Source organism: Chromohalobacter sp. 11-W (assembly GCF_029889905.1).
Classification (GTDB): domain Bacteria; phylum Pseudomonadota; class Gammaproteobacteria; order Pseudomonadales; family Halomonadaceae; genus Chromohalobacter.
This window is the reverse complement of record NZ_JARANZ010000016.1, coordinates 1-55,765: the sequence shown is the minus strand read 5'-3', so window position 1 is coordinate 55,765 and position 55,765 is coordinate 1. Positions and strand designations below refer to the sequence as shown.

General features: G+C 61.7%; 53 protein-coding genes and 1 pseudogene. 27 read left to right on the top strand and 27 right to left on the bottom strand.

The annotated features are described in order from the left end of the window. Nucleotides 1–277 precede the first annotated feature (277 nt). The 8 genes from OP494_RS16865 to OP494_RS16830 all read left to right on the top strand — a co-directional run bounded on the left by OP494_RS16865 (nucleotide 278) and on the right by OP494_RS16830 (nucleotide 9,707). Nucleotides 278–898 carry a flavin reductase family protein gene (locus tag OP494_RS16865; RefSeq protein WP_280542700.1) on the top strand — a complete coding sequence of 207 codons (621 nt, stop codon included), beginning with the start codon at nucleotides 278–280 and terminating at the stop codon, nucleotides 896–898. 278 nt (nucleotides 899–1,176) lie between these two features. After that, nucleotides 1,177–2,112 (top strand): 4-hydroxyproline epimerase, encoded by a 936-nt coding sequence (locus tag OP494_RS16860; RefSeq protein ID WP_280542698.1) that lies wholly within the window; start codon nucleotides 1,177–1,179, stop codon nucleotides 2,110–2,112. Between the two features lie 94 nt (nucleotides 2,113–2,206). Next, nucleotides 2,207–3,154 (top strand): dihydrodipicolinate synthase family protein, encoded by a 948-nt coding sequence (locus OP494_RS16855; RefSeq protein WP_280542695.1) that lies wholly within the window; start codon nucleotides 2,207–2,209, stop codon nucleotides 3,152–3,154. 212 nt (nucleotides 3,155–3,366) lie between these two features. Beyond that, the gene (locus OP494_RS16850) at nucleotides 3,367–4,038 is read left to right on the top strand and encodes a GntR family transcriptional regulator (RefSeq protein WP_280542693.1); all 672 of its coding nucleotides are present in this window, start codon (nucleotides 3,367–3,369) and stop codon (nucleotides 4,036–4,038) included. Between the two features lie 327 nt (nucleotides 4,039–4,365). After that, complete coding sequence (locus OP494_RS16845) at nucleotides 4,366–5,688, top strand: FAD-dependent oxidoreductase (protein WP_280542692.1); 1,323 nt, start codon at nucleotides 4,366–4,368, stop codon at nucleotides 5,686–5,688. A gap of 43 nt (nucleotides 5,689–5,731) precedes the next feature. Next, entirely contained in the window at nucleotides 5,732–7,171 is a 1,440-nt protein-coding gene (gene nhaC / locus OP494_RS16840; protein WP_280542690.1) for a Na+/H+ antiporter NhaC, read from the top strand. 159 nt (nucleotides 7,172–7,330) lie between these two features. Next, nucleotides 7,331–8,902, top strand: coding sequence for a carbon-nitrogen hydrolase family protein (locus OP494_RS16835; protein ID WP_280542688.1), 1,572 nt, complete (start codon nucleotides 7,331–7,333; stop codon nucleotides 8,900–8,902). Nucleotides 8,903–8,933: 31 nt separating this feature from the next. Then, nucleotides 8,934–9,707, top strand: a complete 774-nt coding sequence (locus OP494_RS16830; protein ID WP_280542686.1) for a zinc-dependent peptidase — start codon at nucleotides 8,934–8,936, stop codon at nucleotides 9,705–9,707. A gap of 3 nt (nucleotides 9,708–9,710) precedes the next feature. Here the strand turns inward: OP494_RS16830 and OP494_RS16825 are convergent, their stop codons facing one another. After that, nucleotides 9,711–11,531 (bottom strand): DUF748 domain-containing protein, encoded by a 1,821-nt coding sequence (locus OP494_RS16825; protein WP_280542684.1) that lies wholly within the window; start codon nucleotides 11,529–11,531, stop codon nucleotides 9,711–9,713. Nucleotides 11,532–11,842: 311 nt separating this feature from the next. On the opposite strand from OP494_RS16825, the gene OP494_RS16820 reads away from it, so the two are divergent. Then, the gene (locus OP494_RS16820) at nucleotides 11,843–12,940 is read left to right on the top strand and encodes an aminoglycoside phosphotransferase family protein (protein ID WP_280542682.1); all 1,098 of its coding nucleotides are present in this window, start codon (nucleotides 11,843–11,845) and stop codon (nucleotides 12,938–12,940) included. A 40-nt stretch (nucleotides 12,941–12,980) separates the two neighbouring features. On the opposite strand, the gene OP494_RS16815 is transcribed toward OP494_RS16820, so the two are convergent. The 6 genes from OP494_RS16815 to OP494_RS16790 all read right to left on the bottom strand — a co-directional run bounded on the left by OP494_RS16815 (nucleotide 12,981) and on the right by OP494_RS16790 (nucleotide 17,568). Next, the gene (locus OP494_RS16815; protein WP_280542680.1) at nucleotides 12,981–13,496 is read right to left on the bottom strand and encodes a DUF302 domain-containing protein; all 516 of its coding nucleotides are present in this window, start codon (nucleotides 13,494–13,496) and stop codon (nucleotides 12,981–12,983) included. Further along, the gene (locus OP494_RS16810; RefSeq protein WP_280542678.1) at nucleotides 13,493–14,047 is read right to left on the bottom strand and encodes a DinB family protein; all 555 of its coding nucleotides are present in this window, start codon (nucleotides 14,045–14,047) and stop codon (nucleotides 13,493–13,495) included. Before OP494_RS16810 ends, OP494_RS16815 begins: the two co-directional genes overlap by 4 nt. A 71-nt stretch (nucleotides 14,048–14,118) precedes the next feature. Further along, nucleotides 14,119–14,364: a hypothetical protein gene (locus tag OP494_RS16805; RefSeq protein ID WP_280542676.1), complete on the bottom strand. Its 246-nt coding sequence runs from the start codon at nucleotides 14,362–14,364 to the stop codon at nucleotides 14,119–14,121. 70 nt (nucleotides 14,365–14,434) lie between these two features. Beyond that, on the bottom strand, nucleotides 14,435–14,710 hold the full coding sequence (locus tag OP494_RS16800; protein WP_280542674.1) for a hypothetical protein: 276 nt from the start codon (nucleotides 14,708–14,710) through the stop codon (nucleotides 14,435–14,437). Nucleotides 14,711–14,754: 44 nt separating this feature from the next. Next, nucleotides 14,755–15,183, bottom strand: coding sequence for a DoxX family protein (locus tag OP494_RS16795; RefSeq protein WP_280542673.1), 429 nt, complete (start codon nucleotides 15,181–15,183; stop codon nucleotides 14,755–14,757). Between the two features lie 60 nt (nucleotides 15,184–15,243). Then, nucleotides 15,244–17,568: a hypothetical protein gene (locus OP494_RS16790; protein WP_280542672.1), complete on the bottom strand. Its 2,325-nt coding sequence runs from the start codon at nucleotides 17,566–17,568 to the stop codon at nucleotides 15,244–15,246. A gap of 200 nt (nucleotides 17,569–17,768) precedes the next feature. On the opposite strand from OP494_RS16790, the gene OP494_RS16785 reads away from it, so the two are divergent. From OP494_RS16785 to OP494_RS16740, 10 genes are all read left to right on the top strand, one after another. Next, entirely contained in the window at nucleotides 17,769–18,974 is a 1,206-nt protein-coding gene (locus OP494_RS16785) for an ABC transporter substrate-binding protein (protein WP_280542703.1), read from the top strand. Beyond that, nucleotides 18,971–20,683 (top strand): ABC transporter permease subunit, encoded by a 1,713-nt coding sequence (locus OP494_RS16780; RefSeq protein ID WP_280542671.1) that lies wholly within the window; start codon nucleotides 18,971–18,973, stop codon nucleotides 20,681–20,683. The genes OP494_RS16785 and OP494_RS16780 overlap by 4 nt, the downstream gene beginning before the upstream one ends. Before the next feature lie 16 nt (nucleotides 20,684–20,699). Continuing rightward, nucleotides 20,700–21,374 carry an ATP-binding cassette domain-containing protein gene (locus OP494_RS16775; protein WP_280542670.1) on the top strand — a complete coding sequence of 225 codons (675 nt, stop codon included), beginning with the start codon at nucleotides 20,700–20,702 and terminating at the stop codon, nucleotides 21,372–21,374. Continuing rightward, entirely contained in the window at nucleotides 21,371–22,039 is a 669-nt protein-coding gene (locus OP494_RS16770; protein ID WP_280542668.1) for a DUF3047 domain-containing protein, read from the top strand. Before OP494_RS16775 ends, OP494_RS16770 begins: the two co-directional genes overlap by 4 nt. An 18-nt stretch (nucleotides 22,040–22,057) precedes the next feature. Next, nucleotides 22,058–22,405 carry a glutathione S-transferase N-terminal domain-containing protein gene (locus OP494_RS16765; RefSeq protein WP_280542665.1) on the top strand — a complete coding sequence of 116 codons (348 nt, stop codon included), beginning with the start codon at nucleotides 22,058–22,060 and terminating at the stop codon, nucleotides 22,403–22,405. Nucleotides 22,406–22,413: 8 nt separating this feature from the next. Further along, the gene (locus tag OP494_RS16760; protein WP_280542664.1) at nucleotides 22,414–23,118 is read left to right on the top strand and encodes a TIGR04283 family arsenosugar biosynthesis glycosyltransferase; all 705 of its coding nucleotides are present in this window, start codon (nucleotides 22,414–22,416) and stop codon (nucleotides 23,116–23,118) included. Continuing rightward, nucleotides 23,108–23,740: a TIGR04282 family arsenosugar biosynthesis glycosyltransferase gene (locus OP494_RS16755; protein WP_280542663.1), complete on the top strand. Its 633-nt coding sequence runs from the start codon at nucleotides 23,108–23,110 to the stop codon at nucleotides 23,738–23,740. Before OP494_RS16760 ends, OP494_RS16755 begins: the two co-directional genes overlap by 11 nt. A 77-nt stretch (nucleotides 23,741–23,817) precedes the next feature. Next, on the top strand, nucleotides 23,818–24,426 hold the full coding sequence (locus tag OP494_RS16750) for a sigma-70 family RNA polymerase sigma factor (protein ID WP_280542662.1): 609 nt from the start codon (nucleotides 23,818–23,820) through the stop codon (nucleotides 24,424–24,426). Further along, nucleotides 24,423–24,641 carry a zf-HC2 domain-containing protein gene (locus OP494_RS16745; RefSeq protein ID WP_348521708.1) on the top strand — a complete coding sequence of 73 codons (219 nt, stop codon included), beginning with the start codon at nucleotides 24,423–24,425 and terminating at the stop codon, nucleotides 24,639–24,641. Before OP494_RS16750 ends, OP494_RS16745 begins: the two co-directional genes overlap by 4 nt. Next, the gene (locus OP494_RS16740; RefSeq protein WP_280542660.1) at nucleotides 24,638–25,549 is read left to right on the top strand and encodes an AraC family transcriptional regulator; all 912 of its coding nucleotides are present in this window, start codon (nucleotides 24,638–24,640) and stop codon (nucleotides 25,547–25,549) included. Before OP494_RS16745 ends, OP494_RS16740 begins: the two co-directional genes overlap by 4 nt. On the opposite strand, the gene OP494_RS16735 is transcribed toward OP494_RS16740, so the two are convergent. Both OP494_RS16735 and OP494_RS16730 read right to left on the bottom strand, forming a co-directional pair. Next, complete coding sequence (locus OP494_RS16735) at nucleotides 25,539–25,841, bottom strand: EthD family reductase (protein WP_280542657.1); 303 nt, start codon at nucleotides 25,839–25,841, stop codon at nucleotides 25,539–25,541. The genes OP494_RS16740 and OP494_RS16735 overlap by 11 nt on opposite strands. Nucleotides 25,842–25,935: 94 nt before the next feature. Further along, nucleotides 25,936–26,604 carry a haloacid dehalogenase type II gene (locus OP494_RS16730; protein WP_280542654.1) on the bottom strand — a complete coding sequence of 223 codons (669 nt, stop codon included), beginning with the start codon at nucleotides 26,602–26,604 and terminating at the stop codon, nucleotides 25,936–25,938. A gap of 180 nt (nucleotides 26,605–26,784) precedes the next feature. On the opposite strand from OP494_RS16730, the gene OP494_RS16725 reads away from it, so the two are divergent. Further along, nucleotides 26,785–27,342 (top strand): carboxymuconolactone decarboxylase family protein, encoded by a 558-nt coding sequence (locus tag OP494_RS16725; protein ID WP_280542652.1) that lies wholly within the window; start codon nucleotides 26,785–26,787, stop codon nucleotides 27,340–27,342. A gap of 243 nt (nucleotides 27,343–27,585) precedes the next feature. After that, on the top strand, nucleotides 27,586–29,727 hold the full coding sequence (locus OP494_RS16720; RefSeq protein ID WP_280542650.1) for an FAD-dependent oxidoreductase: 2,142 nt from the start codon (nucleotides 27,586–27,588) through the stop codon (nucleotides 29,725–29,727). A 16-nt stretch (nucleotides 29,728–29,743) separates the two neighbouring features. On the opposite strand, the gene OP494_RS16715 is transcribed toward OP494_RS16720, so the two are convergent. Beyond that, complete coding sequence (locus OP494_RS16715) at nucleotides 29,744–30,424, bottom strand: haloacid dehalogenase type II (protein ID WP_280542647.1); 681 nt, start codon at nucleotides 30,422–30,424, stop codon at nucleotides 29,744–29,746. A gap of 199 nt (nucleotides 30,425–30,623) precedes the next feature. Here OP494_RS16715 and argC point away from each other — a divergent pair, with 199 nt between their 5' ends. After that, the gene (argC, locus tag OP494_RS16710; protein WP_280542644.1) at nucleotides 30,624–31,571 is read left to right on the top strand and encodes an N-acetyl-gamma-glutamyl-phosphate reductase; all 948 of its coding nucleotides are present in this window, start codon (nucleotides 30,624–30,626) and stop codon (nucleotides 31,569–31,571) included. A gap of 54 nt (nucleotides 31,572–31,625) precedes the next feature. On the opposite strand, the gene OP494_RS16705 is transcribed toward argC, so the two are convergent. Together OP494_RS16705 and OP494_RS16700 are read right to left on the bottom strand one after the other, a co-directional pair. Then, on the bottom strand, nucleotides 31,626–32,333 hold the full coding sequence (locus tag OP494_RS16705) for a DUF4396 domain-containing protein (protein ID WP_280542641.1): 708 nt from the start codon (nucleotides 32,331–32,333) through the stop codon (nucleotides 31,626–31,628). Nucleotides 32,334–32,400: 67 nt separating this feature from the next. After that, nucleotides 32,401–33,402 carry a DMT family transporter gene (locus OP494_RS16700; protein WP_280542638.1) on the bottom strand — a complete coding sequence of 334 codons (1,002 nt, stop codon included), beginning with the start codon at nucleotides 33,400–33,402 and terminating at the stop codon, nucleotides 32,401–32,403. Between the two features lie 104 nt (nucleotides 33,403–33,506). Here OP494_RS16700 and OP494_RS16695 point away from each other — a divergent pair, with 104 nt between their 5' ends. Further along, nucleotides 33,507–34,436, top strand: coding sequence for a LysR substrate-binding domain-containing protein (locus tag OP494_RS16695; protein ID WP_280542635.1), 930 nt, complete (start codon nucleotides 33,507–33,509; stop codon nucleotides 34,434–34,436). 9 nt (nucleotides 34,437–34,445) lie between these two features. Here OP494_RS16695 and OP494_RS16690 read toward each other — a convergent pair whose 3' ends face one another. Next, nucleotides 34,446–35,045 carry an exopolysaccharide biosynthesis protein gene (locus tag OP494_RS16690; protein ID WP_280542632.1) on the bottom strand — a complete coding sequence of 200 codons (600 nt, stop codon included), beginning with the start codon at nucleotides 35,043–35,045 and terminating at the stop codon, nucleotides 34,446–34,448. A gap of 207 nt (nucleotides 35,046–35,252) precedes the next feature. Here OP494_RS16690 and OP494_RS16685 point away from each other — a divergent pair, with 207 nt between their 5' ends. After that, nucleotides 35,253–36,083 carry an AraC family transcriptional regulator gene (locus tag OP494_RS16685; RefSeq protein ID WP_280542630.1) on the top strand — a complete coding sequence of 277 codons (831 nt, stop codon included), beginning with the start codon at nucleotides 35,253–35,255 and terminating at the stop codon, nucleotides 36,081–36,083. A 17-nt stretch (nucleotides 36,084–36,100) separates the two neighbouring features. Further along, nucleotides 36,101–36,709 (top strand): LysE family transporter, encoded by a 609-nt coding sequence (locus OP494_RS16680; RefSeq protein ID WP_280542627.1) that lies wholly within the window; start codon nucleotides 36,101–36,103, stop codon nucleotides 36,707–36,709. 62 nt (nucleotides 36,710–36,771) lie between these two features. On the opposite strand, the gene OP494_RS16675 is transcribed toward OP494_RS16680, so the two are convergent. From OP494_RS16675 to doeA, 11 genes are all read right to left on the bottom strand, one after another. Further along, nucleotides 36,772–38,322, bottom strand: coding sequence for an alkaline phosphatase D family protein (locus OP494_RS16675; RefSeq protein ID WP_280542624.1), 1,551 nt, complete (start codon nucleotides 38,320–38,322; stop codon nucleotides 36,772–36,774). A 119-nt stretch (nucleotides 38,323–38,441) separates the two neighbouring features. Beyond that, nucleotides 38,442–39,401: a cyclodeaminase gene (locus OP494_RS16670; protein ID WP_280542622.1), complete on the bottom strand. Its 960-nt coding sequence runs from the start codon at nucleotides 39,399–39,401 to the stop codon at nucleotides 38,442–38,444. A gap of 46 nt (nucleotides 39,402–39,447) precedes the next feature. Continuing rightward, the gene (gene eutB, locus OP494_RS16665) at nucleotides 39,448–40,443 is read right to left on the bottom strand and encodes a hydroxyectoine utilization dehydratase EutB (protein WP_280542619.1); all 996 of its coding nucleotides are present in this window, start codon (nucleotides 40,441–40,443) and stop codon (nucleotides 39,448–39,450) included. 102 nt (nucleotides 40,444–40,545) lie between these two features. Continuing rightward, nucleotides 40,546–41,952 (bottom strand): aspartate aminotransferase family protein, encoded by a 1,407-nt coding sequence (locus OP494_RS16660; protein ID WP_280542616.1) that lies wholly within the window; start codon nucleotides 41,950–41,952, stop codon nucleotides 40,546–40,548. A gap of 165 nt (nucleotides 41,953–42,117) precedes the next feature. Beyond that, entirely contained in the window at nucleotides 42,118–43,587 is a 1,470-nt protein-coding gene (locus OP494_RS16655; protein WP_280542613.1) for an NAD-dependent succinate-semialdehyde dehydrogenase, read from the bottom strand. 231 nt (nucleotides 43,588–43,818) lie between these two features. Beyond that, nucleotides 43,819–44,475 (bottom strand): hypothetical protein, encoded by a 657-nt coding sequence (locus OP494_RS16650; protein ID WP_280542610.1) that lies wholly within the window; start codon nucleotides 44,473–44,475, stop codon nucleotides 43,819–43,821. Nucleotides 44,476–44,669: 194 nt separating this feature from the next. Then, the gene (locus OP494_RS16645; protein WP_280542602.1) at nucleotides 44,670–47,096 is read right to left on the bottom strand and encodes an FdhF/YdeP family oxidoreductase; all 2,427 of its coding nucleotides are present in this window, start codon (nucleotides 47,094–47,096) and stop codon (nucleotides 44,670–44,672) included. A 77-nt stretch (nucleotides 47,097–47,173) separates the two neighbouring features. Beyond that, a complete protein-coding gene (locus OP494_RS16640; protein WP_280542600.1) occupies nucleotides 47,174–47,953 on the bottom strand; it encodes a formate dehydrogenase accessory sulfurtransferase FdhD in 780 nt (259 codons plus the stop codon). 96 nt (nucleotides 47,954–48,049) lie between these two features. Beyond that, the gene (locus tag OP494_RS16635) at nucleotides 48,050–48,523 is read right to left on the bottom strand and encodes an Lrp/AsnC family transcriptional regulator (protein ID WP_280542597.1); all 474 of its coding nucleotides are present in this window, start codon (nucleotides 48,521–48,523) and stop codon (nucleotides 48,050–48,052) included. A gap of 19 nt (nucleotides 48,524–48,542) precedes the next feature. Next, the gene (gene doeB, locus OP494_RS16630; protein WP_280542595.1) at nucleotides 48,543–49,559 is read right to left on the bottom strand and encodes a N(2)-acetyl-L-2,4-diaminobutanoate deacetylase DoeB; all 1,017 of its coding nucleotides are present in this window, start codon (nucleotides 49,557–49,559) and stop codon (nucleotides 48,543–48,545) included. Between the two features lie 31 nt (nucleotides 49,560–49,590). Continuing rightward, entirely contained in the window at nucleotides 49,591–50,790 is a 1,200-nt protein-coding gene (gene doeA / locus OP494_RS16625; protein WP_280542592.1) for an ectoine hydrolase DoeA, read from the bottom strand. 182 nt (nucleotides 50,791–50,972) lie between these two features. Here doeA and OP494_RS16620 point away from each other — a divergent pair, with 182 nt between their 5' ends. Next, nucleotides 50,973–52,376: a PLP-dependent aminotransferase family protein gene (locus tag OP494_RS16620; RefSeq protein WP_280542589.1), complete on the top strand. Its 1,404-nt coding sequence runs from the start codon at nucleotides 50,973–50,975 to the stop codon at nucleotides 52,374–52,376. Between the two features lie 63 nt (nucleotides 52,377–52,439). Further along, the gene (locus tag OP494_RS16615; RefSeq protein WP_280542586.1) at nucleotides 52,440–53,372 is read left to right on the top strand and encodes a glyoxylate/hydroxypyruvate reductase A; all 933 of its coding nucleotides are present in this window, start codon (nucleotides 52,440–52,442) and stop codon (nucleotides 53,370–53,372) included. Here OP494_RS16615 and ugpC read toward each other — a convergent pair. The 3 genes and pseudogenes from ugpC to OP494_RS16600 form a co-directional block, all read right to left on the bottom strand. Further along, nucleotides 53,366–54,475, bottom strand: a complete 1,110-nt coding sequence (gene ugpC, locus OP494_RS16610; RefSeq protein ID WP_280542584.1) for a sn-glycerol-3-phosphate ABC transporter ATP-binding protein UgpC — start codon at nucleotides 54,473–54,475, stop codon at nucleotides 53,366–53,368. The two genes, OP494_RS16615 and ugpC, sit on opposite strands and share 7 nt — an antisense overlap. Before the next feature lie 55 nt (nucleotides 54,476–54,530). Next, nucleotides 54,531–55,376: a sn-glycerol-3-phosphate ABC transporter permease UgpE gene (gene ugpE, locus OP494_RS16605; RefSeq protein WP_280542581.1), complete on the bottom strand. Its 846-nt coding sequence runs from the start codon at nucleotides 55,374–55,376 to the stop codon at nucleotides 54,531–54,533. After that, nucleotides 55,376–55,657 (bottom strand): annotated as a pseudogene (locus OP494_RS16600) (glycerol-3-phosphate transporter permease); the annotation flags it as partial. The gene ugpE and the pseudogene OP494_RS16600, both read right to left, overlap by 1 nt. Nucleotides 55,658–55,765 lie beyond the last annotated feature (108 nt).

Below are 55,765 nucleotides of genomic sequence, written 5' to 3'. Positions count from 1 at the left end.
ATGGCACGAACGCGCGCTCGAACGGCTGTCGCCTCCCACGCTAGCGCCACGCTTATGTGGTGGGAGCCTAATTTAACATGGATAAAAGTGAAACGTGCCCCCGCGGCACCGCCGTTCTGTGAGGATTTGTTTCTAGCAAGGAGATTTATCCGTCCGTACGGATAAATACGCCCCTCCCCCTATCGCCTACATCTCCCTCTGGCTACCATCGCGCAACATACCTCGCCCGGGCGGCACGCCCGATGCAGCGCTTTTCGCGATCAGCAAGGAGCATGTCATGCGTGATGGATTTCACTTCTACGAGCCACACCAGGGCCACGGCTTGCCCCACGACCCTTTCAACGCCATCGTCGGGCCGCGTCCGATCGGCTGGGTCTCCTCTCAGGATCGCAACGGCCACCTGAACCTGGCCCCTTATAGCTTCTTCAACGCTTTCAACTACACGCCGCCGATCGTGGGGTTCTCCAGCATCGGCTACAAGGACAGCGTGCGTAACATCGCCGCCACAGGCGAGTTTTGCTGGCACTTGGCGACCCGCCCGCTCGCCGAACAGATGAATGCCAGCTGTGCCGGCGTGGCACCTGAAGTCGACGAATTCGCGTTGGCCGGCCTGACGCCGCGCGCCTCCCAAGTCGTCGAGGTACCGCATGTCGCCGAAGCGCGCGTCGCCTTCGAGTGTCGGCTGAGTCAGTTGATTCAGCTCCACTCCGCCGCTGGTGAGTCGCTCGAGACCTGGCTGGTGCTGGGCGAAGTCGTCGGTGTGCACATCGACCAGTCATTGCTACATGACGGCGTCTATCAGACTGCCGAGGCACACCCCATTCTGCGCGGCGGCGGCCCGGCCGATTACTTCGAAGTCAGCGCCGAGCAGAACTTCAAGATGTACCGGCCAGGTTAACCACACGCACTGCAGTAACGGTCTGGGACTCGCTCACGGCATCGGCCACGGCGCAGTCCAGAATGTCATCCTCTATTCCCGGCCCCTTCCTTCTCGCTGGCCCACGCGGTGCTTTTTCTCATCAACGTGGCGCCGGCTCAAGCATGCAGCATGCGCGATCCCCGCTATGTGCCTTATCACGTGACCATCTTGGATGATTGTCAACGGAGATGACTTCACAAAACCCTTTGAAGATTGTATAAAATATAAAACCTAACAAGATCGAGCGAAGGTGGCTTATGAAACGTGTGCACGTCATCGACTCCCACACCGTAGGTGAACCGACACGATTGGTCATGGAGGGCATGCCAGCGCTTTCCGGTAGCACCATCGCCGAGAAGTGCGACGACTTCCGCGACAATCACGATGCATGGCGCCGGGCTATCATGCTGGAGCCGCGTGGGCACGACGTGCTGGTCGGCGCGCTGTACTGCGAGCCCGAGTCCAACGATGCCAGTTGCGGGGTCATCTTCTTCAACAACAGCGGTTATCTCGGCATGTGCGGCCACGGCACCATCGGGCTAGTGGCGTCGCTATATCACCTGGGGCGCATGACGCCGGGCTGCCACAAGATCGATACCCCCGCGGGGCCCATCAACGCCACGCTTCACGACGACGGCGCCGTGACCGTGCGCAATGTCCTTTCCTACCGTCATCGTCACCAGGTACCCGTCGAGGTGCCAGGGTACGGCGTCGTACACGGCGACATTGCCTGGGGCGGCAACTGGTTCTTCCTGATCAGCGAGCACGACCTGACCATCGAGCTCGACAATGTCGAGGCCTTAACCGACTACACCTGGGCCATTCGACAAGCGCTGGAAACCCAGTCGATTACCGGCGAAAACGGCGGCGTCATCGATCACATCGAACTCTTCTGCGACGACCGCCATGCCGACAGCCGCAACTTCGTGCTGTGCCCCGGCAAGGCCTACGATCGCTCCCCCTGCGGCACCGGCACTAGCGCCAAACTCGCCTGCCTTGCCGCAGACGGCAAGTTGGCGCCGGGGCAGACCTGGGTGCAAGCGAGCATCTGCGGCGGCCAGTTCGAGGCCTCTTACGAATGGGAGGGCGAGTGCATTCGTCCTTCGATCAAGGGACGCGCCTATCTCAGCGCCGACGCCACCCTGCTAATCGATGAACAGGACCCGTTCGCCTGGGGGATCACGCGTCAGTGATCCCTCTGCTCTCGACGGTTCAGCGCCGGGCATCACGGCGATGCCATTGCGCTGAGCCACCTGCATGCAATCAACCAACCCTCGAGGAAAAACGATGAACGATGCCATCTTCACCGGTTGCATTCCCGCACTGATGACGCCCTGCACCGCCGACCGCCAGCCGGATTTCGACGCCCTGATCGCCAAAGGTCGTGAACTTATCGAACTGGGCATGAGCGGCGTGGTGTATTGCGGCTCCATGGGCGACTGGCCTCTTCTAAACGAAACGCAGCGCCAGGAAGGCGTTGCACGACTGGTCGAGGCCGGCATTCCGACCATCGTCGGTACCGGTGCGGTCAACTCCAAGGAAGCCGTTTCCCATGCGGCGCATGCGGCCAAGGTCGGTGCCCATGGACTAATGGTCATTCCTCGCGTGCTGTCCCGCGGCACATCCGCCACCGCGCAGAAGGCCCACTTCTCGGCCATTCTCGACGCCGCGCCCAACCTGCCGGCGGTGATCTACAACAGTCCTCACTATGGCTTCGCCACCCGTGCCGACCTATTCTTCGAGCTTCGCGCCAAACACGCGAACTTGATCGGCTTCAAGGAGTTCGGCGGCGCCGATGACCTGCGTTACGCGGCGGAGCACATCACCTCACAGGACGATGACGTCACCCTGATGGTCGGCGTCGACACCACCGTCTACCATGGCTTCGTCAACTGCGGCGCCACCGGTGCCATCACCGGTATCGGCAACGCCCTGCCCCGCGAAGTGTTGCACCTCGTCGCACTCAGCAAGAAAGCGGCCAAGGGAGACGTCACCGCTCGCCGCCGGGCCAAGGAGCTCGAAGAAGCGCTCGGCGTGTTGTCCTCTTTCGACGAAGGCGCCGATTTGGTGCTTTATTACAAGCACTTGATGGTCCTCAACGGCGAAAACGAGTACGCGCTGCATTTCAACGAAAGCGACGTGCTTAGCGACGCCCAGCGTCATTACATTGAAGCCCAGTACGACCTGTTCCGTACTTGGTACGCGCAATGGTCCGCCGCCCTCGACGACGCCTAAACGAGACACCTCACATCTTGGCATTGTAAGTGTCGCTTCACTGCCATGCCGGGAGGTCTACGATGACCGGCCTCCCGGCTGCCTTTCCCGATGCATCAAGCTGAGCGCTTTCGCATAGCGCGGTCTGAACGCGATGTCCCATGCCTTCATCTTGGACATTCATTGCAGTTTGTATACAGTATGCGAATTCCAACCTTCGGCAAGGACTGGCCATGGCGACTTACAAGACACGAGCGCAATTCGTCGCGGACGATCTACGCGGGCGTATCCTTGGCGGAGAATTCAAAGGCGGCACCCAGCTGCGCCAGGACGCCTTGGCCAAAGACTACGACGTCAGCCGCATCCCCGTCCGCGAGGCCTTGCTGACCCTGGAATCCGAAGGACTGGTCGAATTTCACGCCCACCGGGGGGCTTTCACCACCGAGCTTTCCGTCGCCAAGATCCGCGAACTTTTCGATCTTCGCGTTTTGCTCGAGACTTACGTACTGCGCCACGCCATCAATGGCCTAACTGACACAGACCTGAAAAAGGCCGAAGACATCCTCCTCAAGTACGACCAGGCGCTGAATTCCGGCGGCGACATCGATAACTGGAGCGAGTACAACTTCGCCTTCCATCAGGCGCTTTACGCCCCGGCCGAGCTACCTGAAACCCTCTCCCTGATCAGCCAATTGAACACCAAGTCCGATCGCTATATTCGCATGCAGTTGGTCTACACACAGGAAATCGAGAAAGCCGAGCAGGAACACCACGGACTCCTCGAACTGGCGCGTCAGGGCGATGCCGACAAGGCTTGTGAGTTGTTGAAGACGCATATTCAGGAAGCCTGCGAAGGCATCGTCGCCCTGTTGGAAGAGCGCGCTAAACAGCCCGAAACATCATGACCGGCACCTCATAAACCGGCTCTCGCCCATCAAGCGCAAGCGCTTCTCTTCAACACTGTCCAATCACCAAGCGTCGGACCTTCGGCCATCACCCGACCCAGCGCCGGCGCGTCGGTGCATCCTCCCTTTTGCTCGCCCGGAGTTGCCCACCCAAGGCGCCACGGCAAGCCCCATGCGGCCCCTATCCCTCAGTCGTCCGCTACCGATGATGTCATTCACGCGTCACATCACGACTTTGGTCGAATTCCGTCTTGAAGCTGGCAACGACATATCTTATATTTTATACAATCGACAAATACAAAATGATCTGTCAGTTGAGGGACCCCTATGGGCTCATATGACCAAGCCTGCCGAGACGACGCTAACCATGCCGATGTCACCGTTATCGGTGCCGGTGTGGTTGGTATCGCAAGTGCTCTCGCCCTGAGCCGGAAGGGCTTGCAAGTGCTGGTGGTGGACAAGCAAGCGCCAGGTATGGGGGCTTCCTTTGGCAATGCGGGACACATGGCCACCGAGCAAGTCTTTCCCCTTGCCGACGCATCGATCCTCAAACGCCTGCCTCGCATGCTGATGGACCCCATGGGGCCACTGCGCCTGGACTGGCGTCACGTTCCCAAGGCACTGCCTTGGTTCACTCGACTGTTGTTGAATCTACGCCAAGCGCCTTACCAGAACAGCGTGAGTGGCATTCGCGCGCTCAACGAGGTAAGCCTCAGTGCCTGGCGTCGCCTGCTTGAATCGGTCGATGGCACCCATCTGCTGCAGGAAGATGGCTCCTTCATGGTCTACGAGCAGGAAAGTTCCCGCGCCGACCTGGAGGCACTACAGACCTGCATGTCGGCACAAGGCGTGGCGGTTGAGCCTTGGCAGGGAGACGCCATTCGCGACGTGGCTCCGCAGCTCGCCGACTCGATTCGCGGTGGCTTGTTCTTTCCCGCTACCGGCCACGTCGTCGACCCGCTCTCGGTCGTCCAACGTCTGGTGGCAGCGGCCAAGGCCGAGGGCGTCAAGTTCTGCCAAGGCGAAGTCGTCTCCGGCGATGTTCACTCCCATGGCGTCACACTCGAGACAACCGCCTCGGAGCGGCTTCATGGACGCCAGGTGTTGGTGGCCTGCGGCGCACACTCGGCGGCGCTTACCGCCAGCCTCACTGGCACGCGGGTGCCATTGGACACCGAGCGCGGCTATCACCTGATGCTGCCCGGCGAGCAGTCGCGTCTACCCACGGCGGTGACGTCACTGGAGCGCCGTTTCATCATGACGCCGATGTCGGAAGGCCTGCGCCTGGCGGGCACCGTCGAATTTGCAGGCCTCAAGCGGCCGCCCAATATGGCACGGGCCTGGCAACTACATCGCTTGAGCCAAGGCCTTTTCAAGACGCCGCTCGATGCCGCCGAGGCAACGCCCTGGATGGGCTTTCGCCCTTCCCTGCCCGACTCGCTGCCCGTCATCGATAGTGCGAAAGACGGCAGGGTGCTGCTGGCTTTCGGGCATCACCATCTGGGTCTTACCCAAGCTGCGGTGACGGCCGAGCTTATAGCCGGGTTGGCAATGCAAGGAACGGCGGGGGGCGACGCATCCCGACACGCTCCCCCTGCTACCGACCAAGCACTTCCCGAGTTGACCCCCTATCGGCTCGATCGCTTCTAAACGCAATCCCCTCAACTCAGACAACAAGACCAAAGGAGATATCATGTCCTCATCCAATGCCCCTAGGCTACCCAGAATGACCGAAGTGCTGACCATCATGGTGGGCTTTATCGCCATCATATTCCTCAGCATCAACGTGCTCGGTCTACCCATTCAGCTTGCGCTGTTCGCTTCCTGGTTTCTGGTCATGGCACTTGGCCTGAAGCTCAAGATGGCCTATGCCGACATGCAGGAAGGCCTCATCGACGGCATTCATAATGGCATGGAAGCAGTGCTGGTTCTCACCACCGTCGGCGCCCTGATCGGCACCTGGATCGCCGGGGGCATCGTGCCCAGCATCATCTACTACGGGCTGACGGTGATGAACCCGCAGATATTCCTGTTCGCCGCCTTCGTGATCTGCGCCCTGACTTCGCTGTCCACCGGCACTTCTTTCGGTACCGCAGGCACCGCCGGCGTCGCCATGATGGGGATCGGTCATAGCTTCGGCATTCCACTGCCGTTGGTGGCCGGCGCCGTCATCTCCGGCGCGTACGTCGGCGACAAGATGTCGCCGCTGTCCGACACCACGGTGATGACCGCATCACTGTGCAAGGTCAATCTGATTGATCACATCCGTTCCATGATGACGGTCAGCGCACTCGCCATTCCGATTGCATCGATTCTGTTTCTGGTCGTCGGCTTCTTTTATGTCAGCGGCGATGTGGACACCTCGCGCGCCACTGTCGCCATGCAAGCACTAGAAACCAATTTCACCATCAGCCCATGGCTACTGCTGCCGGCGGTGATCGTGATCGGGCTGCTGACCCGTCGCTACCCGGCCATTCCAGTCATCACCTTCGGCGCCGTCCTGGGCAGTATCTGCGCCTGGTGGGCCCAGGGTGTCGGCCCCATCGATGCCATTCGCATCGCCTATGTGGGCAACGACATGCAGTCCGACGTGGAGTTTCTAAACACGCTGCTCAACCGTGGCGGCATCGAGTCCATGCTCAGTGTCGTGGCGTTGATCCTATTCGCCTTGGGCCTCGGCGGCTTAATGAGCCAAGTGGGTATCCTCAAGACGATCAGCAATGGCTTTTTGCGCTGGGCCAATAATCCAGGTCGTTTGACGGTTTCGACCATGCTAGGCGGGTTCTTCGGTAACTTCTTCGGTGGCGCAGCCTACGTTTCGCTGATCACCGCCAGCACCATCACCGGGAAGAATTACGACGACCAAGGCGTTGATCGGCGGGTGCTCTCGCGCAATGCCGAAGCGGGCGGCACCATCACGACTCCAATGGTGCCCTGGACCGACGGCGGTGTGTTCATGGCGACGACTCTCGGCGTCTCGACCATGACTTACCTGCCCTTCCTCTGGTACCACATGCTGGTGATCGTGATCTCGATCTTCTATGGCTACGCCAACATCGCCATCTGGAGAACCCAGCCCAAGGCCGAGGCACAAGACAACGCCAACACGCGGCAGAACTTCCAAGCCTCATAGCACGCCACCGAGCGTTCTCTCGTGATCTGACAAGCCCTGCCCAGAGCAGGGCTTTTCGGTAGGTAGGGGCGTGCCACTGCCCAACCGTGGCCTCATGGGCCACGCACCCTGCGTGATACACTAGCACTCACTTTCGTATCCGCAACGCAGGACGCCTACATGTCCCTCGACGATCTTCACCTCAATCTTCGTAACCTGACGCCCGAGGACTATCCGCAGCTCAAGACGCTGATGGACCGGGTCTATCACGACATCGGTGGCGCCTGGCCCAAGCGCACCATCGAGCGACTGATCAGTGAGTTCCCCGACGGCCAGATCGTCATCGAGGACGATAAGACACTGGTCGGCGTGGCTCTGACCGCGCGCGTCGACTACGAGGAATTTTCCAACCCGCACCGCTACGACGATTTGATGGATCAGCGGGAGATCATCCTCAACGCCCCCAAGGGCGACGCCATGTATGGCCTGGATGTGCTGATCGATCCGGCTTATCGCGGCTACCGGCTCGGCAGACGCCTCTACGAAGCCCGCAAGGATCTGTGTAAGTCACTGAATATGCGTGCCATTCTTGCCGGCGGCCGAATCCCCAACTACCACCAGCACGCCAGCGAAATGTCGCCGGCCGAGTATCTGGATCAGGTCTCGCGCAAGGAGATCCACGACCCCATCCTGTCCTTTCAGCTGGCCAACGATTTTCAGGTCAAGCGGCTGTTGCGCAAGTACCTACCGGAGGACGAAAAGTCCCAGGGCTACGCGACCCTGCTGGAGTGGAACAACATCCTTTTCGAGCCGGCCGAATCGGTGCTCGATACCCGCAAGACGCAGGTGCGAGTGGGCGCAGTGCAATGGCAGATGCGCGAGTTTTCTTCGGTGGAGGCGGTGCTGCAACAGGCTGAATACTTCGTCGATGCGTTGTCGGATTACCAGAGCGACTTCGCGATCTTCCCAGAGCTCTTCAACGCACCGTTGATGGGCCTTCAGGATCGCGCCGCCCAGCAAGATCAAATCGCGGCCATACGCTTTCTGGCCGGCTTCACCGAGCACTTCAAGACCGAGCTGTCACGCATGGCGGTGTCCTACAATATCAACATCATCGCCGGTTCGATGATCGAGGAACACGACGACGGGCATCTCTACAACATCTCCTATCTCTTCCACCGCGACGGCGACATCGAGGCACAAGCCAAACTGCACATCACGCCACAGGAGCGCCGCGACTGGATCATCGAAGGCGGCGACGACCTGCGTGTCTTCGACACCGACGCCGGTCGAATCGGCATTCTGATTTGCTACGACGTCGAGTTTCCAGAGCTCTCGCGGCTGCTCGCCGATCAGGACATGGACATCCTCTTCGTGCCGTTCTGGACGGATACCAAGAACGGTTACTTGCGCGTGCGCCACTGCTCTCAGGCGCGCGCCATCGAAAACGAGTGCTACGTGGTGCTATGCGGGAGCGTCGGCAACGTGCCGTCGATAGAGAACATGGAGATTCAATACGCGCAGTCCTCGGTGTTCTCACCCTCGGACTTCGCCTTCCCCCACGATGCGGTGCTGGCCGAAACCACCCCCAATACCGAGATGATCATGTTCTCGGATCTCGACCTGACCCGTCTCACAGTGGTGCGCAACGAAGGCTCGGTCACCAACCTGAAGGACCGCCGCCAGGATCTGTTCGACCTGCGCTGGCGAGACTGGTCGTGGAAGTCGGGCTCGCGCCAGGAAGACACCTGAGTCGCGGGAAACGGCGGAAAGGAGTTCGACGATGAAATGGTGGAACGCCTGGCGTGGCGAGCGCCATCCCTTCCCCGCCGAGGCCTGGGCCGAAGGCCAGGCCCGGGTGCCACTGTTGATGGCGCTCCCCGAGGACGACGCCAGACGCCTCGGGGAGCGCGCCTGGGCATTCCTGCGTCGCAAGCGGCTTTCGTTATTCGACGACGAGTTGTTCGACCTGCCCGCGCGGCTGGCGCTGGTCGCCCAGGCCTGCCTGATGACGCTCTACTGGTCGGAGAGTGACGCCCGCGAGGCCTTTGCCAACGTCCATGAGATTCTCGTGCTGCCGGAGGCCTTCCGCCGCAAGGTCGAGGAGATGGATGAAGCCGGCGTGGTCCACGAATACGAAGACGAACGCGTCGGCGAGACCTGGCACCAAGGCCCCATCGTCCTAGCCCTGTCGGATATTCAACAAAGTGGTGACTGGGGCGGCTTCAACGTCGTCATTCACGAATTCGCCCATAAGCTGGACATGGGCAACTCACTGGATGCCGACGGCTTTCCATCCCTGCCGCGCGATATCGACCCGCGCGATTGGCACCGCGTCTTCACCGACGTATGGAACGACCTACAGGGGCACCTCGAACGCGGCGAAGCCACGCCCATCGACGACTACGCCGCCACGCACCCCGGCGAATGCTTCGCGGTCTGCTGCGAAACATTCTTCACCGCTCCCGATGTCCTGAACGCCGCCTATCCCGAGCTGTACGCACTGCTCGCCCGCTACTTCCGGCAGGAGCCGTTAACGCGCTACCCGCCGCACTGACGCTCATTGAAGGGTGCGGGCACGCTCGTAGAGCGCTGGGCCATCCTCGCTACTCTTGTCACTTCCGCCGCTCTTACTACTCTCATCACTCTCACCGCGACGGGGTCTTTCGCCATTGTCGCTTGCAGGACTGCCCTGGCTGCCACCGACCACCTCGGAGAGGGTTTCCAGTGGCGATGACACCAGGTTCTCGAGCGCCTCGCGGATCGCCTGACCGGCAACACTGCCAAAGTCCACCGATCCGGGATCGTCGAGTGGCAAGCGCATGGGGATATCGAGCTCAATGGTGCCGTCGTCGCTCTTCAGGACACCGACCAGCGTCTTGAGCGGCAGGTCAGTAGCCGAGGCATCGACCTCTTCGCCTAGCTTGAGCCGATGCAAAACGAGATGATTCTGCGCCTGCAGGCGGCCCTGATCGAACCGATAGTCGAGATCCAACGTCGCCTGGCCACGCTCGACAGCATAGCCACCGAACTCGCGCAAGTAGGGCGCTAAGGTCTCAAGATCAAGGCGTTCGAAGTGCAAGTTCAGGTTGCCGTTCATGACGTCACCGAGCGGATCGAAAGCGCCCTCGATGCGCAGTGGCGAACCATCGGCCACCTGCCCTTCGAGCGACAACTGGCCATCACCCGGCTGGTCGGAGTTGAGCTGTCGCCACTCGCCATTCAGCGCCGAAAAATCGAGCTCGAACGGGCGCGGCAGGTGACGATCAACGAAGGCCATCGCACCACGCTCGATGGACAGGGTATCGATCGCGTAGCGCATGCCGCCGCCCGCGGAGCCCCCATCCTCAGAACCACGGCTCGATGCCGGCGGGCGCCAGGCGGTGAGATTGGTGTCGAGTTGTTCATCGATCGTCACATCGAGCCAAGGTGCCGCAAGCGATACCCGCTCGGCGGTCAATTCAGGCTGCGCGCTGGCGAACCTCAGCCCCTCCACGGCGAAGCGTTCGGCGCGGGCGATGGTCTGATCCTTATTGGGATCACGCATCGCGAGTCCTTCTATCACGCCCTGACCGTTGACCTGTGTACCGGCACCGCTGGCGCGGCCCGCGCGTAAACGAATCTGCGCGCCAAGCGAGCCCGCCACCGGCTCGGCGCGAACGACATGTGCCAGATAGCCCGATAGCGTGGTCAGTGGCACTTGGTCCGCGTCGAGATCGACATCCACCGTCCACGGCGAGAAGCCCATCTCGCCCTCCCCCTTCAGAGTGCCGCCATTCCAATTTGCCTGACCTTGCAGAGAGAAGGGCCGATCATCGCTGTTGTCATAATGACGCACCTCTAGATCGAGGCTTTTGAGGCTCAGCGTCAGCGGCTTATCGGGGCGCCGGTTGATCCAGTCCAGTCGACCATCGCTGACGTTGAGTTGAGCGATACGCAGTGGTGCCGATTCACCACCCCCACCGTCACCGCCGAATAGCTGGGCCAGGTTCCACTCGCCCCCAGCACGCCAGATCAGTTGCAGACGCGGGGCTTTTAGGTCGATGCGCTCGAAACGCCAGCCCGATTCGAACAACGAGTGCCAATCGAGGATCGCCACCACCCGTTGGCTCGAGAAAACCGGCGTGTCGGCCTGGCCAGCGATACGTAGCCCGTCGAGAGTCACCTGGTGGCGCCATGGGGTGAGGGTGACGTCGGTGATGGTCACCTGGCGACCGCTACGCTCGGCCAGCATCTGGCTGAGACGCTGATCGATATACGCCGGTAACGCCCACAGCCAGGCGACCAGAAATAGCAGCACCAGCGCCGCCAGCACACTCAGCCCTATACCGAGGCGACGCTTGCGCGCCGGTCGCGCCATGCTGCGATGGGAATGCGGCATGTCATTTTCCGTCTTGTCAGATCATGGAGGAATACTTATCAGCGTGACATCGTCAGCGTGGCCCCGCCAGTCGCAGGCCAGGCTAGCCGCAACGGCGGCTTGTCGTTACAGTTACTTTAGAGCGCGTCGCGGCAGCGAGTGTCGCTAGAAACCAGAAAGGTATTGACCCTTTCTGCGACTAACAGAATATGTCAGCCATTTTGGCACTATGTTGAATATTGGAACCATGTCGAATATTGGCACGATGTCGAACATTAGAACTATGTCGAATAGCAGTAGCAGCTAACCCATTCCCCAGGAGTGTCTCTTCCTTGGTCGATTTTACGCCCTCCTCCTTGTTCTCTGTCGAACGTCTATCTCAATTGCACAAGGCTTTGATCGCCATCGACAACACGGTCGTTCGTCTCGCCGCGCTGCCGGATACCGGCCTAGCACATGATCATGTCTGGATCTCGCGTGACACCGGTCCCGATTGGATAGCAAGACTGCCCAAGCAGAGTCAGATGCAGCTCGACCCGGCGACCAATCTAGACTATCAGGCGAACTGTTTTCGACGCGCCGCACAGAGCGGCCATACACCGGATCTCCACGCCATCCTGCCAATCAGTGCCGACTTTCCCCGCGGCGGCCTGCTCGTTAGCGCCATCGAGGGGCGGCCAGCAAAGTTGCCCGACGACTTGCCGGCAATCGGGGAGGCGCTGGCACATCTTCATGAGATCGCTGTGCCCCCAGTCGATGAGCGTCCACCCTTGGCCAGCCCACATTCTCCCTGGACGGCCATGCGCGACGAAGTACTGGAGCAGGCTGACTATCTCGACAACGCGCCGGTTTCCGATTCGGCGAGACGTCGCATCGACACGGCGCTTGCCCTATTCGACGATGATCATGAACTCGCCAAGCGTGTCGATTCCCAACGCTGCCTGATCAGTTTCGATGCACATCCTGGTAACTTCCTGATCACGCCCGAGGGAAAGGCGGTACTGGTCGATCTGGAGAAGTGCCGTTACGGCCACCCCGGGTTGGATCTTGCCCATGCATCGCTTTATACCTCCACGACATGGGATCCGGCGAGTTACGCCGTCTTGGATACCGCCACCGTGGTGGACTTTTATAGACACTGGTGGGCGGCTCGGTACACCACCAATGACGTGATGGATGTCGAAGCCTTGGTGGCCACGCGACGGGCCATGTGGTTATGGTCGACTACTTGGTGCGCCAAGTGGCTGACGCTTCATCACCAAGAGCGGGATTCGTTGGCACAAGGCGAGGACTGGTCCGCTACCTTGAGCGAGGATCGACTCATTGCCCATGTAGAAGATCGAGCTCGACACTATCTTTCCACGTCGGTCATTGAGCGAGTCAGTGACGACAACCATCGGCTTTCCCGAGAGCTGAGCCGGAGCCGCTGAAGGCACATGGGTGTAAATGTATCGTTCCGGGCGTACGCTCTCACGGCCTTTTTGCGGTAGCTACTTCGGCGATGTCAGTGAAGATCGTATCCAGCTTATCGGCGATGCCTGCCAATGACTCGGCCCGGGCAGGATCGTCGATACGCGCTATATATGGCGCAAATATCGCGCTGGGGCGTTTCCAAGCCAGCGTCGCGGTGCCATCTTGGTTTTCGGTCACGTAAAAGCGGATCGGTGCCTCGATCATCGCCGGTACGCTCAAGCGTAGAATATCGACCGCAAAGTCGTTGCGAAACACGCCGACGACGCGGTTACCGGGAATCTCAACACCCCGTTGGGCAGCGGCCTGGGTCGGCCCAACATCGGTAACGATACCCATGTCGTTAGCCTCTACGGCACTCTTGAGATGCTCGAGCAGCGCGCTGTAACGCTGTTCGGTGGGTATCACGTGCCAGTCCTTCTGCGGCCAATGGGTGTCGGCCATGGCGGGCGATACCCAGGCTGCCAATGTGAGCGCCAGGACGAGGCAAAGGGAGGTGGGAAACGGGGATTTCATGATGTCACCTCATGGTGTGATGGGCGGCTATTTTGCCAATGACGCTGTGTCGAGGGGTGTACGCCGAACGTCTCGGCGACCTCGATACCTTGAGTGTCGGCGAGTAAGGCGATGATCGCCATGTGATGAATGGCGTGACTGTTCAAGAAGGCCAGTTCGCGCTCGACGCTGGTGTTCAAGGGGAACATGTGGTCGCCGGCTCGATATGTCAGTTGGAGGCGGTGCGTGGCCGTATCGCGTTGCCAGAGTCGGGTCAGGCGCTCGCGCAGGTGATGCAGATGCTCGCGCGCGACTTCTGGGTGTCGTTCGAGATCAGGGTCTCGTTGGCGATGCTCGTAATCGATGGTGAAGGCCTGGGCATCGTATCGCCCGGCCAATAGCGCCTCGTAGTGATCCAGGATATGTCGGACATGCTTGCCGATGGAGTGCCTGGCATCCGCGCCATGTGGCGCGGTGTACTGAGCCGCCGGCAGCGTTGCCACGAATGTCGCCAACGATCGCAGGGTATCGGCGGCTTCCTCCAGCAAGGCGTTCAACGCAGGGGTGGACATGACGCATACTCCCGTTGGGGCAAGTCAGGACGCGAGGCCATGGACGACCTCGCGCCCCGTGGTGGGGGATGTCAGGCGCTACCTTCGCCCTCGGCTTCTCCTTCCCCCTCTCCTTCGCCTTCTGCCTCGCCTTCGGCGTTCGCCATGAGCGGGGCACCGCCTTGCAGCGAGGTATAGCTGCCGGTACCCACGGCATCGTCAGCGACGGCCTGAGCGGCGAGCGGCGCGGACATCAGCAGTAGCATGGGTGTCGTGTAGAGCACCTGCCGGCTCAGTCGCCCCATCAGGGTGTGACGCTTGCTTTCATGTAGTGTCATGATTGCACTCCTTTTTCCTGCAGTAGTTGACGGTGCGAGGCACCGCCGTCTAAGAGGCCTTGACGCATCGTCAATTGGCCTCGGGACTCGCTTCGGCTTCGGGGCCGGCCTCTGCTTCCGGCCCAGCCTCAGCGCCTGCCTCTGCTTCGGGACCAGCTTCCGCGACTGCCTCGCCCTCGGGGCCGGCCTCAGCCGATGCAAACATGTAGTAGCCCGAGGGTGAGGTCAGGTCGGAATAGATAGCGTTGATGGCGGATGCGCCGACCACAACCGCAATGACCGGCGCGCTGTAGGCGATGCCGCGTGACAGGGTATCGAGCAGGGTGCGACGTGGATGCTGGGTCATGAGGTATTCTCCGTGGTGAGTCGCCAGGATGGTGATGATCGGGATCAGGTGTGATTGCCCCTGGCCATCAGAAACAGGGCGATCAGTATCAGCGTGACCTGAAACATCATGCCGCCGAGCGGGTGGCTGGCGGTGGCCATGAAGTGCCACTGGCCCCAGTGCTCCATGAAGATCGCGCCCAGCAGAATCGGCACTGCCAACAGGGCGCCGACGCGGGTGATGGCATCGCCCACGGGCCCGGCGACCAGCCCGCCGAGCAGAATCAGCGCCCCGGCGGCGATCTCGCCCAGGGCGACGGCCAGAGCGATAATCCAGGGCAGCGCCATGATCTGGGCAAAGCCCTGGATGCCGGCGCCCGCGAACTTGTCGACACCGGTGTACAGGAAGACGCTTGCCATGGCCGCACGCAGCAGCCAGTGCGCCCATGAGGCGTGGGGAAGAGAGGCGGAGGCTTTCAGTGCTGACGTCATCATGTGTCGGTTCTCCTGGGGGACGATGAGATAACGCCGGGCGCGGAGCGCCGGCGTGGGGTGTCACGATCCGGTCGCTAAGGCATGCGATGTGGCATCTTCCAAGCGCTCTCTCGCCAGCTCAGGATGGCTACTGGGCAACGAGAACCTCGGCAGCGCCGCGAGCCAGTCGAGCAGTGCGGTGACGTCGTGCCCGTCAGGCGGGCGCTTGTCGGCATACCGAGATGCCGGCAGCAGCGTTGCGAGAAGCGTAATCGGGATCGGCTCGGTCGTATCGTCATTGCATAGCGCTGCCCCGACGATGTGCAGCTCGGGCGACGGGCAGGGCGAGGGAGCGATGAGTCGTCCCCCAGGGGCGGCCAAGGGGAGTGTCAACATCCGGACTCGGTCGCCTGCCTGACGGTGCCAGGCCAGACCACGCATCAGGCGGTAGCCGAGCGGTTCGACCAGGGCGCGCAGTGGTTGCCAGTCATCATCGGTCATGGCCACGAGAATGGCCGCATCGGGCGCATCGAGATGAACCAGGAGCGCGGTGTCGATCAGCATCTGATCCTCGGCGAGCGCGCGTCGACCGAGCTCGTCGATCAAGCGGGGGCCGAGCTCGGCGAGGCCGAGATGAGAGGCCACCCGGTCCGTACCGATCATGATGCCGTAGCCACAGGCCTCCTGGATCAGTTCGATGCGCGTCAACGCCCGGTCCTCGGGGGGTTCCGGTAACGTGAGCGCGCCCGCTAGACGGGCCAGTGCCGGTGAACTATCGGTATGCAAGGCCCAGGCGTGCCCTGCCACGGAAAAACAGGCCGGTGTCACGGTCGTGGCAGTCGCGTGAGCCGGGACGGTGTGCAGTGAGGGCGTGCCTTGGTATACCGGTGCTTGTTGCAGCAGTCCCTGGCGGCACCAATCCCCCAGGCACTGCCAGACGTGGCGCTCCAGGGCGTCGCGGTCAGGCGGTGTGTGGCCGATCTGGCTGGCCTGATACAAATGATCGGCGATGGCATTTGGGGTCTCGCCCTCGCTCGCCAGCAGCCAGATAAGCGCGGCACTGTCGTTGAGCGAGAGCAAACTTCCGTGCTGTGTGTCATAAAGTGCCAGGCAGTCGTTATCGATCAACTCGCAAACATTGCCGCGTTGCAGCTGGGGACCGGCCGGGATTTGTGCACCCAGTGCGTCGGCCAGTCGCCAATCCTGGCGGCTGGGCAGGGTAAAGAACGCCAGGTAGTCAGCGGGCGTCGCGCTCGGGTAAAGACGCAGAAAATCCCCGGCGCGAGCCAGCTCGCGTTGGGTATCGTCAAGCACGGCGCAGTGTGACTCGTCGTTGGCTGTCGGGACCTTATGGCCATCGATATCCACTAGCTCGACCATGTCCTCGACCAAGCGCCTCTTGATGGCTTCCTCCAGCGGTCCACCGCTGTCGGGGCCAGCGCAAACGCCCAATGAGGGACTCAGGTTGCATTCGAGTATCCAGGGCTTGAGGTCGGCGTCGATCAGGCAATCGATACCCAGCAATTCATAGCCGCCGCGACTATCGATATCGTCCTCGGCACAGCGCTGGCGAAAACTGTCCATGGCTGCAATGACGGTGAGCGTCAACTGGTCGTGGAGGCGTTCGAACAAGGCGTCGTCATCATGCCCTTGTTCGCGAAGCCACGCGCGGTAGCGCTCCAAGTCGATGAACTCGACAGGCACCTCGGCATCGGTGTTGTGGGCGTTGATGTCGGGGTTGGTGAGATGGCTGTAGAGGTTGCCGGTATCGTCGTGATCGTAGGGGGCTGACGCCAGCTTGGCGAAGCCCTGCCGATAGACGTAGAGGCGCAGGGGGTCGAGCGATGCCAGCAGCACGTAAAGGCGCAGGACGTATTTATGACCACGGATGGTATGCGGGTCGTCGAGATATTCCTGGACCAGCCAGTTGGCGTGCCGGGGCGCGTCGGCGGCATCGTCGAGAAGGCGAATGCCCTTGCCCTTGGAAGCGTTGGTGGGCTTGAGGATCCAGCGCTGTGCCGGATCGGCCAGAGCGGCCTCCTGCAAAGCGTGGTAATCATCGGGCATGAGATAGGCACGCGGGAAGAAGTCGAGTCGCGCGACCTGTGACGAATGCGGGCCGAAGCGCTCGCTCATTCGCTCGCGTAGTGTCGCCAGCGATTGATAAAGTCGGCTTTTCAGCGTCAGCGCATTGTTGCCGGGCAGATGATTGAGCCGGTGCCTTGGCGTCAGCTTGAGAAATTGCGCCATGTCGGGGGTGCCGGTGAACCAGCCCGCTTGCCAGTCCTCAGCATTGCCTGCTCTCCAGCCGCGCGCTTCGAGTGCCTCGCGGAAGAAACGGTCCTGCTCGTCGGCGCGTTTGCCCCCAAGCCAGTAGCGACGCGTTCGAGACGATGGTCTGGTCATGTCCCTATCCCCGTTTTGATGTTGTGATATGCCCTTGAGTCGGGAATAGGCAGGTAACCTTACAGAATTCACGCAACGTATCGGTGGCAAGTGGAGCCGGTGAATAGACAGGGCATACCGGCGCAGGAATCCCCGGCATGTCATGTAAGGAATGTCGCCGCGCCTCGACCAAGGCGGTGATCAATCGAGGAGAGAAAGGCATGAATTATTCGCGAGGCTTGCTGATGGCCGCGTTGTCGCTGTTGCCGACGATGAGCCAGGCCTACGAGCTGTCCGATTGGGCATCGGTGACCGAAGCCGCTCGGGGGCAAACCGTGTACTGGAATGCCTGGGGTGGCGATCCGCGCACCAATACTTATATCGACTGGGTGGCCGAGCAAGTCGGCGAGCGTTATGGCATCGATCTCGAGCACGTCAAGGTGGGCGATACCGGCGAAGCAGTGACCCGCGTGGTAGCCGAGAAGGCGGCGGGTAACGAAGACCAGGGCGCGGTCGACCTGATCTGGCTCAACGGCGAGAACTTCGCCGCCATGAAGGGCAATGATCTGCTCTATGGCCCGTGGGCTGAGCAATTGCCCCATTTCGCGCTGACCGCACCCGAACAACACCCCGAGGTGCGCGAGGATTTCACGCTACCGGTCGAGGGATACGAAGCGCCCTGGGGCCGCGCGCAAATTACCTTTTATTACGACAGCGCGCGTATCGATGAGCCGCCGCGCAGCATTACCGCGCTGCTCGACTGGGCCCAGGCGCATCCCGGGCGCTTCACCTATCCTCAGCCGCCGGCTTTCCTGGGCACGACTTTCCTCAAGCAGGCACTACTGGCGTTGACCGAGAACCCCGAGGTGCTCTATGCGCCAGTCGACGAGGCCGATTTCGACGCTGTCACCGCACCGTTATGGGCGTACCTGGACCGCTTGCATCCCAACCTGTGGCGCGACGGAGAACGCTTCCCCGCGGGTGGGCCCCAAATGCGTCAGCTGATGGGCGACGGGGCGTTGAGCCTGGCATTCACCTTCACGCCTTCGGCGCCGGCCGCCGCAGTGCTCGATTATCAACTGCCACCGACCACGCGCAGTTACATCCTCGACGACGGTACGTTGGGCAATGTGCATTTCGTTGCCATTCCCTTCAATGCCCAGCACAAGGCCGGCGCACTGACGGTCGCCAACTTTCTGCTGTCGCCCGAGGCACAGGCCCACAAGCAGGATCTCGCGGTATGGGGGGACACCACGGTACTCGACATGGCGCACCTGAGCCCCGCGCAACGTGAGGCATTCGAGCGCGATGGCCGGGCCGCCGATAGCCTGCCACCGCCGTCGCTCGGCGAGACATTGCGCGAACCCGATCCTTCATGGATTGAGCCTCTCGAACAGGCCTGGCGGCAGCGTTACGGCGCGCAATGAACGCGGCCTTTACCTACCGACTCATCGTCGGGACGCTACCCTGGCTCACCATTGCCTTGCTCAGTGTGCCAGTGGCCGCCGGCGTGCTCGGGGCGCTGACGCCGGCCTTTGGCTGGCTGCCGGCACTTGGCGGCGACCATCTCTCGCTGGCGCCGTGGCGGCAGCTCGCCCAGGTGCCGGGTTTGTTCGACATGGCGCGGCTCAGCTTCGTGACCGGGCTAGCCAGCGCGGCGCTATCGCTGGGCCTAGTGGTGCTGTTTCTGGGCAGTTTTCTGCAAACACCGCTGTACCGACGGATTCAGCGCTGGTTATCACCGCTGCTGGCAGTGCCCCATGCGGCGGCGGCAATCGGCCTGGCCTTTCTGCTGGCACCCACGGGATGGGCGGCACGGGGCATCTCGCCCTGGTTGAGCGGTTGGGCCTATCCCCCAGATTATGCGTTTCCCGGCGACGCCTGGGGGCTATCGTTGATCCTGGGGCTAGTCGTCAAGGAAGTGCCCTTCCTTTTGCTGATGAGCCTGGCAGCGCTGGTACAGTGCCAGGCTGGCGAGCGTTTGACCGTGGCGCGCAGTCTGGGCTATCGCCCATTGACAGCCTTTCTCAAGGGCGTCATGCCCGGGCTCTATCCCTTGCTGCGATTGCCCCTCTACGCGGTGATCGCCTTTGCCACCTCGACGGTGGACGTGGCTATGATCCTGGGCCCCACGACCCCGCCGCCACTGGCAGTGGCGGTGGTTGGCTGGCTCCACGACCCCGCGCTGTCGATGCGCTTCATGGCCTCGGCGGGGGCGATGCTGCAACTGCTGCTGACGCTGGCCGCCTTGCTGACCTGGTGGTCGCTGGAGCGCCTGGTGGCACGCGCGAGCCGGGGCTGGTGTCGAGACGGGCGTCGCCAGTGTGGCGACCGCTGGCTGGGCGGCGTAGCTTGGCTGGCCATGCGCGCGGTGCTGGGCCTGATGATGGCAGGACTGGCAGGATTGGCGCTGTGGTCGGTAGCCGGATATTGGCCGTTCCCGCATTTCCTGCCATGGCCACCGACCGCACACAACTGGCTGAACGCCGTCGATGGGCTGATCTCCCCCGTGTGGCAATCGCTCGGCGTCGCGCTCGCCGCGACTCTGATGTCGGTGGTGCTGGTACTGGGGGCGCTGGAGGCGGAGACCCAGCGCCGCCGGCCGATGCGCCCCTGGGCGCAACTGATTCTTTACCTGCCGCTGCTGGTGCCCTCGGTGGCGTTTCTGTTCGGGCTGGTGATGATGCAGGCGCAAGTCGGTGTTCGGCCCGGTCTGGGCGCGGTCATCGTCGGGCATGCGGTGTTCGTGCTGCCCTACGTCTTCTTGTCTTTGGCGGAAAGTTATCGACGCCTGGATCCACGTTGGAGCCAGCAGGCACGCAGTCTTGGCGCCGGGCCATGGCGGATCTTTCTGCGCGTGCGCCTGCCGTTGTTGCTGGCGCCGATCCTGACCGCGGCGGCGGTGGGCTTTGCGGTGAGCATCGGACAGTATCTGCCCACTATCCTCCTGGGGGCGGGGCGCGTAGTCACGGTGACCACCGAAGCGGTCAACTTGGCGAGCGGCGGAGACCGACGGCTGACCGCCATCTATGCCCTACTCCAATTGTTGCTACCGGCGCTGGGGTTCCTGCTGGCAATGCTGGTGCCGCGCTATTTATTTCGACGGCGGCGCGGTTTGCTGCCAAGTGCCGATTGAAGCAAGGACTCACGCCATGGCGTCATTGATTCTCGACGACATCGTCATCGAACAGGGCCAGCACCGCTTGCTGAGCCTGGATACCACGGTCGAACCCGGTGAGGTACTGACCGTCATGGGGCCCTCCGGCGTCGGCAAATCCACCCTGCTGGCGTACATCGCGGGCTTTTTAAGCCCGGCCTTTCAGGCGCAGGGCCGCGTACTGCTCGATGACACGCGTATCGATACGCTGCCCGCCGAGCAGCGTCATGTCGGACTACTCTTTCAGGATCCGCTGCTGTTTCCGCATCTTGACGTGGCGGGCAACCTGGCCTTCGGCATGGTGCGTGAAGGCACGCGCCGGCAACGCCGTGAGCGAATTCAAAAAGCGTTGGCGTCAGTGGGGCTGGAGGCGTTTGCCAAGCGCGATCCCGCGACGTTGTCCGGTGGGCAGAAGGCACGGGTCGCTCTATTGCGGGTGCTGTTGTCACAGCCGCGCGCAATCCTGCTCGACGAGCCGTTTTCCAAGCTGGATGCCGAGCGGCGCGGTGAGATCCGCCACTGGGTCTTCGAGCGCGTGCGTCACTCTCGCTTGCCCACGCTGATGGTGACGCACGACGAGGCCGACGCCCAGGCGACCGGCGGGCGTATCCTGAGGTTGACCGAACGAGGCATCGCCATGGGGACCACCGATCAGGAGGCGCGCACATGATGAGGCATCACTGGGTGGGCCGAGCACTTGCACTGGGAGGCCTGGCGCTCTCGACAAGCGCTGCGGCCGCCGAGATCGCGTTTTCCGCCCAGGAAATGGCCACCTGGGAGACACGCACCTTCGAGGGGCGGACGCGTTACGCGGTGGTTCGTGACAACGGCGCCGAGGTGCTCGAGGCGAATGCGCGGGGCCAGGCTTCCGCTAAGTACCTGGAGCGCGAGATCGATTTGAGTGAGACCCCTTATTTGCACTGGTGCTGGAAGGTGGATGCTCGTTATGCGGGGCTCGACGAGCGCGCCCAGGCCGGCGACGACTATCCCGCCCGGCTCTACGTGGCGCGCAAGACGGGCCTGCTGCCGTGGCAGGTGCAATCGGTAAACTACGTATGGTCCTCCAATCAGGCCATCGGGGCGCGCTGGCCGAATGCCTTCACCGACCGGGCGATGCTGCTGGCCCTTCAGGGTGAGCAGTCACCGGTCGGCGAATGGCGAGCGGAAGTACGCGACGTGAGCGCCGATTACCAGGCGCTGTTCGGCGAGGCCGCCAGCGAGATCGGCGGCGTGGCGCTGATGAGCGATGGTGACAACGCGGGCGGCGACGCCACCGCCTGGTATTACGGCGTCGGCTTCTCCGACTCGCCGATGCCCCCGAATTGTCCGGGGTGAATCAAAGGAGATAGCAGCATGCTGGCAATGATACGGCGGTTGTTGAGAGATGAAGACACGCCCGAGCGGTCTCCACAAGCCCAGGAAGAGGCCGATCGCGAGGCGCGCAAGCTGGCCCTCTACCATTTCGAGGGATGCCCTTTCTGCTGGAAGGTCAGGCGTGCCCTAACCAAGTTGCGTGTCGATATCACGATGCATGACATCCACAAGGATCCCGCTGCCAGAGCGCAATTGGTGGCCGGCGGCGGTAAACAGACCGTGCCGTGCCTGCGGATCGACGAAGACGGGACGACCACCTGGCTTTATGAGTCCAGCGATATCGTCGAGCATTTGAAACATCGATTTACAGTATCACCGTCCGCATGAGCGAGGATATGGCACAAGAAAGCCCGGCAACGCCATGGTTGAGCGTCATCGTGCCGGTGTTGAACGAAGCCGCGACGATCCAGGCCTGCCTGACCGCCTTGTTGCCGTTGTGGGTCTGCGGTGTCGAAATCGTGGTCGTCGACGGCGGCAGCGACGACGACAGCGTCGCGCTGGCGCGCCCCTTGGCAAATCGCGTACTGCAGAGCCAGTGCGGCCGGGCTCGGCAGATGAATCATGGCGCCCAGGAAAGTCAGGGAGAACACTTGGTCTTCATACATGCCGATACGCGCCTGCCGCGTCGCGCCGATCTGCTGATCGACCGGGCACTGAAGGGCCCGGCGTGCTGGGGACGCTTCGATGTCGAGATCGAGCGCGGGTTCGCGTTGGCGGGTTTGGTCGGCTGGAGCATGAACCGCCGCTCGCGCCTCACCGGCATCGCCACGGGCGACCAGGCGATCTTCATGACCCGCGAAGCTTTCGACATCGCGGGCGGTTTTCCCGATCAACCGCTGATGGAAGATATCGAAATGAGTCGCCGCCTGCGTCGTCTGTCCGCGCCGGCTTGCCTCGCCCCGCGGGTGACCACGTCCGCGCGGCGCTGGCAGCAGCACGGCCCGTTACGCACCATCGTCACGATGTGGTGGCTGCGCCTTCGCTACTGGTGCGGTGTATCGCCCTGGACCCTGGCGGGAGAGTACACCGATGTCCGCTGACGCGATGATCTCTGGCACCGAGATTACGTTGCTGGTGTTCGCCAAGGCGCCGATCCCCGGCAAGGTCAAGACCCGGCTGATGCCGGCACTCGATGCCGAGCAGGCGCGCGACGTGCATGTCGCGCTGCTCGAACGCACGCTCGAGGTGGCCCGCCAGACCTTTCCCGCCGCACGGATACAACTGTGGGCGGGGCTGGAGCCGACCCATCCGCTGCTCGAAGCGCTGGCGGCGCGACATAGCATCGCGCTGCATGCCCAGCCATCGGGCGATCTCGGGCAGCGGATGCATACCGCCTTGTCCGCCCAACGAGGCCCGGCGCTTCTGATCGGCAGCGACTGTCCGGTGCTGACGACGGCTCTGCTGGATCGCTGTGCGCAGGCGCTGATTGATCACGACCTGGTGATGCTAACCGCCGAGGACGGCGGTTATGCATTGATCGGGGGCCATCGGCTCCCCGCAGAGATGTTCACGGACATGGCCTGGGGTGGCAGCGAGGTGGCAGCGCAAACCCTCGCAAGGGCGCGAGAACTGGGCCTTCGCGTGGCCTGCCCCGGCACGGTATGGGATGTCGATACGCCGCGCGATCTTGAGCGCTGGCGAATGCTGGACGCTGCGACATGAATACTGGCCTGAGGCGAGTGGTGGATGACGTGTTTTATTGCCATGATGAGTCATGATCATTGAATGGGAGAGGCGTCATGGCAGCAAGGCCTGATTCATCATGTGACGCGGGCCACTCCGGCGAGCGTCAACGCCGTTTGGCGGCGGTACGTCCACGCTTACTTGCCTTCGCGCGTCTCCAATTACGCGATGCGTCCGAGGCGGATGACGTCGTGCAGGAAGCCTTGATCACCGCCGTCGAGAAGGATGCGCACTTTGAAGGAAAGTCCGGCTATGAAACCTGGGTCTTCGGCATCCTGAAGCACAAGATTCTCGATGCACTGCGTGCCCAGAAGCGTCGCGGGAAATGGCAGACATGGGACGATGACGGTCTCGAGGCAGCCGTGGAAAGTCAGTTTCAGACGACGGGGAGATGGCAGGAAATGGCGCGCCCCAAACGTTGGGGCGATCCCGAAAGCACGCTCGCCAGTGAGCGGTTCTGGCAAGTATTCGATAGCTGCATGATTGCACTGCCCGAAAATATCGCGCGCATTTTCACCATGCGCGAACTCATGGGACTTTCCACGCGTCAGATCTGCGAGGAGGCGGGTATCAAGGAAAATAACTGCTGGGTCATCCTCCATCGTGGCCGCCTGTTGTTGCGCGCGTGCCTGGAAAAGGGTTGGCTGGCGGAGGCCGACTCATGAAAATGCTGATGTGCCGTGAGGCCACACGCCTCATGTCGAAGAAGCTTGATGCACCGCTTGGCTTACAGGAACGAATGTCATTGAAGTTTCACCTGGCTATGTGCGGCGCTTGCAAGAACTGCAATCATCAATTCCAGTTGATTCATGACGCGGGACGAGCGTTTGAACATCAGGCCCCGGTGTACCCATCCGACTCAGGCGAAGGGTCTCGATGACGCATAGCGAAAATGCAGAAGAGATTGCTCGGGATCCGTTGACCGCACTCTTGAAGCCCATCTTTCTCGGTAGTGACTTCTACCATGTCGCCAAGCAATGCGGCGATTGGCTGCTGTCGCATGAACATGCCGTCGCCCCGAGCTTTCATCTGGTGACCGAGGGGCAGTGTCGTCTTACCTGGCATGACGGGGGCGAGGAGCATTTGCAGGCTGACGATCTGGCGTTTTTCCCCAGTGATGCGCCGCACCAATTAACACCTCAGGGCATGTCTACCAACACGCCGATGCAGGTGGTACCGCTACGCAGTTCGCGACCCGGCGTGGGGTTGATCTGTGGTCATTTTCGCTTCGTGCATGATGTTCCCCCGGCCTGGTTCGGTGCGTTGCCGCGTATCGTGCGTATTCCTCGGCAGGCGCGTGGGCGGGCGTTTCAGAATGCGGTCGAGGCCTTTGCCGAGGAGCTGTCCAATGGCGATGCACCCGGCCATGGGCCGGTGACGAATGCTCTGGCCAATGCCCTGCTGATCCTGATGCTGCGCCACTGCCTAGAGACGCGGCTGCTCGACCAGCGTCACCTGATGGCGTTTCTGGACTCTCCCGTTAGCCGTGCACTCAAGCTTTTGCACGAGGATCCGCGACGCGACTGGACGTTGCGCGAACTGGCCTACACCGTCGGGCTTTCCCGTTCGAGTTTCAGCGAACGTTTCCATCGCGTCGTGGGAACGACTGTGGCGCGCTATCAAGGCCGGCTACGCATGATATTGGCAGACCAAGCGCTCGCCAATGGCGAGAGCATCGTAGGGGCCATGCTGGCCAGCGGCTATCGCTCGGAATCCACCTTTCGCAAGGCCTACAAGAGGATCAGGGGCGTGCCGCCCTCACGTCTCAAAACGCACGCTACGGAATGACCACCTCGCTGACCTGCAACACCGGTTCCACATTGGTGAAGTGGGGAACATCGTTCATGAGTGTTTGGCCAACGGCATCAAACGCGGACTCGAAGGCCTCCGCCGAATCGAATCCCAGATGGGCAATTAAGTGGTAAGGAGACGCGGCATCGGTACCGCGATGAATTCTCGCATAACGCAGGCCATGTTCTCCTAGTTTTTCCTCGACAAGAGGAACATGTTTATCCAAGTAGTACTGATCATCGAAGGTAAGATCATTCTGGTTCGGGTAGGCAACCATGACATCGATCATTGTGGTCTCCATAGAATAGATACGAATTGAATATACACTTCGTTTCAGTCGCTAGATGCCTCTATACCTTACATCTTCACGTTACCGTTTCAGGCTAGGGAGAAACTTCCGCCATCAATTGCTGGCTCAGGGCCGTGAGCGAGTCGGCTTGCCAATCGGGCTGAAACAGTTGCGGGTCGATGACCTTGCCGGGACGCGCGATGAAAGCAGTCTTGCAGCCCGCGCTGGCGGCGCCAATCAAATCCCAACCATGAGCCGCGATCATGACCAACTCGCGAGGCGATACTTGCCAATGATCGGCGGCGTGTTGATAGGCAGGCTGTCCTGGCTTGTAACAAGCGACAGAGTCAACACTGAGAATGACATCGAAAGCCGCCTCGAGACCTTCCTGGGACAATTGGTGTTGTACGGCATTTGAGGTGCCATTGGTCAGGGCAGTCAGCCGATACCCTTTAGCACGTAGCGCTGCCAGCGCCGGCGCAACATCGGGATGCGCGGGGAGCGTCATCAGCAATTCGATGAGCCGGTGTTGACGAGCCTCGTTTATCTCAACTCCATGCCGCCATCCGGTTTGACGCAAGGCACTTTTCGCTAAATGCCCGAACGGTAGGTAACGCCCCGTCAGTGTCGCCGTCATCCAGGTTTCCTCCAGAGTCAGAAACCATTCAGTGCGCACTGCTGGATCGCCAAAAACCTCATCGAAGAACGGTGCCAACGCTGCAGTATCAAGCAGAGTTTCGTTGATATCGAATACCAGAATCATGTTTACGTTCCGCTGTCATGGTGAAGGATTCCACCACTCAAGCACGCATGGAGACGGTTTGCAGTGATTGTAGGCAGATGGTGGACGTTGCGACATGAAATAGAGACGTGAAGTGGCTTTCATTCGTTTCCAGGGGCGCTAACCTTGCTGGTGAAATGATTCATCGATCAGGAGAACGACATGACGGACTTCACCTTGCATACGGTCGACAGCGCGCCCCAAGAAGCCAAGGAACGCCTGGAAAGCACGCAAGAGCAGATGGGGTTCTTGCCCAACTTATTCGCCAAGATGGCGGAGGCCCCGGCGCTACTCGAGGCGTATCAGACGCTGGATGGCATCTACTCACGGACTAGCCTGACGCCGGCACAGCAACAGGTCGCACTACTCGCTATCAGTTCCGTCAACGGCTGCAGTTTCTGTGTGGCGGCTCATACGGGAGGGGCGAATGCCGCCAAGGTGCCGGAGGGCGATATCGAGAAACTCCGCGAGCTGCAAAACCCCGACGATCCCAAGCTCAACGCCGTGGCGCGCTTCGCCAAGCATCTCGTCGAGGCGCGGGGCTGGGCCGAGGACGGCGAAGTTCAGGCGTTTCTGGAGGCCGGTTTCGAAAAACAGCAGTTGCTCGAACTGGTCATTGCCGTCAGCCTCAAGACGCTGTCCAACTACACCAATCATATCGCCGGTACGCCACTCAATGACGAGCTCAAGTCGCTCGAATGGCAGGATCCGCGTGCCTGATAAGTGTGAACGCACGGTGTTGGCGGCTGCGTAAGAGAAATCGGGCGATATACCGGAACCGGTATATCGCCTTTTTCGTGGCGACCACGGCTATCACGTGTAAGGATCAAGGGCGTGGCACGACTCAATTCCTGAACGCGTCGCCACGCTGGGCCACTGCATGGTTCTGGCGACCGGCGCTCGGGTATCGCGTCACCGGCAACGTCAATATCTGCCGATCAGCGCAGGAACAAGGGGGATGGATTGAAACATTATCGCGTGGTGATTCTGGGCGTGGTGCTGGTGGCGATCGTGGCCTTTTTCGCGGGCGGCTTCGACGATTACCTGACGCTCGAGTCCATCAAGTCGCTGCAAGGACGGTTCGATCGATGGTTCGCCGATGCGCCCTGGCTCGTCGCCGGCGGCTTCTTCCTCGTGTATGTACTGATCGCCGCGCTCTCGCTGCCCGGCGCCGCCTTCCTGACGCTGCTGGGGGGAGCCCTGTTCGGCCTGGGCTGGGGATTCCTGATCATCTCCTTCGCGAGCACGGTTGGCGCCACCTTGGCCTTTCTGGTCTCCCGGACGCTTTTTCGGGCGTGGATCGAACGCCGCTTCGCGCGGCAAGTCGAGACGATAAATCGCGGCATCGAGCGCGATGGGGCGTTGTATCTGTTCAGCCTGCGACTGGTGCCGATCTTCCCATTCTTCGTCATCAACCTGGCGATGGGCCTGACCCGGCTGCGCACCTCGGTGTTCTATATCGCCAGTCAGATCGGCATGATCCCCGGCACGCTGGTCTACGTAAATGCCGGCCAACAACTTGGCGAGCTGCAGTCGCTGGGTGGCGTCGTCTCACCGTCGTTGCTGCTCTCCTTCGCCCTGCTCGGCGTCTTCCCATTGATCGCACGCTGGGTCGTGGACTGGCTGCAACGCCGCAAGCGCTACCGGGGATACACCAAACCCCAGCACTTCGATGTCGACGTGCTGGTGATCGGCGGCGGCTCGGCGGGGCTCGTGACCAGCTACATCGCCAGCGCGGTACGCGCCCGGGTCGCACTCGTCGAACGCGACGCCATGGGGGGCGACTGCCTCAATACCGGGTGCGTGCCCTCCAAGGCGCTGATTCGTGCCGCGCGGGCAGCTCAGAACGTGCGCGATGCCGAGCAACTGGGCATCCACGCGGGGGCGCCACAGATCGACTTCGGCGAGGTCATGGGCCATGTGCGACGTGTCATCGAGGAGGTGGCACCCCATGACAGTGAGGAACGCTATACCGGGCTGGGCGTCGAGGTGAAACGCGGTACGGCAAGGCTGACGTCACCCTGGGCGGTCGATGTCGACGGCAAGCAACTAACGGCCCGGCATATCGTCATCGCCACCGGGGCCACGCCCAAGGTGCCGCCGATTCCGGGCATCGAACGGATCGACGTGCTGACTTCCGAGAACCTGTGGATGCTGACCGAACAGCCGCGTCGCCTAGTGGTGCTGGGCGGTGGCGCCATCGGCTGCGAGCTCGGCCAGAGCTTCGCCCGCCTGGGTAGCCAGGTCACGCTGATCGAGGGAACCGAGCGGTTGCTAGGGCGCGAGGATGACGAGGTCGGCGAGCTTGTGGCCGATCTGCTCGTCGACGAGGGCCTCGAGGTCATGACCCGTACCCAGGTACTGGCAGTGACGGCCGAGGACGGCGAAAACCAGCTTCTCGTCGAGACAGCCGACGGTCGCCAAACGCACATTCCCTTCGACCGCCTGCTGGTCAGCGTCGGTCGTCAGGCCAATGTCGATGGGCTCGGGCTGGAAGCGCTGGGGATTGCCACTCGCGACAACGGGACCCTGGAGGTCAACGAGCAGCTACAGACCAAGCTGCCCAACATCTGGGCCTGCGGCGATGTCGCCGGCCCTTATCAGTTGACCCACGCCGCCGCGCACCAAGCCTGGCATGTCGCGGTCAACGCCCTGTTCGGCGAATTCAAGCGCTTCAAGGTCGACTACCGCATCATGCCCGCGGTGACGTACCTGCAGCCCGAAGTGGCGCGCGTGGGTCTCAACGAGCGTGAAGCCAAGGCTCAGGGCGTCGCTTACGAGGTCACCCGCTACGCGATGGCCGAGAGCGACCGAGCGATCGCCGAGCGCGCCACTACCGGTTTCGTCAAGATCCTCACGGTGCCCGGCAAGGATCGTATCCTCGGCGCCACTCTGGTCGGCGAAAACGCGGGCGAATGGCTGGCGGAACTGACGCTGGCCATGAAGCACAACATCGGGCTCAACAAGTTGCTCGGCACGATTCACCCCTACCCAACTCTTTCAGAAGCCGTCAAAGGCACCGCAGGCGCGTGGAAGAACGCCCACAAGCCCGAGCGGGTGCTCGACTGGTTAGGGCGTTATTTTCGTTGGCGGCGTGGCGGCTGAGCGTGTCTCGCCGCGCTTACCTCACCAGGCGCTCCGCGAGTTCGTCGAGATCGCTCACCGTCATGTCGGGCTCATCGCCCCAGGGATCGAAGGGCGCCTCCGCACTGCGGCGTACCCAGGCCGCATGCAAGCCAGCGTACTTGGCCCCGATGATGTCGAAGGGATTGCTGGAAATCAGCCAGGTATCGGCGGCCTTCGACTCGGTGCATTGGCGCAAATAAGCGTACACGGCAGGATCGGGCTTGAAGCGTTTGATGTCGTCGACACTGACGATGGCATCGAAGCGCTCACGGATACCTGCCTGGGCCAACAACCCCGTCACCGCCTCCCGGGTGCCGTTGGAAAACGCCACGCAGCGCATGCCGGCATCGCTCAAGCGTGCCAGTCCTTCGGCGACATCGGAAAACGCCGGCAGACGTCCATAAAGCGCCATCAGCCGGTCCTTGGCGACCTCCGAGAGCTGGCTGCCCATGGCGCGGTCGGTGAATTCCAGCGCATCGCGCGTGCAATCGGCGAAGCTCGCATAAGCGCCCATAAGCGAGCGACGAAAGGCAAATTCAAGCTGCTTATCCCGCCAACGCTGCGAAAAAGGCAACGCCATTCGGGTATCGCCCAATTCAGCGTTCAAGGCCTCCACCACGCCGTGGGTGTCAATCAAGGTGCCATAGACATCGAAAGCCAATACGCGCTTGTTCATATGTCGTCCTTATCACGCTTGTCTCAGTGGGTGATGCAGAGTCCTAACCCCTTCAGATTGGTCGTTTTTGCGAGTCACGACAAGCGGATTGACGCTCGGAAACATGACAGCGCGGCCGCATCGACGCACAATGGAGGACGATTCGCTGGCAAGTGCTGCCGGCATGTACGGACCCGGTCAACGAGGCAATGAATTTCCCATGGCATTCAAGGTATACGTAGACGGCCAGGAAGGCACCACTGGGCTGCGACTGCTGGATTATCTCGAGGCACGCGCCGATATCGAACTGCTGCGCATCGACGGCGACAAGCGCAAGGATGCCACCGAACGTGCACGCCTGCTCAACGCCGCCGATGTGGCCTTTCTGTGCCTGCCCGATGCCGCTTCTCGCGAGGCAGCAGCGCTGCTCGACAATCCCGACACCTGCCTGATCGACGCTAGCACGGCCTTCCGCACCGATGCCGAGTGGACCTACGGACTACCCGAGCTGGCGCCGGGCCAGCGTGATGCCATTCGCGCCAGCAAGCGCATCGCCAATCCAGGCTGCCATGCCAGCGCCTTCATCATGCTCACGCGGCCGCTGGTCGACGCTGGCCTGCTGCCCGCAAACACACCGCTGGCAGCGCATTCGATCACCGGCTACAGCGGCGGCGGCAAAAAGCTGATCGCCGAGTACGAAGCCAGCCACGACGGCCGCCTGGCCGCACCGCGTCCCTACGCCATGGAGCTTACCCACAAGCACTTACCGGAAATGCGTGTGCACGGCGGGCTAGAGCGGACACCGATTTTCCAGCCGATCGTCGGCCCCTTCCTCAAGGGTCTGTCGGTGACGATTCCCCTGCACGTCGACCAGCTTAGCCCCGGGGCCACGGCCGAGGCGCTGCGCCAAGCCTACGCCGACCACTACGCAGGCGAGACCTTCGTTCGCATCATGCCCCTCGAGGATCCCGCCAACCTGGATGGCGGCTTCTTCGAGGTGCAGGGCTGCAACGACACCAACCGGGTCGACCTGTTCGTGTTCGGCAACCATGAGCATGTCTCCCTCGTCGCCCGGTTGGATAACCTCGGCAAGGGCGCGGCCGGGGCCGCCGTGCAAAGCATGAACTTGCATCTCGGCGTGGACGAGGCCAGCGGCCTCTCGGCATGAGAACGGCAACTCCCGTGATCACCGCACGGCGAATCATGCGGTGATCACGCCGCCTTACATCGCGTGCTTGATGCCTCGGTTGATCAATATCCAGTTGGCTGGATAGGACGTTGCGAACCCGATCAGCATGGCGATCTGCATCATGAACCAGAACGTCACCGAGAAAGCGTTCATCTCGCCCATCCAGCCGTGAATAGCGATCAGCATCCAGACGTACATGCCGGCCTGAAAGGCGACCAGCGAAAGCGTATCCGCCTTGATGGCATCGATCAGGGCCTGGCGGGGGCCGCTATCGCTCATCCCCCGAATCGGCAAGTATTGAAACAGCACGCCGAAGAGATACGCCCCGATGAAGGCCAGCACGAAGTGCCCCAGCGTCGCCGACCCGAGCAGGGAAAACCCGGTCAGGGTCGCCAGCGGCGCAGTGACGACATCGCCTGCGGTACAACCGCCCCCGCAGTGTGTGGCCGAGACGAAAACGCCCTGCCACTTGGGCTTATCACCATGATGGTGGTGAGCATGACCATGGTCGTGCTCATGATCTTCACCATGCCCATGGCTCTCCTGGTCACCCGCCGAAGGCGCGGCGCGACCCATGCGTGCATAGGCCCACCAGCCCAGCACTGGCATATAAAGCCCGGTGATCGGCCACGTCACATTCATGACCGCCATGGGCTGCGGGCGTTTGGCCACATCCAGGGCAATGGCCAATGCCGTCGCCACACCGAGGGCGATGAACAGCCAGGAAACGAAGGTCAACATGCGACAACTCCTTGTCCGTGTTGAAATAGAAACGTGCCCCTAGGTATAGGGAATGATCGCGCCAGACTCAACCTGATCCCCGCCCACAGGTTGGCGGGCAATGAGCAGTCTCGCGGCTCGCTATGGCGCCACAGGAAGCTGATCCTCCGGGTGCACAGCGCCAGACGATACCCCCCGCAAGCCCCACGCAAGCCATGCCCAGCACAGTGGGCATATCAGGCGTCGTCTCGAACAGCCACCAGCTCCACCCCGCCGCGAAGACGAGATAGGCATAGTCGAACACGCCGATCAGCGCAGCCGGGGCCACTTGATAGGCCTTGGCCACCGTGCTGCTGGCCAGCACGAAGAGTACCCCTAGCCCCGCCAGCAGCCACCAGGTGTCGGCGGGAAGCGAACGCCAGGCTGACGTCAGGAAAGCCGGCGTGGTACCTCCGGTCGACGGCTGCCCGTGCAGCGTCATCCACAGACAGCCCACCGCGCCCAGACACAAGAAGCCCAGATTCAGCGCCCCGGAAAGCACCAGCGGCGCCTCGTCGCGACAGTGGATACGCGTCACCACGCAAGCCAGTGCGTAGCACACCGCCGCCAACAGCGGCAATAAAACCGTGGGCGTGAAGTGCATCGTCCCCGGGCGCAATATCAGCACCACGCCGGCAAAGCCCAGGGCGATCCCCCACCAGCCACCTGCCGATAGCCGCTCGCCAGCCAACCAAGCAGCGAACAAGGCAATGAACAACGGCGAGGTGTACAACGCCACCGCCGCCATGGAGAGCGTCAACGTCGGAAGCGCCGCATAGAATGCCAACCACATGGCCATCAACAAGCCGGTTCTGACCAGTACCCAGCGACGTCGCAGCGCCCAACCCAAGCGCACCACGCCGCGAGGTCCAAGTACCAACCCCAAAAGCGGCGACGCCAGCAGTGCACGCAGCACGTACAACTGCCAAATACCCACGTCATTGCTGATATACTTAACCAGAGCGTCGGCCATCGAAAGACAGAAGACCGAGGCAAAGATACAACCGATGCCTTGCCATGCCGAGGCTTGCGCCCCAATAACCGGCTTCATGAAGGTTCTCCCTGAGCAATAAGCCGCTCAAGGGTGCGCGCCCCAGGCATGCACGACAAACGAGTTATACGTCACTTTCCATGAGCTATGATTATGGATCGCATATGAACCGACTAGGCAAGGCCCTACCGCCACTCGCCAGCCTGATGCCCTTCGAGGCTGCCACGCGTCTGGAAAGCTTCTCGCGTGCTGCCGAAGAGCTGCATCTTACCCAAGCCGCCGTCAGCCGCCAGATTCGCGCCTTGGAAGAAAACCTCGGCGTAGCACTATTCGAGCGGCGTAACCGGGGCGTCTTCCTCACCGCCGCCGGCCGCGAGTTCGGGCGCACGGTGAGCACCGCTCTGGAAAGCGTCGCAACGCATGCCAATACCTTGCGAGAGGAAGTGCATGACGGTGTGGTCGTGCTCTTCTGCCAGCTCTGCGAAGCCTTCTACTGGGTCATGCCACGCCTCGCCGCGTTCAACCGGCAGCATCCGGAAATCGAAGTACGCCTGGTGACCTCGACGCGCCCGGTGGTCGAGCATCACGACTATTTCGACGTCGCACTACAAACCAGCGGACGCCCCAGCGGCAGCCACGCGCTGTCCTTCACCGCGTCAGACGAGATATTTCCGATCTGCAGCCCCGACTATCTCGACGCGCAGCGCCACCCCATCACGCTGGCGAACCTCGCCGAGCACCGTTTGCTGCACCACAGGGCCGACGCACCGGACTGGTTCGAGTGGGATAGTTGGCTACGCGCCATGGGGAATGTCGTGCCCATCCTGGGGAACGGCATGATTTTCAATAGTTATCCGCTGGTCCTTCAGGCGGCACTTGCCGGGCACGGTATTGCTCTTGGCTGGCGACGCACGGCCGAGCATCTGGTGCAACACGGCCAGCTCGTGCGACCGGTCGATGCGTCGCTGCCCCTCAGCGACGCGCTCTCGGTGTATACACGACAAGGTGCTCAATCGCGGGTGGAAACGCTGGCATTGCTGGACTGGCTACAGCACGAATTTCATGCCGATCATGGCGGTGAAGCAGCTTTTTGACGTGGTAGATCACAGCAGGGCGTAAGCCACGCCACTCACCGTCCCTCCGGTGAGGATCAGTGCCAGCAGCGCCCAGAGGCCGTCATTGGCCATCAACGACAAGCCGAACATCATCAGGGCCAAGCCCGCGCCATTGGCCGAGAAAGGCACCACTTCCATCAGCGGCATCGCCAGGGCAATGAGAAAGCAGAAAAATGCCACGAGATAAGTGCCGGCGCGCTGGGTCAGCCAGGTCAGTCGCGGTTTCAACAAGCGGTCGATGGCCCGGGCCGGCTTGCGCATCCAGGCCACCGCCTTGTCCAGCTTGGCGCGCGAAACCGAGCGCTTCAAAAGCCATTGCGGCAACCAGAACGTGCGGCGCCCTACCAGCAGTTGCCCCGCCACCAGCAGGACCAATATCGCCATCAACGTGGGCACGCCGGGAATATCTCCTACCAACGGCAACAGCGTGATCACCCCCGGCACCAACAGCAAGGAACCAAACGACCCCTGCCCCACCGCCGTCAGCATGTCGCCAAGCTGGACACGCTCATCATCGCGCCGGGGCGCCTGCCCGATCCGTTCGAGCAAGTGATCCAATCCCGCTAATTCCTGCTGCCTTTCCGCCATGCACGCTCCCTGCCCTCACGAATCGAGCTTGCAGCGTAGCAGGACACGCACGGCCTGCCGAGGTGCAGCGGACGGGCCCGCCATGGTCGTGGGTGCGCGCATCCGGCACGCCGAAAGCACAAAGTGCGCAATATCGTTCAAGCCCGCTCCCTCGTGACGCGCTAAAGTGGCGTTGTCATGGCACGACCGGGACGTAAGGAGGACACCATGCAATCCACGAGTCGTTTCCGGTTCATGAAAAGCCGGCATGTGGCACGCATGACGGCATTGCATGCCACGATGAACGACTTCCAGTACGACCGGCATGCACATGAAGAATATGCACTGGGGGTCACACTGGCAGGACGTCAGGATTTCTTCAGCAACGGTGAATTTCACCGCAGCCCACCAGGTAGCGTGATCACTTTGCATCCTGATGAGGTGCATGACGGCCACGCCGGGGGCGGCGACGCCCTCGATTATGTCATGCTCTATATTCATCCCGACGAGCTCGACCCGCTCATTGCCAATGCCATGGGCATGCAAGGCCTGCAGGCCACTCGCCTGGTCCCCACCCTCATGAAAGATGTCCCCTTGCGCGACGAGATCATCGCCCTATCACGCATGATCGAGGAACAGGAGACGAGTCAGATCGAGCAAGAATATGCTCTGTATCGCATTGCGGCTCGCCTGGCCGAGCGCGCCGGAAATTTTGCCCCAAACGAGCGGGCCAGGCGGCCGGACTCGCTGCTCGAAAGGGCGAAGGACTTCATCCATGAAAATGCCAGATACGATATCAGCCTGGATGACATCAGCCATTCCGCCAACATTTCCAAGTATCACTTCCTGAGAACGTTCAGGACACAGTACGGAATTACGCCGCACCAATATGTATTGAACTGCAGGGTCAATGCCGCCCGGCGCCACCTCGAAAACGGCGAGAGTGTCATGGAGGCTGCCTTATGCTGCGGCTTTTCTGACCTCAGCCATTTCAACCGTCGTTTCAAGCGGATTTACGGCATGACACCGCGACAATACCAAACCCATATTTTCACTTAGCAAGACAGGAAACCCTCATGCTCGCGATGCTCGCCTATGCCATAAGCGTGATGTACACGCCCGGGCCGGTGAACCTGCTTGGACTGAATGCCGGAATCAACGGGCAAACCAAGGAATCGACAGGATTTTTCATCGGAGTCGGCACAGCGATGTGGCTGATGCTTCTACTGTTTGGCTGGCTGGGAAGCGTGCTCATACAGGGAAAGACACTCCTGATCATCAGTGCACTCGGCACGCTTTACATTCTTTACCTGTCGATCAAGATAGCCAAATCCACTCCTCACAGGAACGATGTGGATGCAGTATCGCGTCCCTTGCGCTTCAAGGAAGGGTTATTGATGCAATTACTCAACCCCAAAGGCATCGTCGCCACACTACCTATCGCGACCATCCAGCTACCCGCAATGCATATAGAAGGGCCAGACCTCATCATGGTGGCGCTGCTCATTGGCGTACTGGCGACCGGCGCGCCAGGAAGCTACGCATTACTGGGTAGCGCGATGGGAAAAGCCATTCATGATCACGCCCTGCTGCGACGCATCAATCGTATCCTGGCGCTTCTTTTGGCTCTTACAGGCCTGATCATCGGGTATGAATACGTCGTCTTACCGCTTATCGATTCGTAGCAATGCCCTGCCGTGCTCAAACCTCAATGTCGGAACGCGGCGATGCGGGCCGGAGGCTCGTATTACGCCGTCTCCGGCGTCAGCTGCTGGCGATGCAGCGTGTTGCCGGCGGCATCCATCAGACTCACCGTCAACGCTTCGCTCTCGCCGTCGAGGTCGACCTGGCCGAAGAATTGATAGCCCCGCGACGGCGGTAGGTTCGACTCGCCTTTCGGCGGAGCTTTTTGAAAGACCACCTCGGGACCGAAGGTCGTATCCAGCTCGCCGGGACCAAAGGTGCCGGCATGCAACGGACCGCTGACGAATTCCCAGAAGGGCGCGAACTCCTGGAAACGGGCGCGCTCCGGCGAATAGTGATGCGCCGCCGTGTAGTGCACGTCCGCCGTCAGCCATACCACGTTTTTCACATTGTCATCGCGGATCGCCCGCAAGAGCCTGGCGATTTCGAGTTCACGCCCCAACGGCCCGCCCGCGTCGCCATTGGCGATGGCTTCATACGCGTCACCATCGCTGACCACCAGACCGATAGGCATATCCGAAGCGATGACCTTCCATGTCGCCGAGGATTCTTTCAGCGAGCGTCGCAGCCAGGCGAACTGGTCCTCGCCGAGAAACGCCGTCTGCGAGGAGGACTCGGCTTGTCGGTTGCGACTGTTGGCACCGCGATAGGTGCGCATATCGAGCATGAACATTTCCAGCGACGGCCCATACGCAAAACGTCGATGAATACGCCCCGGCGATGTCGACAGTTGGCGTAGCGGCGTGTGTTCGAGGAAGGCTTGGCGAGCGCGGGCCGCCAGTAGCGATACGTTCTTTTCCGTGTAGCGTTCATCCTCGAGCCATTCGCCGGGATACCAGTTGTTGGTCGTCTCGTGATCGTCCCATTGGGCGAGCATGGGCACTTCGGCATTGAAGCGCCGCAGATTGGTATCCAGCAGATTGTAGGTATGCTGGCCACGATACTCGTCCAGTGTTTCCGCCACCTTGCGCTTGGCCGGGGTGACGAGATTGTGCCAAGTATCGCCGTTAGCCAGCGCTACGCGCTCTTCCAAGGGGCCGTCGGCGTAGACGGTATCGCCGGAGTGAATGAAGAAGTCGGGACGCTGACGGCGCATGGTGTCGTAGATCGTCATGCCACCCCGCGATTCATCGATGCCCCAGCCTTGCCCGACCGTATCGCCGGACCACACGAAGCGCACGTCGCGCGCCTGGGACGGCGGCAAGCGCAAACGCCCTTCGACCGGTTCGCTCAAGGCACGCGGGTCATCCAGCGCGGCGAAACGCACGCGGTAGTGCAATGTATCGATGTCACTGAGCCCCGCGACGTCCAGCTTGCCGACCAAGCCATCGCTCGGCAGCACGTTGGGGCCACGCACTTGGCGGGCACCACGAAACGCGGGATTGTCGGCCAGTTCGACGAGCATCCGCGCGGGGCGATCACTGCGCGACCAGAGCATCGTGCGGTCGCTCAGCATGTCACCGCTCATCACCCCAGAGGCCACTTGCGGGCGACGTGACTCAGCCATCACGATCGACGGCGCCACCGACGCTGCGCCTAACGCCACGCCAGCCTTGACGCTCCATCCCAATACATCACGGCGGGAATATCGCATCGCCAACTCTCCACTGAGTCCATGAGCCACTCAGCATCTCGAGAGGGTATGACGACGATGTGGCAACCGCGTGACGATTGAGTGGCACGACACCTAAGGTCGCGCCGGCACCTCGATGCTTAGGCTTCCAACCGCTGCAGGGCGTAATCGGCAATCGCCGTGTCCTGCACGCCGGTGCCGGTGAGATCGCACACCGTGATGCCTGCGCCAGAGAGGCGTAGTGTCAGTCCGCGATCGATCACTTGGCCGAGCTCGAAGACCTTGAACGGCACATTGGCCGCCGTCTCGCCGGATTTGACGAAGGCCTTGAGCTCACCGTTGTGCTCGCTTTGCGCACGGGTATCGCAGACGAAGGCATCGGCACGCGTCATCACACTATCGTCAAGCTCGCGCTTGTCCGGACTGTCGGAGCCCATCGCCGTGACGTGCACGCCCTCGGGGAGATCGGCGGCCTCGAGAATCGGCTGTTGCGAAGGCGTCGCGGTGACGATGATGTCCGCCTCACGACACGCCGCGTGGACATCATCGTGAACGTTGACCGTCAGGCCACGCTGGCGCAGCCGTTCGGCATAGGACTCCGCGGCCTCGCGCCGACGCGCCCAGACATCGACGGTCTCTATATCGTGCACCAGACGCAAGGCATCGATCTGCAACTCAGCCTGCTCGCCGGCGCCAAGGACCGTCACGCGACGGCTGTTTTCACGCGCCAGATACTTGGCGGCAAGCGCTCCCGCGAGTGCCGTGCGCACCGCCGTCAGGTAGCCTTCGTCGAAGAGCACGGCATCCACTAGCCCAGTGCGAGCCGAGAACATCATCATTAGCCCGCTGAGGCTGGGCAACCCCTGCTTGGGATTGTCGAAGAACCCTGAGCTCACCTTGATGGCGAAGCGCTCGAAACCGCGAATGTGCGCGGTCTTGACGTCGACCTCGCCATTGGCCTCCTCGATGGCCATCGACAGGATCGGCGGCTGCACGGCCTCGCCACGCCCCAAGGCCGCGAATCCCGCTTCGATGACGGCCAGGGCGTCCGTATCCAGTTGAACGGCGGCCTCGATTGCGTCGCGTTGATGGAGCTGCATGACGTCCTCCAGACGGAAGAGAGAAAGATGAAGAAAGGAAGTGGGATCAGGCTCTCGCCAACGCCCGGGCGCGGTCAAACGTTTCCAACGCCACGCCGTTGCCGGAGACGATCAATGCCACCCGCTGACCATGGATGTCGAGGCCATGCTCGTCGAGCGCCGCCAGCCCCACGGCCGCCGCGCCTTCGACCAGCATCTTCTCGGTGTCGAGCACATCAACCATGGCACGCGCGATGGCGGATTCCGCGACCTGGTAATGGTCATCCATCACCTCGCGCACCAAGGCAAGAGTGTAGCGATTATCGAGGCCGATACCGCCGCCCAGCGAATCGCCGAGACTCTCGACCTCCGCCACGTTGACCGGATGCCCGGCCTGAAGGCTTTCCCACATCGCCGCGCCTTGGGAAAGGCTGATGCCGGTCACCCGCGTCGCCGGGCGAATCGCTTTTACCGCTGCACCGATGCCGCCCAACAAACCGCCGCCGGAAAGTCCGACGAGAACGCGGTCGAGCGCGGGCTGATCCTCCATCAGCTCGAGCCCGATGGTGCCCTGTCCACTCACGATCAACGGATCGTCGAAAGGCGGGATCGCCGTCATGCCCGAGGCCACCAGGCGCTCGACCTCGTCGAAGGCATCGTCCTGGCTCTCCCCGACACGCCGCACCTCAGCGCCCAGGGCCTCGATGGCTGCGGCTTTGTTGTCGGGTACCAGACGCGATAGACAGATCACCGCAGGAATCCCCAGTTGATACGCGGCGTAAGCGACGGCCCGGCCATGATTGCCCGTCGAGGCCGTGGTCACGCCGTGCGCCAACGCTTCGCGTCCGTCGCGTTCGATCAACGCGGCGATCATGTTGGTCGCACCGCGCAGCTTGAACGCCCCCGTGGGCTGGCAAGTTTCAAGCTTAAGGAACACTTCTGCTTCGAAGCGCCGCGACAACGCCAACGAACGCACCAACGGCGTACGCGCGACCTGCCCTTGCAGGCGGGCGCGCGCGGCATAGATCGAGGCGAGATTAATGGCGGACTGGGTATCGGACATACGGCCTCCCATCGAGATATCGGACACTCTCGAGATGGCGGGCGAGGTAAACGGCGATGCTGTGGAAGCTGGTGCCTCCACAGCAAGGATGGCGGGACGCGCTCAGGCCTTCAAGTCTCCCGAACGAGACAGCTCGTCGGTCACCTTGTCGACGGCCCGCTTGGCACGGGCGACGATATCGTCGACTTCGTCGCGCGTCGTCACCAACGGCGGCGCGAAGCCGAGAATGTCGCCTTGCGGCATGGCGCGTGCGATCAGGTTTTCGCTCAACGCAGCGGCACTCACGCGCGGCCCGATCTTGAGCGCGGGATCGAAAAACGCCCGCCGCGCCGGATCCGGCGAGAATTCCAGCGCCGCCAGCATGCCTACACCACGCACGTTCCCCACCAGTGGATGCTCGCCGAATGTCTGCTGCATTTGCTGCTGCAGATAAGCGCCGGTCTCGGCGGCGTTGGCGGTCAATCCTTCGCGCTCGATGATGGCCAGGTTGGCAAGCCCTGCCGCACACCCCAGCGCATGGCCCGAATAGGTCCAGCCGTGGCCGATGGGACCGTATTCGCCGGCGCCCTGCTCCAGTACCTGCCACACGCGATCGCCGACGATGACCCCGGACAACGGTTGATAGGCGCTGGTCAGGCCCTTGGCGATGGTGATCAGGTCGGGCTTGATGGCGTAGTGATGGCTGCCGAAATCGGTGCCGATACGCCCGAAACCGCACACCACTTCATCAGCGATCAACAGCACATCATACTTATTCAAGACTGCCTGGATCGCTTCCCAATAGCCCTCGGGCGGCGGCACGATACCACCGGTGCCCAGCACAGGCTCACCGATGAAGGCCGCCACGGTGTCCGGGCCTTCGGCGAGGATCATCTCCTCGAGCCTGGCCGCGCAATGGCGAGAAAACTCGCGCTCGCTCATGCCCTCCTGCTCGGCGCCACGATGATAATAGTATGGCGCCTCGGTATGCAGGATGCCGTCGATGGGCAGGTCGAAATGATCGTGAAATGCCTTGAGACCGGTCAGCGAGCCTGAGGCGATGCCGGAACCGTGATAGCCGCGCTGCCGCGAGATCACCTTCTTCTTACGCGGCCGACCGAGCACGTTGTTGTAATAGCGCACGATCTTGAGCTGCGTCTCGTTGGCGTCAGAGCCCGACATGCCGTAGTAAACCTTGGACATGCCCGGCCCGGCCAATTCGAGAATCTTCTCGGAAAGCTGTATCTGCGGCTCGTTCGAATGGCCGACATAGGTGTGGTAGTAAGACAGCTCCAGCGCCTGTTGATAGATCGCTTCGGCGACTTCGGTGCGGCCATAACCGATATTGACGCAATAAAGGCCGGCGAAGCCGTCGATGAACTCGCGACCATCCTTGTCGACGATGTTGATGCCCTGGCCGCCGGTAATCACGCGCCCCGGCACATCGCCATGCGCGAAATCGCGCAGATGCGTGGACGCATGGAAAGTGACCTGACGATCGCGATCGATCAGGTCTTGGTGCTGACTCATATCTGGCTCCTAAAAAATGATCGTAAATAACAGAGTGGGGGCACAAAACTAGAGAGCTCTGCGAGCGACGGCCTGACCAGGCGGGCCCGACGGAGAACAGCGGAGTTTACTGGCCGTAAATGAGCATGTTCGATGTCGGGCCCAACGCCGTCAGGCCGAGCGCAGCTAGCTCCCAGAGACAGAGCCCAAGGCCCCCAGACAATAAAACTTCGTCTCCAGATATTCCTCGATGCCGGCGGTGCCGCCTTCGCGACCGAGGCCGGATTGCTTGACGCCGCCGAAGGGGACCGGTGGCCCGGTCATCTTCACCGAATTGATCGCCACCATGCCGTACTCCAGCGCACGCAAGAGCTTCCAGATACGGCGAATGTCGTGGGTATAGACATAGGCCGCCAGGCCGTACTCGGTGTCGTTGGCCAGCTTGATGACCTCATCGTCATCCTTGTAGGCGGTCACCCCCGCCACCGGCGAGAAGCTCTCCTCGCGCCAAGCCTTCATGTAGGGCGTTACGCCAGTGAGCAACGTGGGCATGAAGAAATTGGGTCCCGGCGCCATGGACTGATCGCCATGCACCAGCGTCGCGCCGCGCGAAATGGCGTCATCGACGATGCTCGACGCTTTTTCCACCGCCTGCTGATGGATCAGTGGCCCAATATCGATATTGGTCACTAGGCCGTTGCCGACCTTGAGCGTTTCCATGCACGCGACGAACTGCTCGACGAACTCGTCATGGATCGACTCGTGCACCAGGATCCGGTTGGCGGCCAGGCAATCTTGCCCGCCGGTCTGGAACTTGGCCGCCACCGCCGCACGCGCGGCTTCGGCGGGATCCATGTCGGGGCCGACAATGAACGGCGCGTTGCCACCCAGTTCCAGCGAGACACGCTTGACGCTATTGGCAGACTGCTCCAGCAATAGCCGCCCGACGCGGGTGGAACCGGTGAACGACAGTGCCTTGACGCGTTCTTCTTCGCACAACAGCTTGGACACCTCGGCGGGTTCGCCCAGTACCACGTTGAAGACCCCGGCAGGAATCTCGGCGCGTTCGGCGAGCTCCGCCAGCGCCAGGGCCGAGAACGGCGTCTCGCCGGCCGGCTTGACGATGACCGTGCAGCCGGCGGCCAGCGCGGCACCGGCCTTGCGCGTGATCATCGCCAGCGGGAAGTTCCAGGGCGTGATCAACGCGGCCACCCCCACCGGCTCCTTGAGCGAGCCCAAGGCGGCGTTGGGGATGTGGCTAGGAATGGTCTGCCCGAAGGTGCGCTTGCCCTCCTCGGCGAACCACTTGATGAAGCTGGCACCGTATTCGATCTCGCCGCGTGAGTCGGGCAATGGCTTGCCCTGCTCGCGCGTCATGATGACCGCCAGATCTTCACGATGCTCGATCAGCAGGTCATACCACGCCTGAAGACGCTCGGCACGCTCATCAGCACGCAACGCTCGCCACTGGGCGAAGGCAGCATCTGCGGCATCCACCGCCTCCCGCAATTGCGGGGCCTCGAGCCAGGGAATGTGGCCCAGCACCTCGCCCGTGGCGGGATCGACGACCGCTTCTTCGCGACCGGCGTCGCCGTGTGTCCATTTACCGTCGATATAAGCGTACTGACGCAATAGACGCGGATCGTTGAGTTTCATGCGCTACTTCTCCCGAAAACGAACCGGGCCTGGGTCGACTAATATTTGCCCGGATAGGTCGTGGCGGATGACGTTCATCCGATGCCCACAGGATAAAGCAGCATAAGGCGGGAGAGTTTTTGTCTGGAGGGGTGATCGACAACGGTTTTTTTCGAGTCACGCGCTAGTAAGGGCGTTTTTTTCTGCGCCCGCCCGCCGCCGCGACCAAGGGCGGCGGCAGGCGTGAAGCGCTCAGATATCGTGACGCGGCAGTAAATGCAACTTGCGCAGGCGCGCGTGGGCGTCCAGATACTCCTCGGCGGGCACCGCGCGGTACACATCCTCCTGAGAGACATGTTTAACCAGCACGCGTCGCTCGCCGGCGGAACAGCTCGCTCCCTTGCCATGCAGGGTCACGACAACATCGGAGTCACTTTCCAGCGTCGCCTGGCAGCGTCCTTCACTATCGCTGGCTTGGCGCACGACAACGGTTTCGCCCAGCAGCCAACGCGGAGAGGCCCGACGCGAATGATGAAAACGCCGCGCCAAGGCGTGGCACGCCGCAACGCTCGGTGACGACGCCAGCGCGAACGCCGCCCAGATGACTAGAAAGCCTAGCGGCAGACGCAGCAGACCCAGCGGCAACCATTGCAGTACCAAACTCAACGCGAATGCAACGGGCGTAGCGGTGACGATCAAGGCACTCAGCGCGAACGACGCTGGCACCCCTGCAAAACCCAGGGAAATCAAGGTACTGGCGAGGTGATCGTCACGCAAACTGTCATGGTCGAAGCACGACACACGTATGACGCGCAGCCCGGCCAGCAACCAGTAGACTGCGATTAATGCCAGTAAGACGAGAAAGAAGGCGAAAGGAAACCCCAATGCAGTCTGGATGAAAAGTTCCATGACGGCACCTCCCGGGCGACCTCGTTGAGTTGAGCGGCGTGCCCCCTGAGTATAGGCGGGGCATTAATAGCGTCGTCCGAATATTTTGTGTAATGCCAACTTATGTGGCGACGCTTATGTAGTATTTAACAGCATAGCGCCGCGACACCGGTCATGCGTCTCAACTTTGGTCGTAAGGCTCGATCGCCAGCGCATCAGGCGATCCGCTGACTCGGCTCCAGACGCACCGCGACCGCCTTGGAGGTGGGCGTATCGGTCCCCACGCCGACGCTTTCCAAGGGCACCAACGCATTGGTTTCGGGATAGTAGGCGGCGGCGCACCCTTCGGGTGTCTCGTAGGCGACGATCCTGAATGCCGGGGCGCGACGAGGCTCGCCCTCGTGATCGAGCCCCACCAAATCGACCCACTGATCGCTTTCGAGCCCCAGCCGCGTGAGGTCGGCGGGGTTGACGAACACCACCCGCCGCTGGCCCTTGACGCCTCGGTAACGGTCGTCGTAACCGTAAACGGTGGTGTTGTACTGATCGTGGCTGCGCAGCGTCTGCAGTGTCAGCCAGCCATCATCGCGGCGTGCATGCAAGCGTTGGTGCATCACCGCCTCGGGCAGCGGTGCGGCACAGAACGTGGCCCGACCGGATGACGTGCTGAAGCGACGTTGGCTGGCGGCATTTTCCAGCCAGAAGCCACCGGCCTGTCTCAGACGCGCATTGAAGTTTTCGAAACCGGGAATGACGGCCTCGATCTCGTCGCGAATGCGGTCGTAATTAGCCACCATCGCGGCCCAATCGACCACGCCCGGGTCGATCCCTCGACGCGGCAGTACCCGCGCCAGCGTGGCTTCGGCGATCCCCGCGACGATCGCCGGCTCCGAGCGCAGCAATTCAGAAGCCGGCGCCTGAATGCCGGCACTGCCGTGCACCATCGACATCGAATCCTCGACGCTGACCTGCTGCGACGCGCCCGCCTTGCCCTGACGGTCGATCTCGGTGCGGCCCAGACACGGCAGGATCAACGCGTCACTACCGGTGATCAGGTGGCTACGATTGAGCTTGGTGCTGATCTGCACGTTGAGCCCAAGGCGCCGGAAGGCACGCTCGGTACGCTGGCTGTCCGGCGTGGCCCGGGTGAAGTTACCCCCCAGCCCAATGAAGACATCGGCCTCGCCCAGCTCCAGCGCACGAATGGCACCCACGGTGTTATGTCCCGGCGTGCGCGGTATGGTCACGCCGCTTTTTCCACCATAACGCGCCTCCAGGGCATCGATCAGGCGCGTGGGCGCCTTCTCGTCGATGCCCATGGTGCGGTCACCCTGCACGTTGGAGTGTCCGCGCACTGGGCAAGCTCCCGCACCGGGACGCCCGATGTGGCCACCCAGCAGCAGCAAGTTGACCAGTTCGCGAACGGTGTCCACCGAATGTTCGTGCTGGGTAATGCCCATCGCCCAGGTGATGATCATGCGCTCGGCGCGGGCGACGATATCCGCCACCTCCTCGATCTGAGTGCGCGTCAGGCCGGCCTGATCCTCGATGTCCTCCCACGGCGTGGCCTCGACCCGAGCCCGCCATTGCTCATAGCCGGCGGTGTGCGACTCGATGAAGGCGCGATCAGGCGTGAAGCGCCCTCCGGCCTCGAGTGCGAACAAGGCTTTGGCGATGCCGCGTGCCGCCGCCATGTCACCGCCCATTTTGGGCTGATAGTAATGCGAGGAGATGCGATGGCTCCCCTGGGTAAGCATCTCGCGCTTGTTTTGCGGGTCGGCGAAACGCTCCAGGCCACGTTCCTTGAGCGGATTGAAGCTCACGATGCGCGCCCCCCGCTCCGCCGCGCGACGCAAGTCACCGAGCATGCGGGGATGATTGGTGCCGGGGTTCTGACCAAAGACCAAGACGGTATCGGTGTGCTCGAAGTCTTCTAGCTGCACGGTCCCCTTACCCACGCCCAGGCTGGCCTCCATCCCCACGCCACTGGCCTCGTGGCACATGTTCGAGCAATCGGGGAAATTGTTGGTGCCATAGAGGCGCACGAACAACTGATACAGATACGCCGCTTCGTTACTGGCGCGTCCCGAGGTATAGAACAGCGCGCGATCGGGATCGGGCAGCGCCACCAAGCGTTCGGCGATCAGCGCGAACGCCGACTCCCAATCGATGGGGACATAGCGGTCACTGGCCGCATCGTATTGCATGGGTTCGGTCAGCCGGCCCTGATCCTCGAGGCGAAAGTCATCCCAACCGCGCAGCTCGCTCAGCGTGTGGCGTTCGAAGAAACGCCGCGTGACACGCTTCTTGGTGCTTTCCCAGGCCACCGCCTTGACGCCGTTTTCGCAGAATTCGAACGACGAACCGTGCAACGGATCGCCCCACGCGCAGCCCGGACAATCGAAGCCTTGCGGCTGATTGGTGGATAACAACGCCCGCGCGCCCTTGAGCGGCGCCTGGCTACGCTTGAGGTGACGTCCCACGCTTTTCATCGCGCCCCAGCCACCGGCCGGGCCAGTATAGGATTCGACGCTTGGGGCGCGGGTCAGGGTTGCATCCGCCTCGGGGAGACGCTCCCCGGCCTCACTTGCGGAAGGTGTCTCGCGGCCATCGGGTAACGGAGTCTGATGATGGGAAGCCATGACAATCTCGGTGACGTAGTAGAAAGGTGAAAGGATGACGCGATGACGGCGGTGAAACCTCTGGAAAGCGTCGGGCGCTATGTCGCGCCACTCAGGCGTTCGAGATGTCGACCGCGATGACAACAGATCAGGTTGAGGTCACAGGCACGCGCGATTTCCACCGCCAGGGCCGAGGGCAACGACAGCGTGGCCAGGGTGGCGATACCGGCACGCACGGTCTTCTGCACCAGCTCCATGCTACAGCGACTGGAAAGCAACACCGCCGCCGGCATCTCGCCACGGGTCAATGCCTCGCCAATGATCCGATCCAGGGCATTGTGGCGTCCGATATCCACGCCACGTGACAACACCTCGCCATCACTATCGAGGGCCAGCGCCATATGCAGTCCGGCACGTGCGTGACGCTGCAGACTCTCCACACCGCGCATCAAGGACTCGGGCGCCAGGGGCGCGCACGCCGGCAAACGTTTAAGACCTTGCATCAACTGCGACTCCTCGGCCACCCCGCAGGCACCACAGCTCGACACCGAGACCCCGGCGCGTTGCAGACCAGCGGCGCGCGCTTCGGTCTGCGACGAAACCGCCAGCCGCACCAACAGTCCGTGACGCAGCCGCGATAGCTGAATGTCCTCGACCTGCTCGGCGCGCTCGATCCAACCCGCCGTGAAGGCATGCCCCAGCGCCAGCGGCTCAAGGGCCTCTGGCGTCGCCAGCAAGGTCACCATGGCGGTATCGTTGAGCGACAGGGTCAGCGGCTGTTCCTGCGGGCCATCGAGCGTCCGCAAGGGCCGGTCGCGCTGGTCGTCATAGCGCGAGGCAGCGGAAAATGAATGCGGTGTCAGCACTTCTGATGGCATGTGAATATCCCATTGCGGAAACGCGGCCATCGAGTATTACTACCTTAACGCCTAGACGACATCGGCCAATGGCCATAGACGACGCCTGACGTGCTACTAAGCGTCGTCGTGCAACGACAGCGGCGGCGTGGTGCGTTTCACGGTCTTGGTGACGATATAGGTGAAGTAGCGTTCGATCCCCAGGCCATCCATCAGCCAGGCATCGATCGTGCGCTGGTAGGCATCGATGGAGTCGGTTTCGAACTTGACCAGGTAGTCGACACCGCCGCCCACCGCGACACACTCGGTCACCTCCGGCGTCTCGGCAACGGCTTTCTCGAAACGCGCGAAACTCGCCGCCTGATGATTCGCAAGCTCGATCTGCACCCAGACCGGCGTGCGCTTGACCACCAGATCCGGATTGAGTCGGGCGCCATAGCCTTCGATGACGCCGGCTTTTTCCAGGCGCCGCACGCGCTCCCAGCAGGGACTGACCGAGAGGTTGATCGCCTCGGCCAGTTTCGACTTGGTGATGCGCCCATCGCGCGACAGGATATCGAGAATCTTGAGGTCGTAGCGGTCAAGTTTCATGTGGTGTGGCGACCCATCCTCAACGCTCGAGACTATCGACGACTTCCGCGATCACCGCAATCGTATCGCCCATGTTCACCTGCGCCGGGAAACGCCGCGCCACCAGCACGCCATCGCGCTGGGCATGGTAAACGATCGGCTCGCTACCGGTGCGCGTCATGTCATAGATCCGCGCGATCACATCGCCGCGCCGCACCGTCTCGCCCAACGCGAAACTCAATTCCAGCAGGCCGCTGTGCTCGCTCTGCACATAGCAAGAGGCATCAGGCATGTCCACGTACACCTGCTGGCCGGCCGGAGACTCCAGTTGTCCTTCGATCAGCCCGTAGTGAATCAGGAAATTGCGCACGCCGCGGTCGGCGATGGCCATGCGCTCCGGCGTGGTCGTGCCGCCGCCGCCCAACTCGGTGGTCACGAAGGTCTTGCCCTGAGATTCCACGGCCGTGTCGTAGAGCTTGGTGGCGTCGAGCTCGAACATCATCATCGCCACCGGCGCGCCGAAGGCAACCGCCCCCGCAAGACTTTGCGCTTCCTGGGTACGATCGTCGAGACGGTGTGCCGCGGCGAAGGGCAGGATATCCAGCGTGCGACCGCCAGAATGCAGATCCAACGCCACGTCGCACATCGGCACTAGTTCACGCGTGAAGTAATCGGCGATCTGCTCGGTAACGCCGCCGTCCGGGTTACCGGGAAAGCTGCGATTGAGATTGCCACCATCCAGCCCGGAGGTGCGCTTGCCGGCGGTCGCGGCGGGCACATTCATGATCGGCACGATGATCACGCGGCCACGCACGTCCTCGGCACGCAGTGTATTGCTGAGCTTGAGAAGCGCCGTGATGCCTTCATATTCATCGCCGTGGTTGCCGGCGCTGAGCAGCGCCGTGGGCCCCGCACCATTGTTGATCACGGTGATTGGAATCATCACCGCGCCCCAGGCCGAGTCATCGGTGGAGATCGGCAGCTTGAGAAAACCGTGCTGAATGCCATCGGCATCGAAATCGACGGTGGGTGACACCGGGCTGGGTCGCTTGCTCATATCATGTTCTCCTCGTCTCGCGTCCCACGGTTCAGCACACGAACAGCTGGCGTGGAAAGTTGGCCAGCGTCTCGCAGCCAGTCTCGGTAATCAGAATGCTTTCGGTGATCTCCAGGCCCCAGTCATCCTCCCAGAGCCCCGGCATGAAATGAAACGTCATCCCTGGTTCGAGGATGGTGTCATCGGAGGGGCGCAAGCTAATATTACGCTCGCCCCAATCCGGCGGATAGCTGATGCCGATGGAATAACCACAACGCGCCCCGCCACGGTCGAAGCCATACTTGTCCATTGCCGCGCCCAATGCCATGGCGATATCGGCGGCGCGATTGCCCGGCTTGGCCACCGCCAGGCCATTCTCGATGCCCTCGAGCAGTGCCGACTCGGCGCGCAGGAACTGGCTCGGTGGCGTACCCAAGAACACCGTGCGCGACATCGGCGCGTGATAGCGGCGATACACCCCAGCGATCTCGAAGAAGGTGCCCTCGCCTTCGCGAAACGGGGTATCGTCCCAGGTCAGGTGCGGTGCGGCGGCGTCCTTGCCAGTCGGCAGCATGGGCACGATAGCCGGATAGTCACCGCCGTAGACGCCCCCTTGCGGATCGACCCAGCCCTCGATGCCTACCCGATATATCTCGGACACTACCTTGCTCTTGGGCACTCCCGGCTGAATGACCTCGAGGATGCGCGAATGCATGCCCTCGACGATCCGCGCCGCGATGCGCATGTACTCGATTTCCTGCGGCGACTTGATCGCCCGACACCAGTTGACCAGCGAATTGGCATCCTCGAAACGTGCATGCGGCAACTGGTGTATGAGACTCAGATACGCCTTGGCGGAAAAGTAGTAGTTATCCATCTCCATGCCGATGGTACCCTCATGCCAGCCACGATCCGGCAGGATCGACTGCGCCAGGTACTCCATGGGATGCATATCGGGATTTTGAACGTAATAATCCGGGTAATAGGTAATGTTCTCCGGATGGATCCAGCAGGTGCGTAGCGCCCCGTTGGCATCCATGCGACGCCCATACCAGACCGGCTCGCCTTCCAGGCCGAGCAGCACGCACTGATGCACATAGAAGGACCAACCATCGTACCCCGTCAACCACGCCATATTGGACGGATCGCTGACGATCAGAACGTCGATCCCTCGATGGGCCATGGCCGAACGCACCTTGTGCAGACGGCCGGCGTATTCCTCACGAGTGAAAGGCAGGGAAACCTCAGACATGGCACCACTCGCCCGACAGAATTGCTCATCCCTGATCTCCCGGACGGGAGGCAGGACCCTGCATTCGATGAAATAAATTGTACTGACACAAGGAAGGAAGAAATCAGTACAATTGTCGATCAATGCGTTGTCGACGATACTAGCATTCACGCGCTGCTTGCCGTCAAAGGCTTTATTGTGTCATGACAATTGACCTGACACCCTATCTTCCGGCCCATGGGCCCAAGTATCTGGCTATCGCCCGAGCACTCGCCGAGGCCATTCGCCAAGGCGAGCTCACGCCCGGCACGCGCCTGCCGCCACACCGCTGCCTTGCCGAGACATTGGCAGTGAGCGTGCAAACCGTTTCGCGTGCCTATGCCCAGGCGGAAAAGATGGGCCTGGTGCAGGCCCGCGTGGGTAGCGGCACCTGGATCAACAGTCTCGACGACGGCCAAGAGGCCGAGTACCTCCGCAGCGCCAACATGGCGATGGATGCCTCTCCCGTGGATCTTTCCATCGCGCATCCGATCTGCCCGCCCGGCCATCATCTACGCTTTCGCGAAACGCTTCGCGACGTGGCAGACAGCGCGCACCCCGATGTCATCGATGCCTGCCGCCCCATCGCAGGGCTTCTCCACCAGCGCGAGCGCGCCAGCCAATGGCTACACGATACGCTCGGCGTGCCCGGTACGCCCGACGACCGAGTGCTCTGCAACGGCGCTGCCCACGGCGTGATGTTGGCCATCGCCACGCTGGTCCAGCATGGCGACGTGGTGTTGACCGAAGCGCTGACCGACCACGGCTTGATCGCCTTGTCTCGCACACTGGGCCTGCAATTGCGCGGCGTGGCCATCGACGAACGAGGGATAATTCCCGATGCCCTCGACGCCGCATGCCGGCGCTACCGACCGCGTGCCGTGTGCCTGACCCCTACCCAGCTCAACCCCACCGGCGCGACCATGGACAACGCACGCCGCGATGCCGTGGCCGAAGTCCTGGCGCGACACGGTACCTGGTTGATCGAGGATGACGTTCACGCCCTGCTCGAACCGCCGGGACTGAGCCCGCTGACCGCGCGTCTACCCCGCCAGAGCTTTCATGTCACCAGCCTGACCAAGGCCACCGTCTCGGGGCTGCGCGCGGGCTATCTCAGCGTGCCGCGTGGGCAGTTGCACCACACCTTGCCCCGGTTGCGCGCCACCAGTTGGATGGCCACGCCACTCATCTTCGAGATCGCCGACCGTTGGCTGGCCGATGGCACCGTCGACGCCCTGGCCTGCGAGCAGCGGCGTCTGCTCGCCGAGCGCCAGCAGTTGACCCGCACACGCCTCGCGGGTCACGCCATGGCCTCGCGCCCCACGGGCATGCATATCTGGCTGGCCCTGCCCGGGGCATGGCGTGCGGAGGAACTTCAGCAACAGGCGCTTCAGGAAGGCTTGGCGATTTCCACGGCGCAGTCCTTCATGGTGGATCAAGGCTCTCCGCCCCGGCGTATTCGCTTGAGTTTGGGAGGCGAAAACGATCCCGAACGCTTCGATCAGGGTTTGACGATTCTCGGGCGTTTGCTCGGCGAAGCACCCCCACCGATGCTACAAATCGTATAGCGCGATAGGCGCGCACCAATGCCGCCTTTCATCCATCATCCACGACCACCTCATGAGGACTTCATGCGCATATTGATCCATGCCGACGACGCCGCGCTCTGGAAAAACAGGCTCGCTTCGCGTTTACCCTCGGCGGAGTTCGCCATCAGTGGCGAAACGAGCGATTTCCAGGCTGACTACCTCGCGGCATGGAAACCACCGGCGTCGCTCTTCGAGGCCCAGCCATCACTCAAGGGCATCGTCAATCTTGGCGCCGGCGTGGATGCGTTGCTCAACAACCCCGCGCTTCCTCAAGACATCCCTATCGTCAAGCTACGCGATGCCGGTATGGGCGAGCTGATCGCCGACTATGTACGCTATGGCGTGCTGCATTTTCAGCGCGATTTCGACCGTTACCGTCGCCAGCAGCATCACACCACCTGGCGCGAACACGCGCTCACGCCCAAGCGCGAATGGGCGGTTGGAGTTCTCGGGCTGGGCGCCATCGGTCGCCATGTGGCCCGCCAGCTCGCCGACGACGGCTACCCAGTGCACGGCTGGAGCCGCTCGCCCAAGGCCCTCAAGGACATCACCTGCCATCACGGCGACGACGGCCTCCAGGCCCTGCTCGGCAAGGTCCACACCCTAGTCACGCTGCTGCCCGATACGCCATCCACACGCGGCATCATCGGCCACGACGCCCTGGCCGCGTTACCCGACGGCGCCAGCTTGATCAATCCCGGACGCGGCACGCTGATCGACGAGGCCGCATTACTCGAGGCGCTCGGTGCCGGAGAGGACGAAAACGGCCGGCTGCGCGGCGCGTTGCTCGATGCCTTCCCCTCGGAGCCGCTGCCCGACGACAGCCCACTGTGGCAGCATCCACGCCTGTGGATCACCCCGCACATGGCCGGCCCGACCCCCATCGACGAAGCCGCCGATCAGGTCGCCAAAGCCCTTACTGCCATGCAGGCCGGTGAAGCTATCGACACCGTCGACCCCAAGGCCGGCTATTGAACCGCCCGCTCCTTGGCACCGGCTCTCTCGGTCATGGCACGCATCCCGTCGGCATCGAAGACATGGCAATGCGTCGGTGAGAACGCGAGTGACAAACGCTGCCCCTCGCTGGCGGCGTGCGCGCCATCCAGGCGCACCACCAACCACTCCTCGAGCCCAGGCAAACGTGTGTAGGCCAACATATCCGCCCCCAGCGGCTCGAGCATCTCGACCGTCACGTCCAAGGTCACGCCTGCATCCTGTGTAGATGTTGCCTCGACCAGATGTTCCGGGCGAACGCCAAGGGTCGCCGCCCGTCCTTCGGGTATGTCCACAGGCAGCGCCAACTGTGTGCCATTGGGCAGCACCACACATCCCTGGTGGGTCGTCACGGGGAGGAAGTTCATCGCCGGCGAACCGAGAAAACTCGCCACGAAACGTGTCGCCGGCTGCGCGTAGAGCGCCATCGGCGTTCCACATTGCTCGACACGCCCACCGTTCATCACTACTAGACGATCCGCCAGGGTCATCGCCTCGACCTGATCGTGCGTCACATAAACCGACGTCACGCCAAGGCGCTTCTGTAGACGCCGGATTTCCAAGCGCATCTGCACCCGCAGCTTGGCGTCGAGGTTGGATAATGGCTCATCGAATAGAAAAACCTGCGGTTCCCGCACGATCGCTCGGCCCATTGCGACACGCTGACGCTGTCCGCCGGATAGCTGTCTCGGACGCCGCTCAAGTAACTCGCCGAGACCCAACAACTCGGCGGTCGCCGCCACGCGATGGCGGATCTCGTCCTTGGGAACGCCTCGATTTTTCAGGGCATAGCCCATGTTCCCGGCCACGCTCATGTGCGGGTAGAGCGCATAGTTCTGGAAGACCATGGCGATATCGCGTTCGGCAGGTTCCATCTCGTTGACGCGTCGACCATTGATCGTAAGCTCTCCATCGCTGATCGACTCCAACCCCGCCAACGTGCGCAGCAAGGTCGACTTGCCACATCCCGAAGGCCCGACGATAACGATCAACTCCCCCTCGGCCACCGACAGATCAACTTCATGCAAGGCAATAAAACCATTGGGGTAGCGCTTCTTGAGGCGCGTCAATTGCAGGGTAGCCATAGGTCGTTATCTCATTGACTCTGTTCGAATTCACGCTAGTCGCGATAGTACCGCCTTACTTTTCGGCGTCGACCAGCCCTTTGACGAAGTAGCGCTGTAGAAGCAGGATCACCAGGATAGGGGGGCCCATGGCGAGTATTGCCGTCGCCGTGACATCCTGCCAAGGGACCAAGGCATCCCCCGTCGTCAGCATGCGCTTGAGGCTAACCACCACGGTCATGTAACTGGCATCGGTAGTGACCAAAAGCGGCCATAGATACTGATTCCAGCCATAAATAAACATGATCACGAACAATGCCGCGAGGTTGGTCTTCGACAGTGGCAACAAGATATCCTTCAAGAAACGCCAGGGGCCCGCTCCGTCGATACGCGCGGCTTCAACCAGCTCGGGTGGAATCGTCAGATAGAATTGACGCAGGAGAAACGTTGCCGTCGCACTGGCGATCAACGGCAGGATCAACCCCGAATAACTATCGAGCATATGAAGGTTCGCGACCACTTCGTAGGTAGGCAGAATACGCACTTCTACAGGCAACATCAGCGTGATAAAAATCAGCCAGAAACATAAGCGACGCAAAGGAAAGCGAAAGAACACGATGGCATAAGCCGCCAGCACGGAAATCACGATCTTGCCCGCGGCAATGCCGGTCGCCATTACCAATGAGTTGAATAAAAGTCGCAGCATTCCAGTGTTTAAACCACTGACCGACTCGCTTAACAGTTGCGCGTAATTGCCTAGACCAACATCGCCGATCCATAGCGGTGCAATGTGCGTATACAGATCGCTCATCGAGTGCGTGCTTGCCGTAAAGGCCAACCACACCGGCAGGAAGAAAAGGCCACACCCTGCGGCCAGCAATAGATGGCTGACCAGATCCAGCCCTAGGCGTTGATAGCGCATCAGTACTGTACTCGACGTTCAACGAAACGAAACTGAATGAATGTCAGCCCTCCCACCAGCACCATCAACAACACTGATTGAGCTGCGCTAGTACCGAGGTTCTGACCCACGAAACCATCCTGGTAGATCTTGTAGACTAGCGTTGTCGTCGCACTCCCCGGCCCACCCGAGGTCACGGTATCGATGGTGCCGAACGTCTCGAAGAAGGCATAGATGCTGTTCATGACCAGCAAGAAAAAACTCGTTGGTGACAACAGCGGAAAGATAATGGTCCAAAACCTGAATTCAACTAATAAGTGCAGCACCTGCGGTATCCAGGGCCCCTGAGTATTCCCCCAGGAAAACCTGTGCCGGTGTCCGATAACCGAGCCGTTTTCGGGGACGATCAT

Coding starts and splice junctions, on each gene's coding strand:
- OP494_RS16865 (WP_280542700.1), top strand. CDS start 278: ATGCGTGATGGATTTCACTTCTACGAGCCACACCAGGGCCACGGCTTG.
- OP494_RS16860 (WP_280542698.1), top strand. CDS start 1,177: ATGAAACGTGTGCACGTCATCGACTCCCACACCGTAGGTGAACCGACA.
- OP494_RS16855 (WP_280542695.1), top strand. CDS start 2,207: ATGAACGATGCCATCTTCACCGGTTGCATTCCCGCACTGATGACGCCC.
- OP494_RS16850 (WP_280542693.1), top strand. CDS start 3,367: ATGGCGACTTACAAGACACGAGCGCAATTCGTCGCGGACGATCTACGC.
- OP494_RS16845 (WP_280542692.1), top strand. CDS start 4,366: ATGGGCTCATATGACCAAGCCTGCCGAGACGACGCTAACCATGCCGAT.
- nhaC (WP_280542690.1), top strand. CDS start 5,732: ATGTCCTCATCCAATGCCCCTAGGCTACCCAGAATGACCGAAGTGCTG.
- OP494_RS16835 (WP_280542688.1), top strand. CDS start 7,331: ATGTCCCTCGACGATCTTCACCTCAATCTTCGTAACCTGACGCCCGAG.
- OP494_RS16830 (WP_280542686.1), top strand. CDS start 8,934: ATGAAATGGTGGAACGCCTGGCGTGGCGAGCGCCATCCCTTCCCCGCC.
- OP494_RS16825 (WP_280542684.1), bottom strand. CDS start 11,531: ATGCCGCATTCCCATCGCAGCATGGCGCGACCGGCGCGCAAGCGTCGC.
- OP494_RS16815 (WP_280542680.1), bottom strand. CDS start 13,496: ATGAAATCCCCGTTTCCCACCTCCCTTTGCCTCGTCCTGGCGCTCACA.
- OP494_RS16810 (WP_280542678.1), bottom strand. CDS start 14,047: ATGTCCACCCCTGCGTTGAACGCCTTGCTGGAGGAAGCCGCCGATACC.
- OP494_RS16805 (WP_280542676.1), bottom strand. CDS start 14,364: ATGACACTACATGAAAGCAAGCGTCACACCCTGATGGGGCGACTGAGC.
- OP494_RS16800 (WP_280542674.1), bottom strand. CDS start 14,710: ATGACCCAGCATCCACGTCGCACCCTGCTCGATACCCTGTCACGCGGC.
- OP494_RS16795 (WP_280542673.1), bottom strand. CDS start 15,183: ATGATGACGTCAGCACTGAAAGCCTCCGCCTCTCTTCCCCACGCCTCA.
- OP494_RS16790 (WP_280542672.1), bottom strand. CDS start 17,568: ATGACCAGACCATCGTCTCGAACGCGTCGCTACTGGCTTGGGGGCAAA.
- OP494_RS16785 (WP_280542703.1), top strand. CDS start 17,769: ATGAATTATTCGCGAGGCTTGCTGATGGCCGCGTTGTCGCTGTTGCCG.
- OP494_RS16780 (WP_280542671.1), top strand. CDS start 18,971: ATGAACGCGGCCTTTACCTACCGACTCATCGTCGGGACGCTACCCTGG.
- OP494_RS16775 (WP_280542670.1), top strand. CDS start 20,700: ATGGCGTCATTGATTCTCGACGACATCGTCATCGAACAGGGCCAGCAC.
- OP494_RS16770 (WP_280542668.1), top strand. CDS start 21,371: ATGATGAGGCATCACTGGGTGGGCCGAGCACTTGCACTGGGAGGCCTG.
- OP494_RS16765 (WP_280542665.1), top strand. CDS start 22,058: ATGCTGGCAATGATACGGCGGTTGTTGAGAGATGAAGACACGCCCGAG.
- OP494_RS16760 (WP_280542664.1), top strand. CDS start 22,414: ATGGCACAAGAAAGCCCGGCAACGCCATGGTTGAGCGTCATCGTGCCG.
- OP494_RS16755 (WP_280542663.1), top strand. CDS start 23,108: ATGTCCGCTGACGCGATGATCTCTGGCACCGAGATTACGTTGCTGGTG.
- OP494_RS16750 (WP_280542662.1), top strand. CDS start 23,818: ATGGCAGCAAGGCCTGATTCATCATGTGACGCGGGCCACTCCGGCGAG.
- OP494_RS16745 (WP_348521708.1), top strand. CDS start 24,423: ATGAAAATGCTGATGTGCCGTGAGGCCACACGCCTCATGTCGAAGAAG.
- OP494_RS16740 (WP_280542660.1), top strand. CDS start 24,638: ATGACGCATAGCGAAAATGCAGAAGAGATTGCTCGGGATCCGTTGACC.
- OP494_RS16735 (WP_280542657.1), bottom strand. CDS start 25,841: ATGATCGATGTCATGGTTGCCTACCCGAACCAGAATGATCTTACCTTC.
- OP494_RS16730 (WP_280542654.1), bottom strand. CDS start 26,604: ATGATTCTGGTATTCGATATCAACGAAACTCTGCTTGATACTGCAGCG.
- OP494_RS16725 (WP_280542652.1), top strand. CDS start 26,785: ATGACGGACTTCACCTTGCATACGGTCGACAGCGCGCCCCAAGAAGCC.
- OP494_RS16715 (WP_280542647.1), bottom strand. CDS start 30,424: ATGAACAAGCGCGTATTGGCTTTCGATGTCTATGGCACCTTGATTGAC.
- argC (WP_280542644.1), top strand. CDS start 30,624: ATGGCATTCAAGGTATACGTAGACGGCCAGGAAGGCACCACTGGGCTG.
- OP494_RS16705 (WP_280542641.1), bottom strand. CDS start 32,333: ATGTTGACCTTCGTTTCCTGGCTGTTCATCGCCCTCGGTGTGGCGACG.
- OP494_RS16700 (WP_280542638.1), bottom strand. CDS start 33,402: ATGAAGCCGGTTATTGGGGCGCAAGCCTCGGCATGGCAAGGCATCGGT.
- OP494_RS16695 (WP_280542635.1), top strand. CDS start 33,507: ATGAACCGACTAGGCAAGGCCCTACCGCCACTCGCCAGCCTGATGCCC.
- OP494_RS16690 (WP_280542632.1), bottom strand. CDS start 35,045: ATGGCGGAAAGGCAGCAGGAATTAGCGGGATTGGATCACTTGCTCGAA.
- OP494_RS16685 (WP_280542630.1), top strand. CDS start 35,253: ATGCAATCCACGAGTCGTTTCCGGTTCATGAAAAGCCGGCATGTGGCA.
- OP494_RS16680 (WP_280542627.1), top strand. CDS start 36,101: ATGCTCGCGATGCTCGCCTATGCCATAAGCGTGATGTACACGCCCGGG.
- OP494_RS16675 (WP_280542624.1), bottom strand. CDS start 38,322: ATGCGATATTCCCGCCGTGATGTATTGGGATGGAGCGTCAAGGCTGGC.
- OP494_RS16670 (WP_280542622.1), bottom strand. CDS start 39,401: ATGCAGCTCCATCAACGCGACGCAATCGAGGCCGCCGTTCAACTGGAT.
- eutB (WP_280542619.1), bottom strand. CDS start 40,443: ATGTCCGATACCCAGTCCGCCATTAATCTCGCCTCGATCTATGCCGCG.
- OP494_RS16660 (WP_280542616.1), bottom strand. CDS start 41,952: ATGAGTCAGCACCAAGACCTGATCGATCGCGATCGTCAGGTCACTTTC.
- OP494_RS16655 (WP_280542613.1), bottom strand. CDS start 43,587: ATGAAACTCAACGATCCGCGTCTATTGCGTCAGTACGCTTATATCGAC.
- OP494_RS16650 (WP_280542610.1), bottom strand. CDS start 44,475: ATGGAACTTTTCATCCAGACTGCATTGGGGTTTCCTTTCGCCTTCTTT.
- OP494_RS16645 (WP_280542602.1), bottom strand. CDS start 47,096: ATGGCTTCCCATCATCAGACTCCGTTACCCGATGGCCGCGAGACACCT.
- OP494_RS16640 (WP_280542600.1), bottom strand. CDS start 47,953: ATGCCATCAGAAGTGCTGACACCGCATTCATTTTCCGCTGCCTCGCGC.
- OP494_RS16635 (WP_280542597.1), bottom strand. CDS start 48,523: ATGAAACTTGACCGCTACGACCTCAAGATTCTCGATATCCTGTCGCGC.
- doeB (WP_280542595.1), bottom strand. CDS start 49,559: ATGAGCAAGCGACCCAGCCCGGTGTCACCCACCGTCGATTTCGATGCC.
- doeA (WP_280542592.1), bottom strand. CDS start 50,790: ATGTCTGAGGTTTCCCTGCCTTTCACTCGTGAGGAATACGCCGGCCGT.
- OP494_RS16620 (WP_280542589.1), top strand. CDS start 50,973: ATGACAATTGACCTGACACCCTATCTTCCGGCCCATGGGCCCAAGTAT.
- OP494_RS16615 (WP_280542586.1), top strand. CDS start 52,440: ATGCGCATATTGATCCATGCCGACGACGCCGCGCTCTGGAAAAACAGG.
- ugpC (WP_280542584.1), bottom strand. CDS start 54,475: ATGGCTACCCTGCAATTGACGCGCCTCAAGAAGCGCTACCCCAATGGT.
- ugpE (WP_280542581.1), bottom strand. CDS start 55,376: ATGCGCTATCAACGCCTAGGGCTGGATCTGGTCAGCCATCTATTGCTG.